Annotated in this window: 42 protein-coding genes (2 of these 42 cut by a window edge); 20 read left to right on the top strand and 22 right to left on the bottom strand. The window is 56.3% G+C overall.

The window, feature by feature from the left end; all coding sequences use genetic code 11:
* On the bottom strand, positions 1-208 hold the 5' portion of the coding sequence (locus tag RDV48_00640; protein ID MDQ7821276.1) for a hypothetical protein. 734 nt of this gene lie to the left of the window's left edge; the window shows 208 of its 942 coding nt (coding positions 1-208); it begins with the start codon at positions 206-208; the stop codon falls past the left edge of the window.
* A gap of 222 nt (positions 209-430) precedes the next feature.
* Here RDV48_00640 and RDV48_00635 point away from each other — a divergent pair, with 222 nt between their 5' ends.
* Entirely contained in the window at positions 431-2,797 is a 2,367-nt protein-coding gene (locus RDV48_00635) for a hypothetical protein (protein MDQ7821275.1), read from the top strand.
* A gap of 63 nt (positions 2,798-2,860) precedes the next feature.
* Positions 2,861-4,195, top strand: coding sequence for a glutamine synthetase family protein (locus RDV48_00630; protein MDQ7821274.1), 1,335 nt, complete (start codon positions 2,861-2,863; stop codon positions 4,193-4,195).
* Positions 4,196-4,198: 3 nt separating this feature from the next.
* On the opposite strand, the gene RDV48_00625 is transcribed toward RDV48_00630, so the two are convergent.
* Positions 4,199-5,848, bottom strand: a complete 1,650-nt coding sequence (locus RDV48_00625; protein MDQ7821273.1) for a site-2 protease family protein — start codon at positions 5,846-5,848, stop codon at positions 4,199-4,201.
* A gap of 226 nt (positions 5,849-6,074) precedes the next feature.
* Between RDV48_00625 and RDV48_00620 the strand changes: the two genes are divergently transcribed.
* Entirely contained in the window at positions 6,075-7,565 is a 1,491-nt protein-coding gene (locus tag RDV48_00620) for a M23 family metallopeptidase (protein ID MDQ7821272.1), read from the top strand.
* On the opposite strand, the gene RDV48_00615 is transcribed toward RDV48_00620, so the two are convergent.
* From RDV48_00615 to RDV48_00590, 6 genes are all read right to left on the bottom strand, one after another.
* Positions 7,559-8,320 carry an HAD hydrolase-like protein gene (locus RDV48_00615; protein ID MDQ7821271.1) on the bottom strand — a complete coding sequence of 254 codons (762 nt, stop codon included), beginning with the start codon at positions 8,318-8,320 and terminating at the stop codon, positions 7,559-7,561. The genes RDV48_00620 and RDV48_00615 overlap by 7 nt on opposite strands.
* 28 nt (positions 8,321-8,348) lie before the next feature.
* Positions 8,349-9,581: a hypothetical protein gene (locus tag RDV48_00610; GenBank protein MDQ7821270.1), complete on the bottom strand. Its 1,233-nt coding sequence runs from the start codon at positions 9,579-9,581 to the stop codon at positions 8,349-8,351.
* A gap of 134 nt (positions 9,582-9,715) precedes the next feature.
* Positions 9,716-15,796: an MG2 domain-containing protein gene (locus RDV48_00605; protein MDQ7821269.1), complete on the bottom strand. Its 6,081-nt coding sequence runs from the start codon at positions 15,794-15,796 to the stop codon at positions 9,716-9,718.
* Between the two features lie 193 nt (positions 15,797-15,989).
* On the bottom strand, positions 15,990-18,131 hold the full coding sequence (locus RDV48_00600; protein ID MDQ7821268.1) for an FHIPEP family type III secretion protein: 2,142 nt from the start codon (positions 18,129-18,131) through the stop codon (positions 15,990-15,992).
* A gap of 14 nt (positions 18,132-18,145) precedes the next feature.
* On the bottom strand, positions 18,146-18,628 hold the full coding sequence (locus tag RDV48_00595; GenBank protein MDQ7821267.1) for an L-2-amino-thiazoline-4-carboxylic acid hydrolase: 483 nt from the start codon (positions 18,626-18,628) through the stop codon (positions 18,146-18,148).
* A 20-nt stretch (positions 18,629-18,648) separates the two neighbouring features.
* Positions 18,649-19,977: an ankyrin repeat domain-containing protein gene (locus RDV48_00590; protein ID MDQ7821266.1), complete on the bottom strand. Its 1,329-nt coding sequence runs from the start codon at positions 19,975-19,977 to the stop codon at positions 18,649-18,651.
* 259 nt (positions 19,978-20,236) lie between these two features.
* Here RDV48_00590 and recQ point away from each other — a divergent pair, with 259 nt between their 5' ends.
* The 3 genes from recQ (at position 20,237) to RDV48_00575 (ending at position 23,088) form a co-directional block, all read left to right on the top strand.
* A complete protein-coding gene (gene recQ, locus RDV48_00585) occupies positions 20,237-22,093 on the top strand; it encodes a DNA helicase RecQ (protein ID MDQ7821265.1) in 1,857 nt (618 codons plus the stop codon).
* Between the two features lie 240 nt (positions 22,094-22,333).
* Complete coding sequence (locus RDV48_00580) at positions 22,334-22,510, top strand: hypothetical protein (protein MDQ7821264.1); 177 nt, start codon at positions 22,334-22,336, stop codon at positions 22,508-22,510.
* 32 nt (positions 22,511-22,542) lie between these two features.
* Positions 22,543-23,088, top strand: coding sequence for a hypothetical protein (locus tag RDV48_00575; protein MDQ7821263.1), 546 nt, complete (start codon positions 22,543-22,545; stop codon positions 23,086-23,088).
* Between the two features lie 54 nt (positions 23,089-23,142).
* Here RDV48_00575 and RDV48_00570 read toward each other — a convergent pair whose 3' ends face one another.
* Entirely contained in the window at positions 23,143-24,249 is a 1,107-nt protein-coding gene (locus RDV48_00570; GenBank protein ID MDQ7821262.1) for a hypothetical protein, read from the bottom strand.
* 213 nt (positions 24,250-24,462) lie between these two features.
* On the opposite strand from RDV48_00570, the gene RDV48_00565 reads away from it, so the two are divergent.
* On the top strand, positions 24,463-24,720 hold the full coding sequence (locus tag RDV48_00565) for a hypothetical protein (GenBank protein ID MDQ7821261.1): 258 nt from the start codon (positions 24,463-24,465) through the stop codon (positions 24,718-24,720).
* Between the two features lie 139 nt (positions 24,721-24,859).
* On the opposite strand, the gene RDV48_00560 is transcribed toward RDV48_00565, so the two are convergent.
* The gene (locus RDV48_00560; GenBank protein MDQ7821260.1) at positions 24,860-27,331 is read right to left on the bottom strand and encodes an HNH endonuclease signature motif containing protein; all 2,472 of its coding nucleotides are present in this window, start codon (positions 27,329-27,331) and stop codon (positions 24,860-24,862) included.
* A gap of 456 nt (positions 27,332-27,787) precedes the next feature.
* On the opposite strand from RDV48_00560, the gene RDV48_00555 reads away from it, so the two are divergent.
* From RDV48_00555 to RDV48_00535, 5 genes are all read left to right on the top strand, one after another.
* The gene (locus RDV48_00555) at positions 27,788-29,806 is read left to right on the top strand and encodes a PQQ-binding-like beta-propeller repeat protein (protein MDQ7821259.1); all 2,019 of its coding nucleotides are present in this window, start codon (positions 27,788-27,790) and stop codon (positions 29,804-29,806) included.
* 145 nt (positions 29,807-29,951) lie between these two features.
* Positions 29,952-31,178, top strand: coding sequence for an ankyrin repeat domain-containing protein (locus tag RDV48_00550; GenBank protein ID MDQ7821258.1), 1,227 nt, complete (start codon positions 29,952-29,954; stop codon positions 31,176-31,178).
* 3 nt (positions 31,179-31,181) lie between these two features.
* Positions 31,182-31,709, top strand: coding sequence for a class IV adenylate cyclase (locus RDV48_00545; protein ID MDQ7821257.1), 528 nt, complete (start codon positions 31,182-31,184; stop codon positions 31,707-31,709).
* Between the two features lie 94 nt (positions 31,710-31,803).
* A complete protein-coding gene (locus tag RDV48_00540; protein ID MDQ7821256.1) occupies positions 31,804-32,895 on the top strand; it encodes a hypothetical protein in 1,092 nt (363 codons plus the stop codon).
* Between the two features lie 125 nt (positions 32,896-33,020).
* The gene (locus tag RDV48_00535; protein MDQ7821255.1) at positions 33,021-34,142 is read left to right on the top strand and encodes a hypothetical protein; all 1,122 of its coding nucleotides are present in this window, start codon (positions 33,021-33,023) and stop codon (positions 34,140-34,142) included.
* Between the two features lie 21 nt (positions 34,143-34,163).
* Here the strand turns inward: RDV48_00535 and RDV48_00530 are convergent, their stop codons facing one another.
* The 5 genes from RDV48_00530 to RDV48_00510 form a co-directional block, all read right to left on the bottom strand.
* Positions 34,164-34,571 carry an ATP-binding protein gene (locus RDV48_00530; protein MDQ7821254.1) on the bottom strand — a complete coding sequence of 136 codons (408 nt, stop codon included), beginning with the start codon at positions 34,569-34,571 and terminating at the stop codon, positions 34,164-34,166.
* A complete protein-coding gene (locus tag RDV48_00525; protein MDQ7821253.1) occupies positions 34,568-36,610 on the bottom strand; it encodes a SpoIIE family protein phosphatase in 2,043 nt (680 codons plus the stop codon). Before RDV48_00525 ends, RDV48_00530 begins: the two co-directional genes overlap by 4 nt.
* Positions 36,597-37,586, bottom strand: a complete 990-nt coding sequence (locus RDV48_00520) for an ABC transporter substrate-binding protein (protein MDQ7821252.1) — start codon at positions 37,584-37,586, stop codon at positions 36,597-36,599. Before RDV48_00520 ends, RDV48_00525 begins: the two co-directional genes overlap by 14 nt.
* Positions 37,587-37,627: 41 nt before the next feature.
* The gene (locus RDV48_00515; protein ID MDQ7821251.1) at positions 37,628-38,008 is read right to left on the bottom strand and encodes an STAS domain-containing protein; all 381 of its coding nucleotides are present in this window, start codon (positions 38,006-38,008) and stop codon (positions 37,628-37,630) included.
* A 108-nt stretch (positions 38,009-38,116) separates the two neighbouring features.
* Positions 38,117-39,319: a DNA/RNA non-specific endonuclease gene (locus RDV48_00510; protein ID MDQ7821250.1), complete on the bottom strand. Its 1,203-nt coding sequence runs from the start codon at positions 39,317-39,319 to the stop codon at positions 38,117-38,119.
* A 172-nt stretch (positions 39,320-39,491) separates the two neighbouring features.
* Between RDV48_00510 and RDV48_00505 the strand changes: the two genes are divergently transcribed.
* Together RDV48_00505 and RDV48_00500 are read left to right on the top strand one after the other, a co-directional pair.
* On the top strand, positions 39,492-40,118 hold the full coding sequence (locus RDV48_00505) for a hypothetical protein (protein MDQ7821249.1): 627 nt from the start codon (positions 39,492-39,494) through the stop codon (positions 40,116-40,118).
* Between the two features lie 50 nt (positions 40,119-40,168).
* Positions 40,169-40,924 carry a hypothetical protein gene (locus tag RDV48_00500; protein MDQ7821248.1) on the top strand — a complete coding sequence of 252 codons (756 nt, stop codon included), beginning with the start codon at positions 40,169-40,171 and terminating at the stop codon, positions 40,922-40,924.
* A 68-nt stretch (positions 40,925-40,992) separates the two neighbouring features.
* Here RDV48_00500 and RDV48_00495 read toward each other — a convergent pair whose 3' ends face one another.
* From RDV48_00495 to RDV48_00480, 4 genes are all read right to left on the bottom strand, one after another.
* Entirely contained in the window at positions 40,993-42,342 is a 1,350-nt protein-coding gene (locus RDV48_00495) for a S8 family peptidase (protein ID MDQ7821247.1), read from the bottom strand.
* A gap of 30 nt (positions 42,343-42,372) precedes the next feature.
* Positions 42,373-44,460, bottom strand: a complete 2,088-nt coding sequence (locus tag RDV48_00490) for a clostripain-related cysteine peptidase (protein MDQ7821246.1) — start codon at positions 44,458-44,460, stop codon at positions 42,373-42,375.
* 203 nt (positions 44,461-44,663) lie between these two features.
* Positions 44,664-45,248, bottom strand: coding sequence for a hypothetical protein (locus tag RDV48_00485; protein ID MDQ7821245.1), 585 nt, complete (start codon positions 45,246-45,248; stop codon positions 44,664-44,666).
* 125 nt (positions 45,249-45,373) lie between these two features.
* Positions 45,374-45,871: a zf-TFIIB domain-containing protein gene (locus RDV48_00480; GenBank protein MDQ7821244.1), complete on the bottom strand. Its 498-nt coding sequence runs from the start codon at positions 45,869-45,871 to the stop codon at positions 45,374-45,376.
* Between the two features lie 256 nt (positions 45,872-46,127).
* Between RDV48_00480 and RDV48_00475 the strand changes: the two genes are divergently transcribed.
* Complete coding sequence (locus RDV48_00475; GenBank protein MDQ7821243.1) at positions 46,128-47,951, top strand: SpoIIE family protein phosphatase; 1,824 nt, start codon at positions 46,128-46,130, stop codon at positions 47,949-47,951.
* The gene (locus RDV48_00470) at positions 47,948-48,742 is read left to right on the top strand and encodes an alpha/beta hydrolase (protein MDQ7821242.1); all 795 of its coding nucleotides are present in this window, start codon (positions 47,948-47,950) and stop codon (positions 48,740-48,742) included. Before RDV48_00475 ends, RDV48_00470 begins: the two co-directional genes overlap by 4 nt.
* A 9-nt stretch (positions 48,743-48,751) precedes the next feature.
* Here the strand turns inward: RDV48_00470 and RDV48_00465 are convergent, their stop codons facing one another.
* Complete coding sequence (locus tag RDV48_00465; protein MDQ7821241.1) at positions 48,752-50,755, bottom strand: ankyrin repeat domain-containing protein; 2,004 nt, start codon at positions 50,753-50,755, stop codon at positions 48,752-48,754.
* 201 nt (positions 50,756-50,956) lie between these two features.
* Here RDV48_00465 and RDV48_00460 point away from each other — a divergent pair, with 201 nt between their 5' ends.
* From RDV48_00460 to RDV48_00450, 3 genes are read left to right on the top strand one after another with little or no spacing between them, the layout of a single operon-like run.
* Positions 50,957-52,762, top strand: a complete 1,806-nt coding sequence (locus tag RDV48_00460; protein ID MDQ7821240.1) for a transglutaminase domain-containing protein — start codon at positions 50,957-50,959, stop codon at positions 52,760-52,762.
* A gap of 7 nt (positions 52,763-52,769) precedes the next feature.
* The gene (locus tag RDV48_00455; protein MDQ7821239.1) at positions 52,770-53,552 is read left to right on the top strand and encodes a zinc metallopeptidase; all 783 of its coding nucleotides are present in this window, start codon (positions 52,770-52,772) and stop codon (positions 53,550-53,552) included.
* A 40-nt stretch (positions 53,553-53,592) separates the two neighbouring features.
* On the top strand, positions 53,593-54,192 hold the full coding sequence (locus RDV48_00450) for an isochorismatase family protein (protein MDQ7821238.1): 600 nt from the start codon (positions 53,593-53,595) through the stop codon (positions 54,190-54,192).
* A gap of 36 nt (positions 54,193-54,228) precedes the next feature.
* On the opposite strand, the gene RDV48_00445 is transcribed toward RDV48_00450, so the two are convergent.
* A complete protein-coding gene (locus RDV48_00445; protein MDQ7821237.1) occupies positions 54,229-54,786 on the bottom strand; it encodes a hypothetical protein in 558 nt (185 codons plus the stop codon).
* Between the two features lie 267 nt (positions 54,787-55,053).
* Between RDV48_00445 and RDV48_00440 the strand changes: the two genes are divergently transcribed.
* The gene (locus RDV48_00440; GenBank protein MDQ7821236.1) at positions 55,054-55,917 is read left to right on the top strand and encodes a TIM44-like domain-containing protein; all 864 of its coding nucleotides are present in this window, start codon (positions 55,054-55,056) and stop codon (positions 55,915-55,917) included.
* A 79-nt stretch (positions 55,918-55,996) separates the two neighbouring features.
* Here RDV48_00440 and RDV48_00435 read toward each other — a convergent pair whose 3' ends face one another.
* Positions 55,997-57,671, bottom strand: partial view of a protein kinase gene (locus tag RDV48_00435; GenBank protein ID MDQ7821235.1) — the 3' portion only. 860 nt of this gene lie beyond the right edge of the window; only the last 1,675 of its 2,535 coding nucleotides appear in the window; its start codon lies beyond the right edge, outside the window — the gene reads right to left on this strand; it ends in the stop codon at positions 55,997-55,999.

Below are 57,671 nucleotides of genomic sequence, written 5' to 3'. Positions count from 1 at the left end.
GGAGCAGGAAGGAGAGCTCCAGGAGGCTGTTCTTTTCGAGGCATCCGCTCTCCGTGGTCAGATTTATCTCATATTCAAAGCGGCGCTGTCTGGCAATGAGGTCTGAAAGGAAGAGCCAGTAAAGGCCTGCGGAGATAATAATCCCCAGCAGTGCACCGGTAAAAAGATACAGAATGACACCGGTAACGATGGAGGCACCACCTTTCACTCTTCCAGTGATTATTAGAGGGCTCCCGGTGAAATACCTTCAGGCAGTGGTGCCATTGTCTCCACTCCACCAAGAAGGAAGTTTCTTCCTGGCACCAAATACTATAAGGAAGTGCATAGTCCTCGCATCATTACGGGGTGAGCACCTCAAGACAGATAATCCTGGAGAAAAAAGCATGGAGAGGGGCCTCTTCAGCCAGTCCCCGGTAAGGAGGTTGCCTTGGTGAGAAGCCATACTGTGTGCGCTGCCGTTCTCCTGTGCCTCATGATATTCTTCATGGCAGGGTATTCGTGGGGACAGCCCTCCTCTCCCGAAAAGAGCTGCCCTGCCCTTGAATCGATGCTTGCCACCTGCGAGCAGCACCGCGGCGATGAACCCCGGGGGGATTTCGTCATCCCCCGTGCCTGGATGGTGAGCCCCCTTGATCCCCGGGGCCACCTGGAAAAGCTTCTTGCCCAGGGCCAGGTTACCGGGGCCGCGAAGGTCGAGAGGCCTTATGTGCTCTATGCCGAGGTCATCAAGAAAATTTTTGCCGCTGAAGAAAAAGGCTCCACAGATGCGCATGAGTGCAATCTTTTGACAGGGAAGGGCATAGTGGCAGTCAATGCCCTTCCAAGGCTCATGTCGATGTATGATCTGGATGGTGACGGCCTTATCGGCTCAGCCGGCGGGGCCGATATCACTCTCAATGCCCAGGGGACCCGTGAAACAGGAACTTTTGCCAGGAACATCCTTGTATTGCCCTATTTGAAAGCCCTGGGATACACGACGATCCATTTCCAGCCTATCACGGAGATAGGCGTATACGGCCGCAAGGGCAACCTGGGCTCCCCTTTCGCTATCAGGGATCCTTTCACCATTGATCCGAACCTTGCCGATCCTCTCTTCCCCCAGAGCGCCGCCGAGCAGTACCGGGCTTTCATCGAGGCGGCCCACGCCATGGGCATGAAAGTAGTCCAGGAGGTGATCCCCCGGACCCTCTCGATAGACTCCACGATCCTGGAGAAGCATCCCCAGTACGGCTACTGGGTCAAGGCAGGGACTCCCAGGAGAATGCCTGAATACTACAGCCCCTCTTATCAATATCCCACTGACGGGGGGAAGAAGACCTTCCGCGACCGCCCCTCTTTTGAGAAGTGGTTTTATAATGATTACAAGAAAAAGATATATGGAGGGACCTATACCCTGGACGATCTCATCGATGTCACGAAAACTGACCCGGAATTTGCCTCGTGGTTCCTGGCATCGCCCGATGTGGTGAAGCGCGAGGCTGACGGGAGGCTCACAGGATATTACTATGCAAGGGGAGCCGCCGGCAAGGAAAAAGGAGCCCTCGATGAAAGCCTCAGGGCAGAGGTATTCCCTGCCTTCTGTGATACCCCCTTCGAGATCCAGCCTTTCTGGCAGGATGTGACGTACCTCCGCCTCTATGCAAATAACGACGGAAAGCTCCCCATGCTCAACGCGCTCTCTTTCGTGACGGCAAAGTTTTTCAAGGATGTGGAGCCCTCGGTGGAGCGCCGCTACCGGAACGAGCCCGTGTGGAAGATGATCACGGGGTATTTCGGAAAATTCAAGGCCATGGGTGTTGACGGCTTTGTCCTTGATATGGGCCACGCCCTTCCTGACGATCTCAAGAAGGATATCAGGAAAGTGCTGCCCCTTGTCTGGGAAGAGAACCTGGGGGCCTCCTTCGCCGATCTTGCCAGGTCGCCCATGATTATCACGGGCAAGGCTTTTTCCTACTGTATGCCCTCATACAGCGATTCCTCGGAGATGAAGAAGTACGAGGACAGCCCCCGGGATGCTCTTTCATTCTACAGGGAGCACACGGTGAAGATGTGCAGGGAAGTGGCTTCGTCACCCCGTTACAAAGGCAGGATGTTCGGTTTCCCTGAGAACTACAACACGAAAAGGATAGGCCAGACGCCGGCTGCGAGGATTCTTGCAAGGGCGCCCTTCCTCGGGGATACTGCCGTGAGGGATTTCACCTGCGCTCCTGTTGACCCGGTGAAGGCACGGAGGATTGCCCTCATGTACTACGAGCTCTTCAGGGTAATGGCGGCCCGTGAGGGATCGCCATTTCTGTTCAACGCCGTTTTTGCCAGCGAGTTTGTGCCCTCATCAACTATCAACGTGGGCCTCTCGACCCATATCAAGGAGGCCCGGCAGTTTTACGACTATATGACGCCTGAGGAGCGCAAAGCACACCCCGATGCGCCCAAGCTCCTTCTTTTCTGCAAGCCAGACAGGCAGGGCGAGGAATGGACCAGTGCCAGGCACTTTATCGGCGACATTGTGGCCCTCAACAAGGCCCTTGAGAAAATGAAGTCTCTTCTTGCAAAGAACCAGCACCTCGTGGTAAAGGAGGCTCCCGAGCCCCTCCTTTTCCTGTCGCTCCAGTCGGGAGATAGATCGGCCGAGAAAGCCGCGGTGCTTGTGAATCTTGATCTTGAGAGGGACTGTCGTTATACCTTCAGTGACACGGTGAAAAGGTATTATTACCGCAAGCCGGCTGTTTCGCCGGAAGCAGGGCGTGACGGCGCCATGGTGCTCCCTCCGGGAGGGGTCACCATACTGGGATACTGATGCTCCCCGGGACGGGGCGCTTGTGATAAGAGTAGTGAGTGATCAGGAAAAGGAGGAACGAGGATGAACGAGGAGATTATTCAGTCGCTTGAATCGTCGGGAGTAGAGTTTATCAGGGTCCTTTGGTGTGACAACGCCAACATCATCAGAGGCAAGGCGGTGTACGCGAAGTCCTTTCAGCAGTGGTATGGAACCGGCGTGGGCATCTCGGAGGCCCAGATGGGCGTCCCGGTGATGTACGACGCCCTTGTTGAAGGAAGCGGCCTCTCACCGGCGGGGGAGGTGCACCTCATGCCGGACTGGGCGAGCTGCACGTCTCTCCCTTACGCTCAGGGCCACGCCCGGGTCATGGGAGACATGATGAAGAAAGGCGAGCCCTGGCCTCTCTGCCCCAGGGGTTTCCTGAGGAAGATAGTGGCCGCCGCCGAAAATGAGGACCTTGAGATAAAATGCTCCTTTGAAAATGAGTTCTATCTGCTGAAGGAGCTTGTTGACTCACCGGTGCCTCTGGACTATACCCCCTTCGCCGCCACCTATGCGATGGACTTCTCGAAAAACGTCATAGAGGATATCACCAGAGCCCTTATTGCACAGGGAATCACCGTGGAGCAGTACTACCCGGAATCGGGCCCCGGCCAGGCCGAGATAACCATGCACTATACTACGCCGATGCAGGCCGCAGACAACCAGATCGCCTTCCGCGAGACGGTCCATGCCACCGCCCTTCATCATGGCATGAGAGCCTCATTCATGCCCAAGCTTTTCGGCGACAAGGCGGGAAGCGGCTGCCACATCCATATGAGCCTCTGGCAGAAAGGGCAGAATATCACGGCCGACGGCGAGGACCCTCATGGAATCTCGAAAGCGACCAGGAGCTTTATCGCGGGGCTCCTTGAGCACCTCCCCGCCCTTATGGCTATCACGGTGCCTGTGCCCAACTCGTACAAGAGACTCAAGCCTCATTGCTGGAGCGGCGCTTTCCGCTGCTGGGGGCCCGATAACAGGGAAGCTGCCGTGCGGACCATAAGCGATCCCGTCGGGAAAAGGGTGTGGAGCTTTGAATTCAAGACCATTGACGCAGCATCGAATCCTTATATCGCGATGGCCGCTGTCATCGCCGCGGGGCTTGACGGCGTGAAAAGAAACATTGCCCTGGCAAGCCCTGCCCTGTCCGACCCCGGGAGCCTCAGTGTCAAGGAGATGATGGATCTCGGCATCGAGAGGCTGCCTGAGCATCCTGACGTGTCCATCGGACACCTCGAGAAGGACGAGGTTCTCCTCAATGCCATGGGCGAGCGCCTGGCGAAAGCCTTTATAGCCGTGAGAAAAGCTGAATGCGCCGCCATGAAGAATTTCAAGCATGTCGAGGAAGTGGAGATGCTCGCCGACAAGTACTGAGGGCTAGTGCCTGAGGAAGATCTTCATCATCAGGATCACCACGGGAAGAGCGAAAAGGAAGAGGTAAAAGAGCAGTGTGAGGCAGATCAGGAGCACCCCGGGGAGCTCATTGATATAGGTGTCGGCGATTCCTTTCACGGTCTGGTATTTTCGCTGAAAGAGCATGGAATCATAAGGCTTTTCCTTCATCAGCAGGAATATTTCCTTCACAAGCCCGCTCTCTTTGAGATCGCCGCCGTACTGGGCCACATTGGCGCGGAGCTTTTTGAGGAGCGTGCATGCAGGGATGCGTAAGAAGCCGTTCATCGCCAGAACAGCTCCTATGATGAGCAGGAGCGGTGTCTTGAGGAGAATCCCGAAGACCACGGAGAGGATAACGGCGCTCACTATCTGGAAGATGGCCTGGAGATAGGGGAAGCGCGCCATCATCAGGTTGAAGATCTGGCCTCCGTCAAGGGGCATGAGGGGAAGAAGGTTCAGGTAGTTAATGACAAGGAGCATCAGGACCGTCTCTTTCATCAGCTCCGGCGGTGAGGGGACGGCGCAGAGGAGCAGGCCTGCGATGATGCCCGGCACAGGTCCCATGAAGCTTACCACGATTTTCTCCATGGGCTTTGGCTCTTTCTGCATTCCCATGGTGACTGCTCCCAGGAAGGGGATGAAGAAGACCTTCACATCGCGGTAATGAAAGAGGCGCATCGCCACGTAATGGCCCATCTCATGGACAAAAAGGACGCCGATGAGAATAAGAAGGCTCAGCAGCGAGAGCGAGTAGTGGAATGAAAGACCGAAGAATGCTACGGAAACCACAAGGAGAATGAGCTTCGTGAGGCGCCCCATTGACTTTCCCTCGGAGAAGTCATTCATGCGCCGGTAAGCCTCGACTTCAAGCTCCACGGGAACGTCAATATCGATGAGATCCTCTTTTTTACAGAGCTTCATGGCTTTTCTCATCTGCGCCGCCTTCCCCTCGCCGGCCATCATGGTGAAGGCTGTTCTGAGGGCTGCCATGAAACTCAGGCGGAACGAGCCGTCTTCTGCCGGAATGATCCATCTGATCTGGAGAAGGTGATCGATGTATTCACTGAGAAACTCGCCATAGCTGACCACTGATTCCTCAGGTGCCTCCTCCCTGGGCATCCCGGGCTTTTTCCGCAGCTCCTCCTGATGGGCATCCCATTGTGCGCGGAGCGTATCTGCCCATGGATCCCTGATGACAGTGAGGGGCATTGTCCCGATCATCCTGTGGGATGACCCGTTTACCGTCACAAGGCGCTCCCGGTTCTCAAAAAGCGTGGTGAATTCCACGCTGCAGGGAGCGTTCCTGTCGGGGAGATCGGAAGGGTAAAGGAACGCGGCGCTCTGCTCACCATGATGGAGATATACGCTTCCCCACTTTTCCGAGAAGCGGTTCACGAAGGGGCTGTCCACAAGGATGAAGTGGGAGTGCACAAATCCCCAGTTCAGGAGCTTTTCTCCATAGGGAGCGAATACCGAGGCAACTGGCGGGGGGATAACGGCGGGATCGCCCATGGAGCAGGTCCCCCGCTTGAGCCTTACCCTCATAAGCGCCTGAAGAGTGGCCACAAGCATGGCACAATAGACAAAGACAAGAAACCCAAAGGCATAAGCTATAATAGAGAAATCTTCCACAATCGCCCCCTCGCTGAATCTCCCCTTATTCCCTGGGAGGGCTTGGGAATCCTTCCCCCACGAGACACCGGTTCCCCTGCCAGCACTATAATTGAATAAAAATCAATACACGGAAAGCGGGAATAAGGGCGATGAGGCCGAGGTATACAAGGCAGAGAAAGACCTCAAAGGAAAGGGGTGAAAAAGTAAAACGCCCTGTAACGAGAAAGAGAAAGGAGAAACCGCCATGAACACAAGAATGCTTAAACCTAAAATCCTCATCATCACTCTTCTTGCCGTGGTGATACTCTCTGTTCCCGCCCTTGCAAATGATCTCTTTGATTCCCTCAAGCCCCTCGTGATTCAGAACCTGGAAAGGATTGTCAATAATGGCCAGGGAGCTTCACCAGGCACTCAGCAGGCCATCAAGGTTCTCACCACAATAGGCAATCCTTCTGCGGGCAACGGGACCGATTCATACTCATCCATTCTGAGGCTCGCAGAGGAGCAGTACAACAGCGGGAACAGGGATGGCTCGATGGACATCTTCAGAAAGGCCCTCCAGCAGCTCTCAAGGGGCTCGGGGAGCAAGTCTCTCGATGATGCCCTCAGCGAGATCGGCCTGTTTTTCAAGCAGAAAGGAGATAACTCCAAAGCCCTCGAGTACCTTCTCAAGGCCGTTGATGCCAAGGCTGCCACCAGTGATCAGGCAGGCCTCCAGAATCTCCTCAGGCAGCTTGAGCCCCTTCTCATCTGGCAGGAAACTGGCGCCGGGAGCGCCAATGCCATGCCTGAGACGATTCCCATCGACAGCAAGTTCCTGGAAAGCGTCATCAAGGCTTCAGATTATGCACCCCTCCTTATCCCCGGAGGATCGACATCTTTTTTTCCCGGCAGCGGGCTCTCGCCTGGAACTGCGGCGGGAACCCGGGACGGGCTGTCAAAAGCGTCTCAGGCTGAGCGGATAAAGGCAATCCCTATCCCAAAATACACTGATACCGGCATGGAGAAGGTGAAAGCCATTCCCATACCCCGTTATGAGGGGAGCGGCGATAAAGTCTCCACCGTGCCTATCCCTAAATATACCCCATCTCCTGAAGAGCACCAGAAGGTAGCGTCTCAGAAAGCCTCCACAGAGAAGGCCCCTGGCCCTTCAGCCACTGCCGGAAAGGAAGCACCCAGGAATAAGGCGGGAAAGAAAAAGGCTTCCGGCGCTCTCACCCTCTCCACGGTGCCTGCAAACGGCGTCCTTACCTGTGCCGGCCCCCCCGCCGCCAGGAACAGGGCCTGGGAGGATCTCCCCGTAGGAAATGACTTTTACTCAAGCTATCTTAATCCTGTCCCCGGAGGAAGGTATGCACCCTATGCCTCTGATACGGGACTTGATATAGTGGCTCCCCGGGGCTATCCCATTTATGCATCAAAAGGCGGCATACTCCTCTACACCGCCCCTTCAGGCCATGTGAGGCAGACGGGGCCGAGCGATGATCAGGGTGCGATGCGTGTGCGCCACCCTGATGGCACTGATACATTTTATGCCCACCTCTCGGGAAGAAATGCCGCCCTTAAGGCAGGCCAGCGCGTGGCCCAGGGGGAGTGGATGGGAAACATAGGCACGGCCAACAGGGTGCCCCACCTGCACTTCACCATTTATCACGGCTACTACAGCTACGTGGGGCCTTTTGCCACGCCTGGAAAGCTTGTCAATCCCTGGCAGACTGTGGTGTACAACTACTGACGGATCCTGAAATCCCTGATGGCATGGATGCCCTGCTCAAGCTGCGGGGCATCGGGACGGTGCTGCGTGAGCACCAGGAATGAAGAGGCTTCGGGAAACTCGCGGCGGAGGATGTTGCTGTTCACAGGCTCGTTTTCAAAGACAGCCTCCACCTTCCCGAGTCTCTTCAGGTACGTGACCACATCCTTTTTAAAGACCTCGTCCTTCTCCGCGAATTCCTTTTTCACGATGGTCATGGTCCCCACGACGCCCACGGGGAAGCCGAAGAGGCGCAGGCTGTCCGTCGTGCCTACAAGCATTCTCCCCACATCTCTCCCCGTGAGGTAGATTACCGTGGCCCCTGCATCATAGATGCGGTTCACGTAAGATTTCGCGCCGGGGAGGGGGATGTCGAACTTCTGGTACTCATCGGTGAAAAAACGCTTTTCCCACTCGCTCTTAATGAAGGTTATCTCGTTTTCGTCCCTGATATTGAACTTTTTCAGCGTCTCCTCGATGGAGTATTCAATCGCCGAGAGCTCGTAAAAGCGGTCAAAGGCCTCGACGAGCTGGGGGAGCCGCTCTTCGAATTTTTCCGATATCTCGCGGAGGATGAAGATGGTCCGCGGCCTGTTGTCCAGCAGGGTGCCGTCAAGATCAAAAATGGCAAGCGTTGAGACATTGCTCTCGGTTTTGGCTCTGATGCGCTCTACCACCTCGTTGAGGCGGTCGTTCTGGTTTTTCTGGTCCTGGGCGGTCCATATGTGGAGAATCATAAAAAAGCTCCTTTCTGAAAAATTGCGTTTAGAGCGCGAGGAAGCGCTGCACCTTGAGCTTGACGCCGCCGATGGTGACAAAGTCATCGTCCGATGAGATGCCGCCTGCGGGCTGACCCTGAGTACCCTGGCTCTCTGCCTCAAGATCGACGAGCATATCGAGGGATTTGAAATGGTGTGAGCCTCCCAGCTTTTCCTTCAGAGCCCTCAGGGCTTCAAGTCCCGCGCCTTTTTCTGCGTCCGGGTCCAGTGCCGCGATTGTCTCAAGCACGGCGGACTGCATACCCATAAGCTGCCGGCCCTCTTTTACGGTGCTGAAAAGCGCGGTCCCGTCAGCGGCGAGGGACTTCTGGATGGTGGGGGCGTCGGGGTTTTCGCTGATGGTCTTGAGGCCCCAGTAAAGGAAGAAATTCTTGCCCAACTCGTCCTCCAGCCTGTTCAGCCCGGCGAGGGATGCCTTTGCGAGGGCCCTGGGGAGCTCGCCGGGCGGGGTAGAAGTGAGGACCTCAAGGTAAGTGTTCTTGATGACGTAGGGGATTTCAGGATCAAGGTGGGCTACCAGCCCATGGTAGGCGAGAGACCTCTGGCCGGCCGTGCAGCTTTCGTCCTTGTAAATGTATTTGAGCCCGCTGTGCAAGGCTGATTCTCCGTAGGCATTGCCGGCAAGAGACGGGTCAGAGGCGATTTTCAGGGCGAAGCTGCCGCAGAGGGCGGCGGCAGGGCCTGTCATCGCCGATGATGCCAGGGCGCCGAGGGCTTCCCTGTGGATCCTGTCCACTGTGGTGCCGGAGAAGGCCCCCGTTGAAAAGCCCCCCGCAAAGGCTGCAAAAGCCTGCTCAACAGGTGTGGAGTCTCCGTGCTGGCTTATGGCGGTAAGCGCCCTCGACGTGATGGCATTTTTCTCGTAAGGTGATTCAAAGTCCCGGGAGCACAGAACGGCGGTATTCGCGATTGCCGCCGTGGCAGGTCCGGCCATTGAAGATGCAATGGCATTGAGGATTGAGAGCCCCGCTTTGGCGGCATCAGCAGGTTTTATCGACCCCTTGTCGATGGTGGTGACGAGGCGCGCAAGTAATTTCTCATCGGCAGTGGTCTCGGGGCTCTTCTCTATCTCTGCAAGGCCCGAGAGAAGAAGCTCATCGGATTTTTCCGGCTGAGCCTGCAGATCGGCCTTTCCCACGAGAGATTTTGCCAGGGAGACGCCTTTTTCGCTGTAGCTCAGCGAAGGCGCCTGAGATGAAGAAAGCGCTGCTGGATCCATGGTCGCTCCCCGGTTTCCCCGGCTTCCGGCCGGAATTACCTGATGCCCAGATTATACCATGGTTTCACCGCCAGGGGAAGGGAATCCCCCTGAGAGGTCCAAAAAGAGTGACAAGTTGCATGCTTTCTCCATCCCTACTTTACATGGAGCTCCACGCTCCCCGAGTGGCTTGAGAACTGCGGGGCATACATGCATTCCACGTGGGCCGCCCCGTTCTGGTAAGCGCCGCAGTGCACCACTCTCAAAGGATACTCAAAGACATAGGTCCCCTTAGGAAGATAATCTATGAAAAAATGCGATGCCGTGTCCTTGGTGGCCTCGTAGTAATAAAGGCCGTCCTGGTACTTGTAGCCCGAGAGCACATTCACCGGCTCAAGCCCGCTTCCCCGGTGATCCCACATGTGGACATACTCCATATCGCGGTCCGAGCGGAGCTCAATCCTTATCTTCAGCAGGTCGCCGGGCGCAAGCGCCCGGGAAACGGGCTCTATCACAGGGCCTTTCTTGGTGTTTTTCTGAAGAAAGACCGATTTGTTAAGCTTCAGGGGGTTCTGCGCCGAGGGGGTGAGCTTCGAGATATCTTCCATGTACTGCCAGTGGGCACCGCCCCAGGCAATGCCCTTGTCCTGCTTTTTCAGTACGATGGTGCCAAAGTCGGCTTTCACCGAGGGGCCGTCCCAGCGCTTCTCGTAGAATCCCGTTCCTTCCTCGATGCGGCCGGGATCGACCATGGCGCCACCTACGGTGACCTCCACGGGCTGGCTCCCTGCAAGGAGGTTCCCGCCCTTGCAGAGAAGGGAGTAAATCGCGTCTGCCGTGGCTTTCGTGGTCTTCCAGTCCTGGGTCTCCTTCTGCTTGAGAAGCCAGACTTTACAGTCTTCCACGGCTTTTTCATCGTTCATGACGGCGCCGAAGGCCTCGATCATAAGGGCCTGCGTCTCTATGGGAGCCCTGTACCACCACCAGGCCTGCTCATCTTCCCCCCAGAACATGCCCAGCTCCTCGCTCGACTGGCTCCGTTCCTTGATGGATGCCATGATGTCCTTCGGCGTCCCCTGGTCTCCGAGCTTCCAGAGGCCCATGGCAATATGGGCCTGGCTCATCCTCACACCGAGATCGAGCCAGTGCTTCCGCGCCTGACCGAGGAAGTAGTCCACGGCGGCTTTCGACTGCTGCGGAACGGGCTTCGCTTTTGCATAGAAGCCCCGGCAGTAAATATAGAGTGCGATGGTGCTCGAGAGGTTGTTGTCCTTCTCACGCCCGTGGGTTACTATCTGCTGGTATTCCTCGGCTATCCAGCGGTCGAGGAAGTCAATGGACCGCAGCGCGCAGCTCATGTCAAGGTTTCCCGCCTGCATCTGCTGGAGCCTGCCGAAGCCCGTGGCGATATAGAGGGTGATGAAGGGATCGGGCCTTCCGCCGGGGAACCAGGGCCAGCCCCCGCTGTCAAGCTGCATCTTCGAGAGCTTCTGCTGAGCCGATGCTATCTCGCCTCCAAGCCGCTTCTCATCAAAGAGCACCCCTATGTTCCGCTTCGCCTCGCTTTCTTTTTTCGCCTCGAGGACCCATGGTGACTCCAGAAGCAGCACGCTCTTGAGCTCATCGTTTTTTTCGAGCTGCGAGTCCAGCGCCGAGGGCTGCTGCTCTTTCCATGTCCTGAATACTCTTGCTATCCTTGGATTCGAGGTGGCGATGTGCCTTGCAAGGGTATTGGCATAAAGCCTGTTGAAGACCTGCTCGGAGCACTCATGGGGAAACTCCATCAGGTACGGCAGGGCCTGCACGGCATACCAGGAAGGATTTGATGCTATCTGCACTGTGAAGCCCTGGTTTACGAGGGTTTTTGATGATCCGCTCTTTTTCAGCTTCTCAAAAGTAAAGCTTTTCTCCCCGGGCCCCCTTATCCAGAGAGGGATTGACTCAGAGACGAAGACCCTCCTCGGGAGCACGGGAGTCACGCCTTCTTCGCCATCGCGGTGGCTCCCGGTCTCGGCGGTTGCCCTGTAGCCCGCAGCGCAGAGGCCGTCGGGGACCTTGATCTTCCATGAGAAGCCCTTGGACTGCTTGGGAGGGATGGTGAACTCCCTCGTCAGTTCGCTGTTGCCGAGAAGCCTGTCGAGTGACTGTCCGCTTGAGGGATCAAAGAAGGTGAGGGTCACTGTTCCTTCTATCTCTTTTTCTGCCATGCTGATCACTTTCGCGGTGAACTCAAGCTCATCACCCTCGCGGAGAAACCTCGGGGCGTTGGGCACCACCATGAGATCTTTCTGCGTCACCGTGTGCCCCTCGGTGACGCCGCTCTCCATTGCCTTTCCATGGGCCATGGCCAGGAAGTGCCACTTCGTGAGGGCTTCGGGGATCGTAAAGACGATCCTCACGGTGCCGTCACTCCCCGAAAGCAGATGGGGGAAGAAAAAGGCGGTTTCGTTAAGGTTCTTCCTGACAGAGCTCCCGTCAGCGGAGCTTTTCTTTCCTTCCTGAGCATTGTGGGCCGGGACGCCGCCAAGAGCATCATTCGTCGTCTTTGGCGCTCTCTCGACAGCTTTCTTGAACTCTGCCTCCTGGGGGGCCGGTGCGCTCGGGGCAATCCCGGCCGACGCATCATCTTTCTCCATGAAGCCCCTCCCGCCACCGCCTGCGCCGGGCCCCGTGGCTTTGCATTTCATGTATTCATACCCTGAAAGGCTTTCTGCAATCTCAGCGATGAATGCAGGGTACGCTCTCTCCGTCACGGAGGGGTATTGGTTCCAGTCAGAGAGCCAGGCATGGAACTGCTTGTCCCTGTTGCTGAAGCGCTCCCTTATGGTGGTGTAGTTGCGGAAAAAGAAGGCGAGGAGGGTCTGCCACTGGTGGGGCAGATAGGCGTCAAGCGACTCGTCGTAAAGGGTGGCCACGAGCTCGGCGGCTCTCTTCTCGGCTCCCGGGCCTCTCACTTTCAGAGTCCAGGTCTCCTTCCCGCCGGGGAGGAGCTTCGAGCGGAACGTCTCGAGGGAGACCTTGAGCTCCCTGTCGCTCCAGGGCACATCGACATCTGAGCGGTGGGTGTAGAGCTTGTTCTCCCTCACATAGGTCACCATCACGGTAAATCCCCCCCGCAGGGAGGCCGTGACGGGAAAGCTGATGATACTCTGCGTGGCATGGGCGGGGGTCCAGTATCTTCTCAGAAGGCTCTCTTCCCGGTAAATCTCTACGCATGCCTGTCCTGTTCCGTACCCGGTGCCCCAGAAGGCTTCGAAGGTCTCTCCCGCCTCGACGCTCTGGGATTTGCTCACGAAGTACGAAGGGACGCTCACGGGGAATTTTTCAAGGCGGCTGTTCACCACCAGCAAGGCCACCATTGCAGTGACTTTGTTGCCTGAGGGATCCTTCGTAGTAAGGCGTGCCCTGTAGGAGCCTTCCCCGAGGGGCACCGAAAGCACGCCGCTGCCTTTGTCATCGGTGGTAAAGGGCATTTTCTTGACAAGGCCGCCCCGGGGCCACGACTGGTAGTCCGTTGATGGCGCCGGGATACCCTCATCGTTTGGTCCGGCATCCTCCTGCACCTCACCTGGCCCGGCATCCTCTTCCTCCTCGTCACCGGAAGAGTTCGACGGCTCCCGGGCGGCATCCAATCCCGGCCTGACCGGCTTTTTCGGCTGGCGCAGGCAGAAGAGCTCCACCTCTCCCGATGCTTTCTGGGGCTCGCCGTCGAGGGTGGCCGTATGGATCGAGAGGGTGACGGGCCTGTCAGCCACCTGCCAGGAATCTGCACTTATCGTAGCTTCCATTGACGTATAGCCAAGCCTTATGGACTTCTCGTCGCTTCTTGTCTCGCCTGTGCTGTCGGTCACGTCGGCGGCAATCCGGAAGAGAAAGGTGGGCTCCCCTGATTTTTTCACCCTGGCATCGGGCTTTGCCTGGAAGATGATCCTGAATTTTCCCTCTTTATCCGTTACAAGAGTGCCATGGGCCAGCTCCTGGTCACCGTATGAGACGCCGCCCCCTCCGAAAAAGCGCTCCCATGGCGGCATCATTACCTGCCTGTTGACCTTGTAAGCCACCTTGGCTCCGTCAATGGGAGCGCCGCTGTAAGATTCCGCGCCGCCCTCAATGGTCACTTCCTCGCCGAGGGTAAAGGCTTTTTTGGGGGTGACTATCTTCACCGAGAATTTAGGGCGTTTGTATTCCTCTACAGAGACGGTGCATGACCCTTCGGGATCGGCGGAGGCAATTGTCATTCTCCCCGGAAGGCGGTCTTTTGGCGCGGTGAAGGTGCCGCTGAAGGAGCCGAAGTCATTGGTGGTAAAGCCAGACTTCGCTATTTCCTGCCCGTTGGTGTCGGTGAACCGTACCGTGACCTTTCTCGCGGCTGTCACTTTGTAGTTCTGGCGCTGCTGATCGATGTCAAGCGCAATGCCTTTGAAATGGATCGCCTGGCCGGGGCGGTAAATGGACCGATCAGTGAAGAACACCATGCTTTGAAAAGCCTTTTCCCTCTCCCCTTCAGAATAGTAATAGGACTCATTGGACTCCAGGAACTCCGAGCCCCTGCCGTCATTCACGTAGATTCTGCTTCTTCTCTCGAAATCACCTGAAGGGGAGGGGAGTGAAAAGGAGCCTCCCCCGTCGGTGGTCGTGGAAGAGGTGACTTTATAAAATTTTTCGTTGTAGTCCTTGAGGGTATAGGCTTTCACCACGGCTCCTCCGACGGGAGCACCGCTTGTTCCCTCGACAACAATGCCTTCCACGGCGCCGTTCCGCTCGCGGATAACTGCCGCCACGTTGCTTACCCAGACAGGGCAGTGCTCTATGCAGTTTTCGCTCCTTGCAAAGTCCTTCCGGTTGCTCGCGAGGACCCTGTAAAAGCCAGGCGGGAGGGCAGGCAGGTCAATGAGTGCCTCTTTCTGCCTGTAATCCGATGTGGGCTTGAGGGGCACGGTGAGCTCGGCCGCGGGCTTTTTGCTGAGAAAGGCCTCTAAATCAGAATCGTTGATATACTGTATCGACCTGTTAATGTCAAGATAGCGCTTCCAGTCATCTTTCAGCACCCTGAGAGTGAGGGAGTCTATGTTCCTGTAGTGCACGAGGAGCTTTGAAGGAATGCCCGGCGGCACTATGCCCTCGATTTTGAGGGCCAGGCTTTTTTCCTTGATGGAGCTCTGGAGCTGCTCGCATTTCTGGCCCCCGTACGACGAGGGATAGGCGTTTTTCCCTTTTTCAGCGAGGGAGTATGCCTTGACATACTCTTTTTTATTGTATGCCTGCATCGCGAGATGATAGGATGCAAGGCTCGAGAGATCCGAGGAAGGATATTTCGTGATAATTTCCTCAAGCCTCTTTGCAAAGACAGCCTCCCTGTTCTCTCCCGAGGCGATATTGAAGATATAGTTGAGGCGGCTGATGTCGGCGTCAAGGAAGGCATCCTTGTCGCTGTCGTTCTGGTGGAGCAACAGGAGTCTCTGGTATATCCTGAGGGCTTTGAGCACCGGGGAATCAGTGTCGGTGGTCTCCGGCGAGAACCTGGTGAATTTTTGAGCCTCGTCGAAGGCTCCCGAGTCCGCGGTGACCTCGAAGGAATCCTCGGGCTGCGCGGCGTGCTGCTCCGCTGAGGTGTAAAATTCCAGGGCCTGGTAAGCTACGAAGTCAAAGAGGGTGGGACGGAGCGCCGGGACATTCCCCGGGCTTATCACCTCGGTGAAATCTGCGGTCTTCATTCTCTTGAGGGTGCCCTCGTCCTTGAGGAGGGACTGGTAGATGCCGTCAATCTCCCTGAAGAGCTTGGGAAGATCCCACGTGGTGAAGTCATCTTCCTTGAGCCCGGAAGTCTCTGTCCTGTTGAGGAACCGCCAGCGGTTCTGGTTGTAATAATGCCAGTACCACTGGGCGAGGACCGTGTTCATCAGGGGCTTCATCTGCCGGTTCGCCTTCGTCAGCTCCTCCTTCATCCTGTTTACCTTGACTTCGGGCTTGTTTCCCGCGATGTTGGATTCCAGGAAGATCTGCAGCGTGATGGCCTTGAGAGCTTTGCCGTACTGCTTTTTTGCAAGCTCTATGGGATAGATTTTCTTGAGCTCCGCTATTGCCGTCTGAGGAAGGCCCTTGTCCTGCGCCGCCTTGACGGCATCCCACATCGGGGTGGTGTCGGTGCGGGCCAGTCGGTAGTGATGAAAGGCCGGATATCCCACGATCACTGCTGCAATCACAAGGATGAAAAAAAGGGAAAGCTTGTTTTTCATGAGAGTACCCCCTGCCTGATATCTGATAAGGTATCTTTCGGCCTTTCTCCGCCGCTCCCTCCCTCTTCACAGGCGCATATCATGCCCATATATTCCCCGTGATCGTGAGGTTTCACTCAGAATGCCGGTTCCATTCATTGAAATGAAGTCTCGCCTGGCTCCAGTGATGCCTTCAGGAATCCTCCCGCGAGTCTCAGGAAGGATCCTCAATGTTCATATCGGCGATGACAGAGAGCTTCACATCGCGGGGCACGTCGCTTGAGGAGATGACAGTGAGGTCAGGGCACCAAGGATCTGCTTTTTTCGCTGCTATGGTGAGCCTCATCGGGTTGACGCAGCAGAAAAGCGGCGGATCGGCAGGAGGCTGCGCCGTGATTTTTCTTACCAGCGACCTGACCGGCGGAGATACCAGCAGGAGAGGGGCTGCTCCCGCCGAGAGCCACTCGAGATATACCAGTTTTATGCCCATGGAGACTCCCTGGAAGAGCTCATCCTTTTTTTCGCCGGCGAAGTCCGTGGAGGCGAGAAGGAGCTTTTTCTCAAGCTCGCTCGCAAGGGTGATAACCTTCAGCGCCCCGTCACTGTCACTTCTCTTCAGGCAGAGCTGTCCTGCCAGCTCCGCCCTCAACGCCTCGGTGAGCTCCGGCAGGTCATGGCCCTCTGAGGCGGCACCTTTTATCGCCGCCAGCACGGCCTTGAGGTCTCCGATGGGGAGCCTTTCCCTCAGCAGGTCCTGAAGAATGGAATGAAGCTTTTCTCTGGTCAGTCTTCGCGGTATGAGGTCTCCGACGGGGTATTTCTCTCTGCGCAGCCTTTTTAACCGGGCTTCCACTTCTTTCAGGGTGAGAAGGAAGGAAAAGGACTTTCTTATCAGTCCTGCAAGGTGCTGCGCTATCACGGCATGGGGATCCATGACGATGCACCCCTGCGATTCCGCCTTTTCCCTCGCAGATTCCTCGATCCAGAGGGCCGGGCGGCAGTATAAGGGCTCGCAGGCTTCAATTCCCTCAAGCCCGGCAAGATCACAATCACGGCCGGTGGCGAGAAGGCGACCGGGAAGGACCTCCCAGAACTCCCTCGCAAAAGTCTGCTTCCTGCCGTCGGTAACCGCGATGATGTATTCCTTTTCCCCGAACCTGCCCTCGCTGAACGAGACAGGAGGCATCGTGGACCCCAGCTCGGTTTCGAGCTCCCTGGCATAAGGCTCGAGGCACTTCATGAAGGTATCCCTGCGAAACCATGCCTGGTTCCCTTTGCCCAGCTCAAGGGAAAGGGGAGGAAGGGGTTTTTCGGGCTCTCTCAGGTCTTTTTTCCTCCGAAGGTTTGCCGGTATGCCGGCAAGCTCCTTTAAGGTGACGAAAGGATTCAAAGGGTAAAGCCTCCCCATGAGCACAAGGGCCCCTGAGGTGGTAAAGAAGGGGAACCATGGAAAGGAGCCCTTCACTAACAGCATGATTACCCCGGAGAGGCACAGCATGACTGCCAGAGCATAGACCGCTATGGAGATATTTCGGTTATTTCCGTTCTCCTCGTCTTTGCCGTAGGGAGCCCTGGTGAAGACCGACGCCCAGGCGAGTCCCACGAAGAGGGCTGAATAGAGGGCGGCCTGCCCGGTGCCGGCACAGAGGCTCACTATCTTGAGGAGGGCGGCATCGGGCGCAAAGCCTGCGGTCCTGCCGATATGAAATCCCAGCGGGAGTGCCGCAGCGGTGAGAAGAACAGTAAGCCAAGCGTCGAAAGTGATAAATCTCGCGGTGCCGTCAAGGGCGCCGGCAAAATCGACCTCTCTGTATTTCTGCCTGCGCTCCTCCTCGGTAAGCCAGAAATCCGGCGGGGGATTCGGCTTGCCCGGTGGGAGGAAGGATTTCATATATTCCTCTATGAGAGGGAGCTTATCTTTCAGGCGGGCAATGATGAAAAGCTCGATGAAAATGAGCAGGGCGAGCGCCATAAGGCCGGGGAGGAGACCTGCGGCCGCCTCAGGAGCGCTGAAGGCTGAAATCACGACGCCCGGTGAGGCGCCGGCCATCCCCTTCCAGATGACGGCTCTCAGGGAGGCGATGTACAGGGCCATGCGGAAAAGGGTCAGAATAAGCGCTGCGGTGGGAAAGATTGCGAAAGAATGGTTGTCTTTGACAAAAAAGGCGACGACGAAAAGCAGGAAAGACATCCCCAGGGCTGAGCCAATCAGAATATCTATCCACCCGGGGGGCAGGGAATAGAGCACCATGAAAAGGAAGGGAGACAGGAACAGAATGAGAGAGAGCAGCTCAAGCCATTTCGGCGGAGGGTGCCATGTCCTCGCCTCAGAATCCTCGCGGGGCGTGTCCTTCAAGAGCAGTCCTCCTCTTACTTCTTCGCCACGGTGAGGCGGCAGCATGGATCGCCTGCGCCTATCCTGCTGCTGAAAGAAAGCGAAGTCTTCTCCGACTCGAAGGTGCCGTAGTCTATCGCCGCCGCCACCTCGCAGAGGACTTTGATCCTTGGCGGCGCGAGTCCCAGCTCCTTCCAGGCTTCCACAAGAGGGCAGCCTGCCATGGTGAGCACGGCTTTTTCGCCGTCAGCAGACTCGATGGCGGGAGAGAAGAGCTCCCCTTCGGCGGCCGAGGCTTTCACGAAATGCCTTGCAAGGCCGTGAAAATCGCCCCTGGTGAGAAAGTCCTCATACTGCTTTCTCACGTCCCTTCCCTTGCGGAAAGTGGCTTTTTTGAATACTTCCCGGGCCTCCTCTGCGCCGAAGGCCCTTTCCATCTCCTCGAGCAGGTAGTGGTACATCACCGCCCTCAGCTTGTGGGCTTCCCGTATCTCTTTCTTTGCAGCATCGATGTTCATCGGCAAGTGCTCCTTTCTTATCATCCCGACCATTTCCTGAACAATGCTTCCGCCCTGTTCCCGTTGGCGTCCTTCAGAGAAGTGTCGGCCCCGCGGGCTGCAAGCAGATCGAAAAGCTCCCTGTCTCCGTTGAGCGCTGCCATATGGAGGGCTGTCTCGCCCCCGTGCATACCGTGCTCCCGCTCGTCAAAGACTTCTGTCCTTGCATTGATAAAGGAGCCGTGAGCAAGCAGAAGCTCCACCAGTGCCCTGTTCCTGCGGCTGGAGGCTTCATGGAGCGGGGTGAGGCCGTTGTCGTCGCGGGCATTCACATCGGCACCGCCGGCGATAATAAGCTCGGCTATCTCGGCATTCCCCCTGGAGGCCGCTTCGTGGAGCACCGTCCATCCTCTCGTGCCTCTTCCCATAGATGCAGCAAGGCGGGGATGCTCACTGAGCAGCTGCCCGGTCTTCGCTTTGTCACCGCGCATTACCGCGTAAAGGAGCTCTTCCGCCGGAGTGATGGAGGCGCCGCTTTTCAGGAGCAGATCCGCCATATTGAGAAGTCTCATGTCAAGAGCTCTGTGGAGGGGGGTATGACCGTTCCCGTCGCAGGCATTGACGTCAGCGCCCATTGAGACAAGAAAGCCCGATATCCCGAAGTTGCTCGAGAGGTGGAGAGGCGTTCTGCCCTCATTATCCTTTGCATTGACATCGGCTCCCCGGGCGATGAGAAGTCTCGCTGCTGCCATGTCTCCCTTGTTTATCGCGCTATGTAAAGGCGTTCTGCCCGAGCGGGTCCTCTCGTTGACTGAAGCGCCGCGGGAGAGCAGGTATTCCACGGACTCTTTTCCCCCGAAGGCGGCCCTTTCAATTGCCGTCTGGCCGAATTCATCGGGCTTTGTGATGTCGGCGCCCCTCTCTACGAGAAATTTGATCATGGGGAGGTTCCCTTTCATTGACGCTATATGGAGGAGCGTCTCCCGGCCCACTCCTTTGGTGTGGATATTGGCGCCGCGCGACACAAGATACTCCAGGGCCGGAAAATTACCCCAGTATGCGGTGTAATGGATAAGAGGCACGCCGAGCTCGTCTTTCTGGCGCACAAGGCCGGGATTGCGCTCCACCAGCTTTTTCAGCATCTCCATGTCATCGTCGTGGAGGGCATCAAGAAATTTTGATCGGGGGCTGTTCTTCCAGAGGAGGGGCTGGATGACAAAAGAATAAACGAAGACTGCCGCGAGCAGCAAAATGAGCACACCAAGAACAGAGAGGCACGAGATCGGGGTCAAGCATAGTTTTTTTGCAATATATATCACAAGGAGCCCTCCGAGGATCGAAAGGCACGAGGCAGGTGAGAAGGAGCCCATATGATATCACCCCCTCCCTAGTACTTTTTCAGGGAGGGGAGATCTCCTGCGCAAAAAGAAAGCGCCGCCTATTTTCAGTGACTGCATCTCTGGTTCCAGGAAGGAACAACCTTATCTTGCATACAATATTTGATCCTGTGACCTGTAAGCGGCTCCCGTGCATTGCCGCCAGCTTCTCTTCATTGAGCATGCCACCCTGGATTGCAGGCAGCGTGGCAAAAATCCATAATGCTCTCGATAGCCGGGGAAGGGAAATACCATGCCGTCTCCACTTGAAACAAGCACTGTCCTCAAGGAGGAGCATGGCCTTGATGCTTTGCTCAGGCGCTCCTTCGGCTTTGCTGTTTTCCGGCCGCTTCAGCGTGAAATCATCACCGACAGCCTGGGCGGGCGCGATGTCATCGCCCTTCTCCCCACCGGCGGGGGCAAGTCGCTCTGCTACCAGCTTCGGGCGCTTGCCACAGAGGGCCTTACCGTGGTGATCTCGCCTCTCATCGCCCTGATGAAAGACCAGGTGGATGCCCTCACCGAGCTCGGCGTGCCTGCCACATTCCTGAACTCATCCCTTACTGCTGAAGAGTCCCGGAAGCGATGGGCAAAGCTCCACCGGGGCCGCTTCAAAATACTGTACCTTGCCCCTGAGCGCCTTAAAGGAATGCTTCCCCGCCTGGCAGAGTGGAATCTCGCCTTTGCAGCAATAGACGAAGCCCACTGCATCTCCGAGTGGGGCCATGACTTCAGGCCTGATTACAGGGAGCTCTCGGCTCTCCGCGGCAGCTTCCCCCAGGTGCCTCTCATGGCTCTCACTGCCACTGCAACCGCCAGAGTGCGCGAGGATATAGCGCGATTCCTCGCCTTATCGGAGCCTGCGCAGTATGTGGCCAGCTTCAACCGCCCCAACCTCTCATACCGCGTCATCGCCCGCCACGAGCCATTGAAACAGGTGCTGCAGGTCCTGGAATCCCACAGAAATGAGAGCGGCATCATTTACTGCCTTTCGCGCAAGCAGACCGAGGAGCTCGCCGCTTCACTTGAGCGCCGGGGTATCCGGGCCCGGGCCTACCATGCAGGCCTTGAAGCAGAAGAGCGCACAAGGCGCCAGGAACAGTTCATCCATGACGAGGTCTCCGTGATGGTGGCGACCATTGCCTTCGGAATGGGCATCGACAAGCCCGATGTCCGCTTCGTGGTCCATCACGATATGCCCAAAAATCTCGAGAGCTATTACCAGGAGACAGGGCGCGCAGGCCGCGACGGCCTCCCCGGCGAATGTGTGCTCCTTTACTCTGCCGGCGACTATGCGAAACAGATGAGCTTCATAGACCAGGTCAGTGATCCGGATGAGCGGGAGATAGCCCGCATTCAGCTCGGCCGCATGCTCGGGTTCGCAGAAAGCAGCACCTGCAGGCGCATAGAGCTCCTGCGCTATTTTGGCGAAATATTCAGGAATGGCGACGGAGACGTGCTTTATGAGTGCGGTGCCTGCGACAACTGCCTGACTCCCCGGGAGAGTTTCAACGGCAGTGTTGAGGCGCAGAAAATCCTCTCCTGCGTGGTGCGCATCAGGCAGATGAGCGGGTTCTCCACGGGCCTCCAGCACGTAGTGGACGTGCTCTGCGGAGCCGACACCGAGAAGATCCGCCGCTGGGAGCACCACAACCTGAGCACTTACGGCATCGGCAGGGAAACCAGCCGGACCGAGTGGCTCTTTTACGCACACGAGCTCATCAAGCTGGGGCTTCTCTCTCTTACCGGCGAGAAGTTCAAGGTGGCCGGGATCACCGAGAAAGGGAGACAGTTCCTCAGGTCAAAGGAGGAGATACTGCTCAGGAGACCCCTTACCAGCGCACGCCTCACCGCAGAACAGAGGAAAATCCAGCGTGCCCGCACGGGCGAGCGAGAGGTTGACCGCACCCTTCTGGGAAAACTGAAGGCCCTCAGGCTTGCCATAGCGAGGAAGCGGGGCATCCCCCCCTTCATGATATTTTCGGATAAGACTCTTCAGGAGATGGCTGCAATGTGCCCTTCCACACTGAGCGAGCTGAGGCAGGTGAGCGGCGTGGGCGAGCGCAAGCTGGCGGCGTACGGAGAGGCTTTCCTGCAGGTGTTATGTTGACGGAAATGAGCTGAGGCTGAAATTCTGACATATAAAGGGGACAGCCTTATGCTCCTGCCTTCAGAAGGGCTGCCCCGCCTCACCGCGATTGAAGGAAATACCCGGATCCTGGAGAAGATTTAGACTGCGGCGGACAAGAAGACTCAGCAAAGAAGAGGTATCACACCATGGGAAAGAAACCGCCCGGCACAGCTGCCCCGCCGCAATGGTATGAGGAGCTTTTCCGATGACAGGGGCTCTGTGAAATCCATAAGGTCCAACGAAAGGTTCTATGTCCCTTCGGAAATCACGTGGCAGCTCACATGCCTCGGCTTTCAGAATGTTGACATATATGGCGCCAGGCTGGGAGCCTTAAGCAGGAACCATGTCCTTACGCCGGAAGACTTCGAGATGCTGGTCATCGCAGAGAAGCTCTGACGATTATATCCCGGTTCATGGAGGAAAAAGCGATGCGCTATCCTGTAATGATACTTCTTCTTGTGATGCTTGCCACATCCTCAGGCCAGGGGGTCGCCTCGCCTCAAAAAAGCAGGGCCCAGAGCGAAAAGCTTGTCTCCATGAGCTATGTGAGGGCCGATCTTGTCCCGGTCCTCAACAGGCTTGCCAGGGATATGGGGCTCAACATCGTCGTTGATCCCAAGGTGACCGGGACCGTCACGGTGGAGCTGAAAAACGTGCCGGCCCTCTCGGCCCTCAATCTTGTGGTGACAACCAACGGCTATAATTACAAGGTTCTCGACGGGACCGTCGTGGTAGGCACCGACGAGATGCTCCAGAAGCTCCCCTCGAACCTCATGACCATGCAAGCCGAAAAAGTAACAGAAGCCCTTCGCCTCGCCCATGCCGATCCCGGGGAGATCATCGGGATACTGCAGAAGCTCTATCCCCACGCGACGCTTCAGGAGGATTCCCGCCTCCGTGCAGTCATAGTCACTGCCGATCGCGACACGATAAAGAAAATCAGGGCCCTCATCTACGGGAGCCCTGAGGAGTGAACTTTCCATGCTTCAGGTCTCTGGGAGTGCACTGGTGGAAAAGGATTTATTTTGTTATTTGAGATTCTTCTCAAGCCACTGCGCCACATCCTGGTGAGAAGCCAGTGACCCGTCGCTGATCTTCTGGGCCAGGGCGTATCCATAGGCAGTGAGAGCAAGATCCTGGTGGCTGTTTCCTCTTCGGGGATGTCTGCTGGGCCAGGGTTTATGGGTGTAGGGAAGATCCTTGAGGATTTTCCCTACGCTGTCCTTCACCGCAGCCCTGTTGCCGGACTTCGCGCTCTCCACGGCTGATTCGAAGTCCTTCACGTCAGCCCGGTCAGTCTGCCAGGCCTGGGTCTTATTCACATCGTAAAGATAGCCTCCATTGTTGTCGCCGGTCTTTTCATGACCTATGGCCGCTCTCTGGTATATATTGTACAAAGGGCCTCTGGTAGAGCCCAGGTCAACGGCAGTGAGAAAGTGGCCCACCTGGTTGTTGGAGAGCTCCGGGTTCTTCAGGAGCCTGCCGTCCTGGAAGTCCTTATCGAACCCGCTGTCATCGAACTTTTTTTTGAAGTGGACCCTGTCGCCACTGCTTGTCTCCTTAAGCACGTGCTCCAGGCGCTCCCGGGCGGTTTTCCCGGGGAGCGACGGGTCTTTGAACATCTCGACAAGTGAGTCAAGTGAATTTTTTTTCTGTGCCTGCCCGCTCTGTGCAGCGCTGCCCGTGCTCTGGGTATCAGCGGTCTTCGTGGAGCCATCGCCGGCAACAATGGGCGTGCCATGCTTATCCTTACTTTTCTGGATTTCAGTACCGTCGAGGCTTTTCAGCTTCTCGTTAAACCACGACAGCGCCTTATCGTTTCCGGCGTCGCCATCGTCACCGGCGCCCTGGGATGCCGGTGTGCCCTTCAATGCCCCGGAAATATTTTTCAGGTGAGACTTTCCCCTTTCATCGTCGTGGTGCCCGCCGAGAGTCTCAGTGGAGAGAGTGGAGCTGTCGGCAGGCGTGGTGACGAGACGGCGCAATTCATCTGAATCGGCACTGCGGTATCCTCTGGACTGCAGGGGCGCTGTGCTTGATGGACTCAGCAGCAGGGGCGATGACCCCTTGTTTTTCTCCGTGTAAGATCCACATCCTATGCTTCCCACTCCACCAAGGCCATAATCTTCAGCCATGGACTTTCCCCCCCTGTTGTGCTGTTACTTTGTCTATAGCTTCATTATATCTCAATAATTCTCAAAGGTGTTCCATTTATATGAAGCCTCTGTAAAATCATTGTGAACGGCCTGTGAATTCTTTACGGGAAATCACAATTGTTCTGCAGAGCACAGACGGGGTGCCGGCGATGTGCTAGAATGAGGGCAGAAGGAATAAGAAGGGAGGCGGCGGTGATGAAGTTCGTGAAGATAACCAAGGTTGAAGGAGATGTGGTATTCGAGATAGATGGCCTGCTGATACTTCTTGTCATTCTGGCGGGCCTTTACATGGCTTTCTTCAGGAGTCCGGTAATGCAGCTGTTAATCAGGAACCTGCAGACCTATTTTCTCGAGATAGCCCTGGCAACCATTGCCTCCGTGATATTTGTGGCGCTCATGTGGCGTGCCGGAGAGAATAGCAGCGAAAACAGAGACTATGAGTATTACTGACATGCACAAGCGGGAGCGGCGTCTTTCATTACCTCTAGCTTAAGCGTCAAAAAGATAAGCGGCAAGACACACCCTTGTTGACACTTGCCATATCCGGCCGCTGTCGGCTCAGGATCGGTGTCCACATCTGCGGCCTTTCTTATCGAGATTTCATGAAAACACCAGGCTCTGCCAGGAGACCCTTTTCATAGACCAGGAAAGGGGTACCTTCCGAGAGGGAGCCGAAGGTGAAGGTGAGCTCGTAAGGTGCCCTGCCCCTCACGGTAAGGGTACGCAGATTGTGGAGCAGGTGGAGGTGGCAGGCCTCGCAGAGCACAATGAGGTTCCAGGGGTCATCGGTGCCCCCCTGGGAGCGCCTGATGATGTGGTGCACATGGAGGTTTCTGCGGCATCGGCAGCCGGGGGTCTGGCAGCGGAAGCGGTCACGCTTCATGATTGTATGATGATGGGCCGCTTTTTTCAAGGTTCCCTCGGTGACAAGGTAGTCTGCAAGGAGGGCTGCAAGGAATTTCTCTTCCGGCAGGATCGGGCTTTCGGTGCCTTCTGCGAGGGCAAGGCGGCCGAGAAAGGCATGAGCTGCCAGGTTCCAGAGCGCCTCAAGCTCCCGGGGGAGGAAGAACTTGATCATCATGGCGCTCCCTGCTGCCTGCGAGGGATCTCCTGCCGAGAGGATGTCCACCAGGAAAGCCTCATCGGGGCTCTCACCCCGGGGAATGGTGCAGGCTTCCCGGGCTTTTTCCAGTGACTGATGACACGAGCACAGGGCATTTTCGCATCCATGCCCATGGGGTGCCTGCTCCTCCCCGTTGCATACCCCCGCATGCAGTTGATCGCTCCCCGACTGGTTTTCGAGGCCCGCACACAGGGTGGATTTTTTTTCAATTTTCATGGAGGCCTGTGAGGCGAGCATCTCTTCCACATCTCTGAAATACCTCCAGGGCGCATCAAAGTGCCTGTCGCGGCTCGCAATAAGCTCCTCGTCATCTGACGTGAGAGGCCACGAAGGATTGAGGGAAGGGCCTGTGTACCAGGACCCGGTCCTTATGATGTCCTGCACTTCCTCCGGCAGGTTGTGAAACCTCTCGTCAGTGACGTAGCGGAATCCGGGAAGAAGTATGTAATTATGGGAGACCAGGCAGTCATACTCCAGGATCCTCGCAGAGCGCTCTGCCTCTTCCCTGAGGTCCGCCGTGGGCACGCTCGCGGCATAAGCGATCCACTGTGACTCATTCCTGGAGTCCACGACGGGAAGAATGAGGCGAGCCTGCTCCCTGGTGATGATGCCCTTCCTGAAGGCATCCTCGGTAAGGGAGTGGCGGTGGAAGCCCTCGGCGAGCCTGATGAGCTGGCGGGTCTGGGCCATCGAGAAGCCGCAGCGCTCACCGGCATAATCCTCGATGAACTCAAAGCCGAGAAGGCGGTGGAGCTGCCGCTCATCCATCGCCCGAAGGAGCATTCCCGCGGCCACGTCGAGCCTCTGGCGGATGGAGGCGGCCTTCCGGAGGCGATTCGCAATCGCCTTGGCGGAGACCCCGACGTCTCTTCCCGGCCGGGCCTCCTCCAGCCACGACGGGAAGAAGATGCTCCACTGGGAAGACCACGGAGTCTCACCGGCCTCTCCCTCGCCGTCTTTCCAGGTGACCTCATCAGGATCGCTCCCGCGGCGGTTTCCCATCCGCCTCTTCAGGAGGGGTACCCGGGAGAATATGGGGCGGTTCCCCCTGTCATCAAGGGCTTGAAGCTCTGGGGCAACGTGCCCCGAGGCCATGAAGTTCGCCAGCATCGCCTCGACGAAGCCGGCGGAGGGCCCGTCATAGTGCTCTTTGTCCCTGAAGAGGGAGAGGGCGAAGTCCCAGGTGAGGGCAAGGGAGGGCGGCACAGTGAAATACATCATCGTGCCTTCATCCCCGTCGCCGTGAGAATCATCGTATGCTCCGCCCGCCGCGCGCAGACTTTCTTCAGAACCGGGCGCCCCATCGGCTTTCTCTTCTGCGAGAGCCTTCTTCACTTCCCGCTCAAGGCCGCACAGAGAGCGCCCACTGGCAATGGCAAGCCATTCAGCCTCGTTCTCAGGGGTGGCGACCCTCGACAGATGTCTGAGGGCGCTCTTTGCGATCCTGCCCTCAAGATAGGCCTCCCGCGTGAGGGGGAGCGCCCTGAGAAGCTCGAAGTTGTGCATCAGCTCCGACGCGGTGCGCCCCGAGAACGAGAGATGCTCCGTGGCGAAGACTCCCATGGAGCGGTATCCTAACTGATCAACCCCTTTCGTTTTAAGAGTGACAAGAAGGCCCCCAAGCACAATGTCCAGCGCCTGGCGGCCGCGGACTGCCTCACAGAGGGTGAAATCGATCCGTGATGCCCGCTCATCCCTGTCGATTGAGCCGAAGGTGATGTCCCCGGTGAGCCTTTCCGCTTCGGGGATGAGGCCTTCCCTGGTGATTTTGACGAGGTGCTCAGGCCTGCAGGGCCCCTCCGCGGGAAGCTCATAAGGCTCCGGGAGGAGGAGCATATCCTCGCAGTCCTGTGAAGAAAGCGAATCACCGAGGTGAAGAAGCTCTTCTTCATCAGGGAGGAACATATTGGAGATAGAATGGGTCTCATGTGTATCCATGATTATATGATATCATAACGATGATGAAATATCAAATAAGGCACCCTTTAAAAACCTTATCACTGCAACGATAAAAGGCCATCGCAGGATGCCCTCCAGAGGGCCTGAAAGGGTCGAAGAGGTCAAAAATGACCCTGAAGGCCATAGAGCGTAAGTCAGCGAAGGATTGGACCGGTTTTCATGCGTGTAAGACCGGATCTGTCGCCGGGTGGAATTTCTTTTCGTTGGAAAGATTTTATGAGGCGGCATTCAAAGTGCCCGCGGTAACATTACTATGCAATACCGGGGAAATATGGTCCGGTGGGGGAAACATATCCGATGGACAATTTTTCACTATTATGCTATACTTCGTTTATTGAGTCATACTTCCCATTTCCAGTTTCTTTTCACCCTCGCATGGTCCTCAGCATGGTAATATATGAGTTTTTGTTGCAGCATTGAAAGGAGCAAAGACCAATGAATAAGATGAGTAATATTTTCTCGTTTCTCTGGGCAGTCATTCTTTCCATGGCCCTGATTCTGGGAGGCTGCGCGGGAGGCGGCGGCGAATCGGGCGCGTCATACTGGGGCGGAAGTGGAGGAGGAGAGACTTCCCAGGCCTATTCCGTATCAGGCACGCTCCGCGACACCATCACGAGCACTCCTGTGCAGGGCGCCGCATGCACCCTCTCGCAGGCCCGGGGCGGGAATTTTATCAAGGACTTCCTCAGGATTCCGAAAGAGACGGTGACTGTCAGCTCTACGACGACAGACCAGAACGGTCAGTACCGCTTCACCGGCGTGCCGTCGGGGACTTACACAATCACCTTCAGCAAGGCTGATTATGTCACCACTGAGCTCAACAGCCTCTCGGTGACAGGCGACACGGCAGGCGTGGACCGCACGGTGGTGCAGGTCTCGCAGTGGAACCAGATCGCCGGCCCCGATAATCCCTACGATACCACGAAGGATTATGTCATCGTCGATGCCGCACTCCCTTCCAAAAGCGCAAGGCCTGCAGTTTCAGGAGTCGCAGCCTCAATCACCCCTTCAACGGGAGTAAAGATAGGCTACTTCACAGACAGCACGCCGCCCACCATTGACTGGAGCGCGACAGGAACATACGCCAACGGGAGGATCATCTTTTACGGTCTCACCCCGGGAACGCAGTACTCCATCAATTTCTCTCTGACAGGTTATACCTTCCCGGTTCTCAACGTGTCATCGCCCGGCGGCGGAGGAGTTGTGCAGAACTATAATATCTACGCCACTTCGCCCACGCCTACGGCTTCCCCGACAACACCCACGCCATCCCCGACAACGCCCACGCCTTCCCCGACAGCACCGACTCCCACCACCTCTCCCGGTGGGGGCGGAGGAGGTGGGGGTGGAGGCGTGCCGTCGCCGTCACCGTCACCGTCGCCGTCACCTTCACCGACCCCTGCGGGCACTCTCCGGTGGAGCTTTACCTATTCTTATGCAGGGCCGATCAGTTCCTCTCCTGCCATAGGGAGCGACGGCACGGTATATTTCGGCTCCGATGATTACAAACTCTATGCCTTTTCAGCCTCAGGCTCACCCCGTTGGAGTTACACCGCAGGCGGGTGCATGCAGACAGGCTCTCCTGCCATAGGGAGCGATGGCACCATTTATTTCGGCACGGACGATAAAAAATTCTACGCGGTAGATGCCTCAGGCTCGCCCCGATGGAGTTACCAGACGGGAGGTGAAATCTTTTTGTCGCCTGCCATAGGAAGCGACGGCACCATCTATTTCGGTTCGAATGATATGAATTTTTATGCCCTTAATGCTTCGGGCGCGCTCAGGTGGATCTACATGACTGGTGGTGAAATCCACTCTTCGCCGGCAATAGCGAGTGATGGCACTATTTATTTCGGCTCCAACGATAGGAATCTTCATGCTCTTGACGCCTCAGGCGCGCCCCGGTGGACCTATCCCACGGGTGATATAATCTATGCATCTCCTGCCATAGGAAGCGACGGCACTGTGTATTTCGGCTCAGGCGACGGCAATTTTTATGCCCTAGATGCCTCAGGCTCACTCCGGTGGAGTTATCCCGCAAGCATAGGACAATGGTGCATGTCCTCTCCTGCCGTAGCGAGCGACGGCACCATCTATTTCGGCTCACGCGCCCCTACCAACAGGCTTTTTGCCCTTAACGCCTCAGGCTCGCTCCGGTGGTCTTATACCCCGGGCGACGAAATCAATTCCTCTCCTGCCATAGGAAGCGACGGCACCATCTATTTCGGCTCAAACAGCAACAAGCTTTATGCCCTCAATGCCTCAGGCTCGCTCCGGTGGAGCTATGGAACGACAGACGATATCTATTCATCGCCCTCCATAGGGAGCGACGGCACCATCTATTTCGGCTCGCGCAATCAGAGATTTTACGCCCTTTTCGGCACCGGCACCCTGGCCACGAGCCCCTGGCCCAAGTTCCGTCAGAACCTCTTCAACACAGGGAGAAAAGAGTGAGTGAGGATCAATAAGGTCTGAGAGCTTTTGCCAGGCAGGCGCGGTACTGCCGTCATCTCGAGCGCCGGCCCGGGGCTTCTTCCCAAAAGAGGCTCTCGCCTCCCGTGTGTCAAATAGTTGGTTATTGACACTGGAGGTGGGAACCATGAAAAGAGCTCTGCGGACTCTTCTTGCCCTGTCGCTGCTGGTACTCATCGCAGCCTTTCCTCTCAGGGCCGCGCCTATTCACGATGCGGCCAAAAACGGCGACAGAGAGGAAGTCGTAAGGCTGCTGCAGTCTGACAGGAAGCTTGTAAACGCGAGGGATGAGGCCCACGGCAACACCCCTCTGCACTGGGCTGCCTACCGGGGACATATGAGCGCTGCTGTGGAGCTCATGGCCTATGGAGCCGACGTGAACGCGAAAAATAACGACGGCTACACGCCCCTGCGGGACGCGGCCTACAAAGGCCACGTCAAGATCGTGGAGTCTCTGCTGAGGCACGGCGCCCGTGTTGATGAGAAGGATCGCACCTACGGAGCCACTGCCCTTCACTGGGCTGCCAATGCCAGCCAGGATAAGGGCCAGGCGGAAATCATAGGGCTGCTGATGTTCCTTGGCGCCGATCCCCGGGCAAAAGATAAGGAGGGAAAGACTCCCATTGACTGGGCATCCTCCAATGGCAGCAAGGATGCGGTGCGCCTCCTCTCGAGGACGAAGGGAACCTACCTTCTTGCCTCGCAGGTCAACGAGTTTTTTGACGCCCTCTGCAGGAATGATGTCACCAAGGTAAAGGCCCTGGCAGCGAAAACCCCTGCACTCGTGAAAGCGAGGGAAGCAGGCATACCGGGAGGCCAGGGCTTCACGGCCCTGCATTTCGCCGCCGAAAGAGGGAATCGTGAGATCGCAGAATTTCTCATAGAAAAGGGAGCCGACGTCAATGCGACAGGCGTCACCACCAGTGATTTCTCCACCGAAGGCTTTACCCCCCTTCACTGTGCCGCATTTGACGGGGCAGTGGAAGTGGCGGATCTCCTTATCTCAAAGGGAGCGAGGGTATTTGCACTGGACACTTTCGGGCGGACTCCTCTCCACATTGCCGCTTTCAGGGCAAAAAAGGACATGCTGGCCCTTCTTCTCTCAAAGAGGGCCAACATAGGGGCAAAGACCAAGGAAGGCGAGACGGTGCTGCACGAGGTGGCTGCAACCTTAGATGTTATGGCGAGGCGCGGGATCAGTGAAGATGAGCTCTGCCAGGCAGCGGCCTTTCTTATAGAGAAAGGCGCGCCTCTCAATGAGAAAGACAGGTATGGCACTACTCCCCTTATGGCTGCCACGAAGAACAGGCATAAAAAGCTGGCGGAAGTGATTCGGACCCATGGAGGACGGTAACCAATGAAAGTGCTCAACATTGAGATCAAGGTGAAATCATCGGATGCTGATTCGGTAAGGAAGCTCCTCCTCTCGAGAAATGCAAGGTTTGCAGGGGAGGATCACCAGGTGGACACTTATTTCAATGTGCCGAAAGGGCGCCTCAAGCTCAGAGAGGGGACAATTGAAAACAAGCTCATCTATTACGAAAGAGACGACAAAAGCGATCCGAAGGAGTCGCGGATAATCCTCTACAACCCTACGCCCGGCTCATCATTGAAGGACATTCTCACGAGCTCCCTGGGGATAAAAGTCGTGGTGGACAAGAAGAGGGAGATATACTTCATCGACAACGTGAAGTTCCATATCGACAGCGTGGCGGAGCTGGGCTCATATGTAGAGATTGAAGCAATTTCTGAGGAAGGGAAGATCGGCAGGGATACCCTCGTCAAGCAGTGCAATGAATATATGCGTCTCTTCGGCATTCCGGACGCCGATCTGGTTCATTGCTCATACAGTGACCTGCTGCTGGAAAAAAAGCGGCAGCAATGACAGGGCTGCGGAATTTTAACAAAGTGTTCATTGACGAAGCGCCCGGTTTAAGCTATTCTTATTAAGAGCTTTTATCCAAAGCAGGGAGCATCTTATGATATCGGAAAACAGGCCTGCAGGCTCATTGCATGGGACCCCGCCTCTTCACAAGGCCGGCTCTCACAAATGTGGCGAACCGTCGTCTGCTGCGGCATCACTGCCTGGCGATACTTTTGAGAGAAGCCCCGGCAAAGCAAGCAGCGGCGTCACTGCGTCCCGTCCCTCCCCGGCCGGAAGCGGAAAAGAGCTGTCTCCCGCATTGAAACGGCTTGTAAAGGCTGCCGACAGCGATCCTTTCATACTTGTGCCAGGGAACGGCCCCGAGGGGTTTTCCCTCAAAGCTCCAAGCGAGGTGGATCCCGGGAGCCAGGCCTCCGAAGGCCTGGATGCCAGGGGGAATGCCATATGGGCTGTTGACCAGAAGTGCACTTACAGGGATGTGCAGGGGCAGCTTGACACCCTTCTGCTTGACGGCATATTCTGCGGCGGCTCCGCGGGAAAAACAAACAACGGTCCCACAGCAGCGATCCTCGCTGTGGAGAGAGAGGGCCGCTGGGAGGAGATCCCCCGGCACGACCATACAGCTGCCGGCGCGAAGAAAAGCCCCTTTCAGGACCCCTCGATCACCAGGGTGATCGTGAAGATGGACGGAGTGAAACCGCTCCAGAGCCTGGGGGCCGTGTTGCCCGCCGGGACCTTTGAGGCGGTCGTGGACACACGGCAGACGATCCACGGGGAAAATAAAAGCGAGCTGACGCTCCATTTTCTCAATCCCGACAAACGCTCGGGGCCATTTCCCGGCACCACCGAAGGCGCCGTCCGCTTCAGGGCTTCAAGGAATGCTGATGATTCCGTGACCATTGAAGGCTATTACGTGACGCGTGCCGCCAGGGAATATATCGATCACCTCACGGATTTCGTGCCTCTTGCAAAAACCGGCAAATCCCTGTTCTCTCTTGGCAGATCTCTTTACCGCCTCACCCCCATGGGCTTCATCACGAGCCCCCTCAGCGACGCCCTCGGCAGGACCATGGAGGGGATAACCGACAAGGCCATAGGCACCCTTGGCTTCACAAGGCCCGCAGTGGCAGCTCTCCACTCCAGTTACTACCGGACTGTCCTTTTCCCCAACCTCCTCGGGAAATAGCACTTCGTCCGATTCTACAGCCCGGCATTGCCTCTCTCTTTCCATGCCCTGGAGCATGCACAGAGGAGAGGTGAAAGAGAGAAGAGAACTTGGGAGAGGTGAGGGATAAAGAAAGGGGGGGCACCATGAAAGGTTTTTACTCTCTCCGCTCTGTTTTGCCGCTGGGCTGTTTTATGATAATTCTCGGAGCCTGCGCCTTCGGTGCCCCGAAAGCCACGCTCCCTGCGGCGCTTCTCCAGCTCTGCGACAAGCTCGCCACCTATGAGATCGAAGTGCAGGGCACCCTTCCCATCACAGTGAAGATGGGATTCGGCACCTGCGACAGTGCTTTGAACTCTCCTCTCTCGGTGAGCGTCGAGGTGCCCGGGACCGGAGCTGCCGACCGGCTTGAGCTCTGGGTTGCCCGCGAAGATTACGTGGACAGGGAATACCGTTTTCCCCGCGCCACCGATGAAATCCATCTCAGGAAGGACCTGGTGCCGCAGGCTTCTACCACCGTAGGCTTCGGCCCTATGAAGCGCGGGAATATCTATTATGCCCAGGTCATCGCGTACCGCGGAAGCACTGAGGCTGGCAGGAGCCCTCTTGTCATAAGGGCCGCCTTGATCCCGGCGCCTCGCGAGGCCCTCAATGAAAAGAATATCATGACAAGAATAGAGCGCTCCAGTGCCCTGCGCGATGAGATTTTCCGCGTCTTTGGCTTCAAGCCCCACGTGGCGGCCCTGATCAAGGGGACCTCGTCGTTCTATACAAAGGACCCTGATAAAACGGGAGGTGCAGGCGGATGGTACCCCTGGGACAGGATAGTCATTGTCGATGCGTGGGGGCGACAGGCGGGCCTCCATGAGCTTGCCCATGCCTTCTGGCATGATTACAGGAAAACCCACGAAGGGATGGCAAGGAAGCTTGCCCGCGACGTGGTGAAGCTCTCCGAGATGGACCCGGCAAAACATGGTGAATACAAAGAGGCCATTACCTTCGCAAGGGGCTATGTGAACGGGGTAGGAGACTGGAAGGGGATGTACGCCGGCGGCGGTGAGAAAGTCAAGGATGTCTATCACCTGAGTGATGAGGATTTTCAGAAGCGCGTGCTTGACTGGGAAATCTTTGCCGGCTTTTCAAGCTGGACGATGGGGCAATACAAGGCAGGCCCTCACATGCTTCCCCAGTTCATGTGGCTCTACCTGGATCTCATCTTCTCAGGGAGAATCCTGGAAAAGCCCTATTACGAGGGGGGAAAAGAATAGGGGGCTCGTCTCGCCCCGCCGTCAGTGGCTCAGCTTTTTCCTGAGAGTCAGGATATTCCTCTGGTTTTCATGGCGGTATGCCACATCATCCATGAACTGCCGCACAAGGAAAATGCCAAGGCCCCCGATTTCCCTCTCATCAAGAGGGGCATTAAGGTCGGGAGGGGGAATTTCGAGGGGATTGAAAGGTGTCCCGTCATCGGAGATCTCTACAGAGAGCTCATCGGCAAGCATTTGAAGATCGATGACAATTTCGTGGGATTCAAAATCATCATAGCCGTATGAGATGATATTTGTCACGATCTCCTCGAGAGCCAGGGTGATGTCATGGATCACCTTGCTTGCAAGGCGCTCCGACGATCCGAAGTCTGCCAGTTCCGTCGTGAGCCTCTTGATTTCCTGAAGGTCGTTATTTACTGTAATTTTCATAGGCTCTCCTTGGTCTTTGCTGCTTTTTCCCCCAGGTATCTCAGGACCATAATGGTGATGTCATCGGACTGCTCGGCGCCCTGCGTAAAGGCCCTGATCTCCCCGAGAACCGCTTCTTTCACCTGCGTCGCCGTGGCTTTCTCCACTTTGCCCACCACCTCGGCCAGCCGCGTAGTGGAAAATTCCTTGTCGTCAACGCTGAAGGCTTCAGTGACGCCGTCGGTGTACATGACCAGGCACTCGCCTGCTGAGAGAGAAATCCTCTGCTCCTGGAATACCTCGTCTTCATTCAGCCCCACGGCAGTGTTTCCTGCATCTGGCAGAAAGGTGACTGTCCCGTCATTCTTCACCAGTATCGGCGGGTTGTGGCCGGCGTTGGAATAAGCAAGCTCACCGCCTGCCGTGTCGAATATGGCGCAGAAGAGGGTGACAAACATGCATTCCTCGTTGTTCACGGAAAATTCCCTGTTGGCCGCCGCCACGATCTCTTCGGGTTTCAGGCAGCCCCCTGCCGCAGTCTTGATGAGTGTCTGCATCTTCGCCATGAGGAGCGCTGCGGGGATGCCTTTCCCCGCCACGTCGCCGATGACAAGGCAGAGATGATTCTCATCGATAAAAAAGTAATTGTAGAGGTCGCCGCCTATATCGCGGGCGGGGAGAAGCACCGCATCAATGTCGAGCTCCGACCTGTCGGGGAAGGGAGGGAACTTTGTGGGTACCAGGCCCATCTGAATGGCATGGGCAATGACCAGCTCGCTCCTCATCCTTTCGCGGGCTGTCGTGGTCTCGGTGAGCTCTTTGATATAGGACTTGAGGGAATCGCGCATCGTGGAAAAGCTCACCGCGAGATCTCCCACCTCGTCGTGTTCCCTGATAACGGGGAGAACCACATCGAGATTTCCCTTGGCAATCTCGCCGCTGACCTTTGAAAGCAGCGAGAGGGGCCTGGTGATGCTCCTGGAGATTTTCACTATCATCGTGAGAAGAATGAGGAAACCAATTATGCCGAGAACTGTCATTGAAGCAGTGAGCTGCTTCATGTCATGCTCCATCACCGCGGTGTTCCAGACGATGCCCAGGGACCAGCGGCTCCTGGTGAGAGGCCCGAAGCTGAATATATTTTCCTTGTCTCTGTCAGGGTTCATATACTTGAGGAAGCCTGTTTCCCCTGCCACCATCATTTTTCCTATCTTGCGAAGCTCCCCGTCATTCTTGCTCCTCGCGAGGCTGAAGATTGTCTCGTTCATGATGAGCTCTTTTCTCGGGACAGTGAGAAATGTGCCGTTTTTCGAGATAAGGAAGCTGTAATCAATAGGATTCAGGGTATCGCTTTGCCTTTGAGCGGGGAGCAGGATGGAATCCCAGAACCGGTCGAGACTCCCGCGCTTCTCTTCCATCTTGAAGGTGGACATTATCTGCTCCACCATATTCTGGAGCCACTCGAGGGAAATATCAACGGACACCACGCCAGCAAAGACCTCTTTCCCCTCCACATGACGGTAGAAGGGAACAGAGTAAGTGGCCATTACGATCTCCCCCCCGTTCTCATCATAATAGGGCTCGGACCAGCAGGGCCTGTGGAGCATCTGCGGGATGATAAACCAGTCCTCATAGAGGTAATTAAAAGGCTTCTCTTCTGTTGTCCGGAGGGTAAGCTCGCCGTTTTTCCTGAAGTAATAAAGGTCCATGAGCCTTGTTTCGCGGTCGTAAGCATAGGGTGCATAAGTGACGGAAAAAGCAAAGAAGCTCCTGTTGTTCTCCATGATGGTCTCAATAATCCAGATGAGCTTATCCTGGGGGAATGCCCTTTTTTCCAGGATATGGGCCACATTCTCAGGCACTTCCTCCATAGGTTCCAGGATGGAGTCCATATGGTACAGGGACTGCGTGGTGAGGAGCATAGCCTGGCGCTCCATCTCCTTCCGGAGGTGATGCATGGAGGAGAGATAGTAATAGACCATAATCCCTGCAAAGATAAGGGTGCAGCTTGCAAGGATGGAGAGGCTCATGCGGAAGGCCAGTCCTCTATTTTTTCTCATGGGCAGTTAAATCCTTGTAAAAGGCGCTCCAGGGGGGGATGTGCTTGATGATCTTCTCGTTTTGGAGACATTGTGCGGTTTTCATATAGTCATCATAAGAGAGTTTACCCACGGCTTCCCTCCCATACATGACAAGATCCTCGATATGGCGGAGCATCCATTCCTGATGCACCGGGCTGGCGGGGATCTGATGCTGGCGCATGATGATTATGAGATCATGGATGGTTTCCTTCTTGTTGGCGAAAGCATAGCGCCACCCTTCCAGGGATGCGGCGACAAAATCCCTGCAGAGTGCGCCATTATCACTTGTAAAGGTCTTTTCAAGCGTATAAAGGCCGTCCTGGGGGAAGCCAATTCCATAGTCGGCGAAAAAAAAGGTGGTGAGGTCATCCCTGTCGAGGCCCGTATTAATGAGGACATCGTACTCGTTGTAATAGGTCGCTGATGCCACGTCAACGCAGCCCCGCAGGAAGAGATTCATGGTTTCTGACTGGGGGATCATTTCCACTGAAAGGCCATGGCGTCTGAAAAATGCCCTTGCTTCCAGCTGGAGGTTGGTATCATCCCAGATCCCCACCTTCCGGTGCATCATATCGCGGGGCTCACTGATGCCGCTTGATTTTCTTGCGATAAACATAAGGCCGGATTTCTGCAGGATCTGTGCGATGTTCACAAGGGCGATGCCCTGCTCTCTTTTGACAATTCCAGTGGTGAGCGGAAAAGTGGCGAACTGGGCTTTCCCTTTTTCAAGGAGCTCAAGTGACGAGGCCTTGGGGCCGCCGCGGAGAATGGTCACGTCAAGCCCCCTTTTCTCGTAAAAGCCCTTTTCCTTTGCCATTATATAGCCGGCGAACTGGGCCTGGAGAAGCCACTGGGGGGCATAGACCACCTTTTTCAGAGGCGCCGCCGCGGCAATGGTCTTTGTGACGACCATCAGGAAGGCAATGGCAATAAAAAGGCAACCTGCCTTCTGCATAAGTTGCCTATCTTTTCTCTCATCCGCGGCGAGCCGTGCAATCAAGCCTTTCTCTCCTCGACGGATTTTCTCTGCATGGTGAGGAGGTAGTCATCAAGCTCAGCGATGCTTGAGAAGATCTGCTCCTTGGGGAGGGCCTTGATAATCTCGAACACCTCTTTTATCTGGGGCTGCAGGTTGACCATCATCACGGTGCCGCCGGTCTGCTTGAGGTGCTTCTTGGCTTTGGCGATGACGCGGAGGCCGATGCTGCTTATATAATTCAGCTTGTCAAGGTCCATGATCAGGATACCGGGCTTATTCTCAAGGGCGCTCTCGACCTTTTTCTCGAAGGCCTCATAGGTGGAGGCGTCAATAATGCCTTCCGGTGCTACAACAAAGACACCCGGTGACTTTTCATAGGAAACTACGCTAAGGGACATAAAACCTCCTTGTGGTCGTGACTTGAGGGCATGGTCTGAAAATGAGAACAGAGCACTCCATGCGCTCTGCCCATTATAACTTACGGGATTGAGATAGTCAATAGAGGATCAGATTATGATATCGCCGGGCGATGCAATGAAATGCCGCGAGAGCTCGGGGAGCAGGGCGGCAGCGTCGCTTTCCAGGTAAGTGGCTGCTGCGGGGCGGCTCCCGGCCCGCCTTCCCTGTTCCTCCTGGAAGAGGGCATAGGCGTCGATATCCTTGAGGTCGCCAAAATCAAGGCCTGTCGCTTTTTCAATGGTATCAATGGTGACCTGGTAGGGAGCCACGGCTGAAGTGTCCACCATGTCCTGGGACTCGCCGCCGCCTCTTCCCTGGGGCGTCTTCTTATTATTGATGTGCTGAATGAGTTCTTTCTGGCTCATCATGAACGCCGCCGCGGCAAGCTTGTGATCGCTTTCCCGCTCAAGGATGACTATCTTCCAGAACTCCCCCGGCAGCTGTGAGCCGCGGTAAGAGATGTCATCGCTGCTGAAAACGGGGCCCGTGAAAACGCTGAGACGTTTTTCCTGCTGGTCCGCCCTCTGCAGGAGCCAGTTTTCCAGGTCATGCCAGTTGTTCTGGTTGAGGGAGCCATGCTGGGGTACGGCGTTGGGGAAGAAGAAGGTATCATTGTTCGCTCTGGTGGCTTCCTGCCTGTCGCCCCAGACTACGTCTCTGCGTCTCACCATGTGGCCTCTGTCGAGGTTGTTGCCGGAATAAATATAGTCGCCAAGCTGGTTTTCCGCGCCTATGATCTCGTCGATTTCCCATTTGCCCCGCTTGATATCATCCCTGAGGCTTTTCCCGTCGAGGTTGTTTGCCGTAAAGAGGGCCATCTTCCGGTCCTTGTTCATCACAATCGAAAAATGGGTATAATTCCTCACGGTCTCGCCTTCCCTGCCGAAGTGGAGCACCGTTTCGGCAGTGTCATCAGTCATTTTGGGGAAAGGGACCTTTTTGTCACCGCCCAGGAAGCTCTCCTCGTAGCCGCCCTCGACGGGGAAGGCATGGTAAAGCGCCTCTGCGTCTTCTGTTGAGGAGCTTTTTTCAGTGTTCTTGCTCTCGGTGGCCGGCCCCCTTTCAATGGCGCTCTCAAAAGCTCTGTGAATATCTGACTGCTTCACTGAGGCGCCGGGATCTTTGCCAAGGGTGACTGTATCCTGCGGTGTGACGGAGCCCTTCTCATTGTCATCCCTCCTGCCGGCTTCACGGGAAGAAGGATAATAAGGTCCTGCGCCTGTCCGGCCTATTGCTGATGAATCTGTCATGGCGGTTCTGCTCCTTTTTAGTTCCTCTTTATACTTTACAACGCCGGGGCAGTTGAAATCAAGGATATAATGTTAATGAAAGGTTAAAATATGGGAGTCTCTGCGGCAAAAGGTGATGCTCTCTCTTCTCTAGAATTTATTGGCAGAATATTCCCGGAGAGAGGCGGTCACCATGCGAAAAACCATTGTATTTCTCCTTCTGGCAGCCAGTTTTATTTCAGGCTCACTGATGCCTGCTCACGCGCAGGCTGTCACTTTCAGCTCGGACTCCTCGCCTGGCGGTGCAATGACTGAGTTTGCCAGCAGGGGGCCCAGCCTGTTTCTTCAACTGAACAGCGTCGGTCCCGGCATCAACAGGCTCAGGATACTGAATGCCGCCAACAATGACGTGATGTGGGACAATGTTCCCACCCCGGGCGCCTCGATCTATCTTCCCCCTGCACACTACAGGGCCTATTGCTGGAGCGGGGAAGCATCAGCTTCCGGTGCTTCGGTGGCGGCAGCCTTTGTCCCTGGGGCGGCACAGCAATACTCGGCGCCTTCCCCCCCGCCATATCCCCAGGACCAGGATGAAACGGTGCCGGGCTACTCTGAGGAGTTCAAGAACAGCCCTGCCGACAGCGGGACCTCATGGGATTCGCCGCTCAACTATGACAATTACCGGGCAAACCAGCCCTATTACAACATGTATCCGGCTTCTTATTACCCCCTTCCCCAGGGCGCATCGAATTCATCGAAGTTCTGTCATTACTGCGGCGGGTATCATCCTGTGAAGAGCTGCACATATACCGGCCAGTAAGGGTGATGGACTGTCACATGGCATTGCTGTGTGAGTGAAAGGAGCCTTCAATGAGAAAAGATGCATCTGTTCCTGCCTGTGCCGCTCTTTTGCTGTTATTGTTCTGCCTCCCTCTCCGCGCTGAAACGCTTACATTCAGCGCCGACTCATCGGCACCGGGCTCCCTTTCGGAGTTTACCTGCGAGGGGACAGGCTCGAGCCTGAGGATTGCCTCGGTGGCCCCCGGGGTAAAAAGGCTCAGGATTGTCAATGCTGCTGACAACGAGGTGATATGGGACGGCAGGCCTGTAAAGGGGATGGTCATAAAGCTCCCGCAGGGGACATTCAGGGCGTACTGCTGGTCTGAGGAGAATGCCCCGTCATCTGCAGGGATCACGGGAAATCTCCTGAGGGAAGAGAGTATTGCGGCGGTGGCTCCAGTTGAGAGCCCGACGCCTGCTCCCTCGCCGACGCCTGTTGCCGTGACTCCGACGCCTGCGCTTTCCCCGAAGCCTGTCGCCGTGGCTCCGACGCCTTCTCCCTCTCCGACGCCTGTTGCCGCGACCCCGGCACCTGTTGCCGTGACTCCGGCACCTGTTGCCGTGACTCCGGCACCTGCGCCTTCCCCGAAGCCTGTCGCCGCGACTCCGACGCCTGCTCCCTCGCCGACGCCTGTTGCCGTGACTCCGACGCCTGCTCCCTCCCCGAAGCCTGTTGCCGCGACTCCGGCACCTTCTCCTTCATCAGGTGTCCCGAGGGGAAACCCGGCATTCTGTCATTACTGCGGGGAGTATCACCTGCCCGGCGGATGCAGCTATACCAGGTAAAAGAGCAGACTGCCCGAAAAGTAAAAAGAGGGGAAAGACACGTCTTTCCCCTCTTTTATCGTAAAAGATCAGTTGCCGAAGGCAAGTGCCTTGTCCAGGGCCGCTTCAGGCTGCACCACGCCGTTCCCCTGCTGGTTGGCGTCCAGGTCGGGGAGCCTGCTTGCCGTGGAGGTGAAGACCTCTTTTATTTGCTGGGGCGTGAGGTCCGGCCTGGCCTGGATGATATCGGCCACGATCCCCGCGAGCACGGGCGTTGCCATCGAAGTGCCCGAGATGCTGATGTAGTCAGTTCCCACGTGGGGGATCTGGGGCAGCTGGTCGAGCTGCGATCCGGGGGCGTTCGCCGCCGTGATGTAAACACCCGGTGAGAGGATGTCAGGCTTTGTGAGGCCGTCGTAAGTGGGGCCCCGGCTCGAGAACTTTGCGATCCCGTCATCGGAGGGATCAACAGTGCGCTTTGTATCGAGGGCTCCCACGGTGAGCACGTTGGGATCCATCCCCGGCGAGCCTACGGTGCTGGCCTTGGGTCCCGAGTTGCCGGCGGCAATGACCGGTATGATCCCCTTTTCCATAGCCGCTTCCACAGCCTGGCAGATGGGGTCGTCCTTGTATGACTGGAAGGCCGGCCCGCCGAGGGACATGTTGATCACCTTGATGTTGTATTTCTCCTTGTTCTCCGTGGCCCACTGCACGCCCTTGATGATGTCGGAGAAGCGGCCTGAGCCGTCCTTGGCGAGGACCTTGATACCCACGAGCTTTGCGTCAGGAGCCGTGCCCTTGTACTTGCCCTGCGATGCCTCGCCGGTGCCGGCGCAGTCACCTGACACGTGGGTGCCATGACCCTGGTCGTCATAAGGCTCCTTCTGGCCATTGATGAAATCCTTGAAGCCTATTATCTTGCCCTTGAGGTCGGGATGGGGGTGGATGCCCGTGTCGATGACGGCGATTGTCACGTCCTTCCCCGTGAACCCCTTTTCCCAGAGCTTGTCTACGCCAAGAGTCGGAACAGTCACGTCAAGCTTGTAAGGCTGAATTTCCTCGGGCTTCGGTATCAGCACCGAGGGATCCTCAATCATTTTGTGCTTGCCGTCAACATAGACTTTCATGTCATCGCTCTTGGCAAGAAGAAGCTGCGAGAGCTGCTCTTCAGTGACCTCGGTGGTATAGCCGTTGATCAGGGGAAGGTCATCTTTCTTCTTCACTCCCTGGAGCGTGGGAGCCTGGCCGCTCTTCGAGGTAATGATGATAGGTATTTTCCCCTCGTCGGTCTTGTCCTTTTTTTCAATGGAGACCATGTCCTCGGGGTTCTCCAGGGGCTTGCAGGTGCCGTCATCCTCGGGGCACTGCTGCTGTCTCACGGGGCCGCTATAGCTCTGCCCTTGTATCCCGGTGGTGTTCATATTCGGGTTGATTGACATATTCTCTCCCTCCGTTTCCTGATGGTGTCGTTACTTCTGGAGCTCCTTGGGATCGACGGGCCCTGATGAGCCCATGGCAGAGATACCCCGCACAATGGGGCTTATGTAAGTCGGGCCTTCTTCCTGGCCGACCTTCGATGCTTCAAGCTGCCTGTCCAGATCAAGGCGCTGCAGCTTCTGGTTCGGCGTGAGCTCATCGGTTTCAGCGCGGCCCTTCACGTTCCCCTTCATCTGGTTATACATGTCATAAGCCATCTTGGCGAAGGGGATGGCAAAAGCGGCAATGCCTGCAGGCTGGGCGATGCCCGCGTACTGGGCGAAGGAGAGGCCCACGCAGGTTGCCATGACGGCGGCGCCGGTGGCGGTGTCGAGGGCGCCGTCGATGACCATGGTCTTCCTGTTCTTGATGGTGTCGTCCTTTATCCCTTCAAAGACCTGGTACGCGCCGTTGAAGGCCTGACGGCCTCCTCCCGCGATACCCACTTTTGTGGCTATCTCGGCAGGCATGAAGAAGAATTTTCCCGGCGGCTTCTTGCGCATCGCCTGGTAGGCCTCATAGTGGCCCGCATTGGTGGCTATCTGGAGGGCGAACTTGCCGAGCTTTACGCCCTTCTCCCCAATCTTTTCGAGCTTGTTGATGGCATGGGCCGGCATGCCCATCTTTTTCATCAGCTCATGCATCTTGGTGTCCTTCGCAATGGCCGAAAGCACATCGTTCCACTGCGTTTCCATGGCGAATATTTCTTTGTCATAGCCATGTTTTGCATCGAAGCTGGGCGGGTCGAAGAAAGTGGGCGCCATATCGAAGCCGTAATCGGTGGGCATATAGGCCGACATGCCCTTGGCGTTTTTCACGGCCTGTCCCACATGGGCGTTGTCAATGACTGCCTCGCCTGCTGCCTTGATAAGGGAATCGGCAGCCTTCTTCACGGCGGGGAAGTTGTAGTTGTTGAAGCGCTCGTCGGCCTTGATGGTCTCGGCGAAATGAGTGACATCGCGGTAGTCCTGGTAGGGCTCGCCCTCCCCGGCAAAGAAGCTCTGTGTTTTCTTGAGATCCTCCCTGAGAGCCTCCTTGAGCTCGGGCTTTACAGAGATGCAGTGCTGGAGCTCTTTTGCAAGACCTGAGAAGGCATTCTTGAAGCCCTCGTATTTTTCAAGATCGATGGCGGAAAAAGTGGGCGCCATCATCTCCGCCGTAGGGCCGGGCTGGTACTTAGCCTCGAAGACGAAGAATTTTGCGAGCTCCTCGGGAGTGATGTCGCGGTCCTGCAGCTCAAACCTCAGGTCCTTCATCACGGCATCAAGGGGCACGCTCCCGAGGCCTGTGACACTCTGGGATCCCACGAGGACCTTGGCGCTGTCCTTGAGCTCCCCGGCCACCTCGGCCTGGGCCATGAGGCTCCCGTCAAAGGCCACCACATCTATTTTCTGTCCCGCGGTCTTGGCTGCTTCGCGCATTATGTCGCCAAGCTCCTTGTTATCAACGGTGCTTCCCGTCTCGGCATCGTGGAGAGAGCCCGCGAAGCCTCCGCCCTGGCCGTAGAAGATGATGCAGTAGTGCTCGGCGGGGTAGTTCTGGATGCCCCAGTTGATGAAATCCTTGACGTTCTGGGGATCGGCGGCATCAGCGGAGCCGATGTCCTTTACCACCGGTGAGATTATATTCTTGGTATATGGCGGGATGAACCATGATTTCATTTCGTCCATGAGAGGCGCAGGATTGGGGTTCTTCTCCACGTGGTAGCGCTTGGTGCCGCTCCAGTCGTGGGTGAACCTGTCGGTGATGAAGCTTGAGCGTGAGAGCTGCGCGAGGATATCGACATTATCGTCGCTCCCCGCAACCTCGAGCTGTCGCATCTTCCCCGGCGCAAGGCGCTGGAGGGTGCTGTCCTTCCCGTCAAGGTAAGCGAGGACAGTCCACTTCTTCTTGTGGGGCCCCTCAGGCGGGGGGCTTTCAGCAGGCGTGCCTTCAGCAGGAGGGCTTTTCCCTATCTCCACGCTGTCCTGGGCTGCAGCCGGTGCCTGTTCCTTGGCCACCGCCTCGCCTGCCTGCGCGGGCTTTCTTGTCTGTGCAAGAGAAGCCACCTGTGGGGATGAATCAATGCGGTCTATCGACATAACGCTTTTTGGACAGGTATAAGACCTGCCCATCCTCCTCTCTGGTCCCGCCATGGGGAGAGTCTCAAGACATTTTCAACCGGTACTATAATAACAGAAAGGAGGCTTTTTGGATCAAGATTTCATGTTACAAAATTGTTAACATGTGGGGAGGCCCTTCAGGGAAGGCCCTTCAGGGCGGGAGGAACGTGCGGTGACGCACCCTATTTAAGCTCGTAGCCTCCCAGCACGGCGGCCCACTGGGTGGCGATTTCCGTGAGGACCTTGTCTCTTTTCGCCGCTATGTCGGTAATGGTTTTGATAACCTCGTTCTGCATGTCCTGGATCAGCTCCATGAGCTTCCATGAATGCTTCTGGCGCTCTGCCGCCATCTGCCAGAGGGTCTCATTTGCGTTGAGGGCGTCATTCTGGGCGATCTGCGCCATGGTGAGCTTCTGCGACAGGGAATCCTGCCGGCCGTCAGAGGGCGGCGCCACGGGTCCCGGAAGGTTTACATCCGGGGACTGGGGCTTTAAGGCAGGTGATTGCAGTGTTTTATTCGAGGACTTGCTCTGCGGGGATTCATCGCATTTATTGCCGGTGGTGTTTTTCTTCGCATTGTTCTGCGCTATCCCGTTCTGGAAAGCGGCTTTTGTGCCCCTTGCCGACGTGAGCTCTATCTTGTCTGCGTTTTCACGCTCATCAGGTGCCTTTTCCTTTGATTCCCTATGGGCGCCCACCTGGTAAGCATTTCTAAGGTAATCAGCAACGCCGAGATTCACCTTGAGAGGATCATGAATTCCTGCCACGGCATCATCTCCTCTTCACTGGATCTTTTCAGCCCCATTATAGCAGGAAAAAGCTTCTCAGACATTGCCGCAATGTTAAATAAATCTTAAAATAATGTAAACATTTTAAGGTGGCTGCTTGTGCGCTACCAGTGGTGATGATGGCGGGAACCGAGGAAGAAACTCAGAAATTCGCCGATTTTTATGAAGGTGGCAGCGGCATCATCGCTCATCTTGGCGCCGGAAGTGAGATCTCGCTGCATCAGGATCTCGTGCATTCCTGACGCGTTGCCCTCCATCAGCGCCGTGAGCTCCCCTGCATCAAACCAGAGGCTCCTGCAGTTCTGGCACACATCGATTTTTATGCCCCTGAAAACCCTTTCATGCATGGCCGTGCCGCACTTGCAGCAGACAAGGAGGCGGTAGCCTGATATGGGGGCCCGGCCCTCGGGGCTCGCGGCGCTTTTCCTGTCAAAGTCCTCAACCTGGCAGCGGAACTCTGATGATCTCAGAAAGCGCTCAAGTTCACCCACGTCGAACCACCAGCCTCTGCACCGGGGGCAGGCCTCAAGGTGCAGCCCTGTAGCGGGGTCTTTTGCAGGTTTCAGCATAATGGTCTCGCAGGCAGGGCATGGAATGTTCATAAGGCTCGCTCCTCCTCTAAGATATAATTTCAGGGCCGGCAGTCTTCCCTCCTGCCATGCCTGCCGGGTCATCCCCGCTCACAGGTTATTGAATTTCCATTCTGCGGGGCTTTCATGAAGGACTGTAAGGCGCTCAATGGAGAAAACATATCAGGTTATTCTGTTTTACCCGGGAGGACCGGATGCTCCCTGCAGTCAGTTCAGGTTCATAATGATGTCGTGGTTATGCACTTGATGAGAGAAAGAGATATCGCCTATGAAAAAACACCGGAATCTCTCCCTTACAGCGAAGATCATTCTCTATATTCTGCCTTTCTTTGTGCTCATCGTGTTCATTATCTTCCTGAGTTATCAGTATTATCAGAGGGTGAAGGAGAACTCGCTTGACGATATAAGCGCAATATTCAGGGAGATGATGGATAACCTGGCATACAAGTACATCAACCTCTCCGAGGACATCGTGCTTTACTCCAGGTTTCTCTCAGAGTCGCCCCAGATACAGGAGCTCCTCCAGGAGAGGAAAGCCGGTGAGGAGATCTCGGTAAGCCCCGTGCTGGCAGAGCGCTTCTCTCTGCTGAGAGATGAGTTCTACGGGAAGATTTACCTTTTCCAGCTTTACCGCAGCGAGGGAAAGCTGGTCATTGACTACCCGATGAACCTGAAGGCGCCGTGTCAGGGAGCCGATGACCTCAAGCCGGTGTTTTCCGAGGTGAGAGAGAGGAAAGACATTGTCACCAGGCAGTTCTATACAGGCCCCGCCGACTCGCCTCTGGGAGAATATCTGCTCTATGCCTCTCCCGTCTTTTCACCCGGCCAGGGCAGGAAAGTAATCGGCGTATTCTGCAGCTGGCTTGATCTCCGCTATGTAAGCAGAAAATACTTTGCAGAAAGCAATTTTGATGTATCTTCTTACAGCAGGCCCTCGGTCTTCCTTCTCAATGATGATGAGAAAGTGCTTTATAAAAGCGGAGGCAGCCGTTATCTTTCTTCTGCAGGCAGGCTTCCCGCCGAGATAGCTCATGAATTTCCCAGGCGCTTTCTCTCCACACGGGAAAACCTTCTTCTCAAGAAAACAAGAATAGGCGAGGGGAGCAACTTCTACTATGTCATAAGGCCTCTTCCCCTCTCGGTCTCCCTCGGCAAAAGCCGGGTGAAGGGACCTGAGCTCCTGCTCCTCCTCGTCTCGCCGAAATCCTTCCTGCAGAACCGCCTTATGAGAACCACGACGCAGGTCGTGGAGTTTTCCCTGGTGCTTGTGCTGCTGCTGGTCATCCCCATAATAATGATCCTGAGAGCCTATTACTCCCTGGAAAAAGAGAAGATGAAAGCCATTGAGAAGGAGCTGAAGCTTGCCTATGACATGCAGATGGCCTTTCTTCCCAAGGGCGAGGTGAGAATCGCCGGCGGCGATTTTTACGGGGAATCGGTCCCTGCGAGGGAGGTGGGCGGTGATTTTTTTGACTTCATTGATGCAAGGGAGCATTCCATCGCAGTCAGCATCGGTGATGTGTCGGGCAAAGGCATGCCGAGCGCGCTGATGATGTCCATGACGAAGACACTGATAAGCTTTATTGCGGAACGGGTATTCAATCCCTCCGAGGTCCTCTCCCTGGTGAACCGCTCCATCCACAGGATCTCGGATACGGGCCTCTTCGTGACGGTGTTCCTTGGCTTTCTTGACCTGGAGGGAAAAGTATTCACTTATGCCAATGCAGGCCACAACCACCCAATCCTCTGCCGCGGCGGGAAAATCACCGAGCTCGAGGGGAGCGAGATGCCCCTGGGGTGCATGGATGATACGGTGTATCAGAAAAGAGAAATCGCTCTCATGGCAGGTGACATTCTCATTCTTTATACCGACGGGGTGAGCGATGTGTGGAATGAAAAGGGCGAACAGGTTGACGAAAATGGCATCTGGGAGACTGCCCTTGAGCTTCAGAGCGCTTCCGCGCAAGAAATGGCAAAGGCTCTTTTCAATAAGGTCGAGGGATTCCAGGGTAAGGCTGCCCAGTACGATGACAGGACCCTTCTTGTGATGAGGATTGACGGGGAGCAGGAAGGAGCATCCCGGGAGCGATGACGATGCCGGTGCTTTTCATGATCCACGGCATGTGGGGGGCAGGGTGGCACTGGGACCGGTACCGTGAGGTTTTTCAAGCAAGGGGGTTTTCATGCGAGACGCCCACCTTGCGTTACCATGACCGTGATCCCCATGGCATCCCCGATGAGAGGCTTGGAACCACGAGCCTTCTTGATTATGCCGCCGATCTTGAGGAACAGATCAGGAGGCTTGGTGAGGCGCCGGTCATAATAGGCCATTCAATGGGAGGCCTGCTTGCCCAGATCCTGGCGAGCCGCGGTCTCGGGAGGGCGCTCGTGCTTCTCACGCCCGCCCCTCCGTCGGGGATCCTTGTTTTCTCGCCGCAGGTGGCAGCGAGTTTCAGCAGCATCTTTACGAAGTGGGGCTTCTGGAGAAAGCCGGTGCGGCAGACGTTTGCTGAGGCAGCCCGGTCCATCATGGGCCGCCTCACCCCTGAGGAGCAGCAGGAAGGCTACGGCAGGTTCGGTTATGAATCGGGCCGTGCCGTCTTTGAGATAGGACTCTGGTATCTTGACAGGAAGCGGGCGTCATCGGTCGATGAAACGAAGGTGAAGTGCCCGGTATTTATCGTGGGGTGCCTTGAGGACAGGATCACCCCGGCATCGATGGTGAGGAAAATTGCCGGAAAATACGGCGAATTGGCCACGTACCGGGAGTTTCCCCATAATGCCCACTGGGTGCTTGGCGAGCCCGGGTGGGAAGTCATTGCGGCTGCTGTAGCCGACTGGATTGAAGAGCGATGCATGCACAGCGGTAATGACTCCGGCTGAGGTGACCCTTCACTCCTTGCCCCCGCTTCTTCGGAGCACCTCGCTTGAGTAACGCCGGGAGTTTTTATGAGCGAAAGAAAGTGGCGTTCTGCCATGCCAGTCTCTTGCGTTGACCCAGGCACCGAAGGCGATAAGGGCCTCCACGGCGCTCCCGTGACCTTCAGATGCCGCGTAATGGAGGGGAGTGCGACCGGAGCTGTCCTGGGCATTCACCCTGGCTCCCCCCTTGACGAGGACTCTTACGGCCTCGTCGTCACAGGCATAGTGAAGGGGAGTCTTCCCCTTCGCCTGATACCCCGAATCTTTCGCATTCACGTCGGCTCCCTTGCCTATCAGCAATGATGCCACATCGGGGGCCCAGGCCTTTATGGCCTCATGGAGAGGCGTGCTTCCCCACTTGTCACGGTAGTTCACCTCAGCCAGGGGCTGCAGGGCTTTGTCCTTTTCAGGTGCTGCTGCAGCCATGGCAGCCTCCCCGGGAGGACTGTCGGGCATCGAGCGTGTGAGGAGCCTCATTGCATAGATGTTTCCTCCCGATGCCGCCCCGTGAAGGATTGTTCGACCTAAAGTGTCTTTTGCCTTCACATCGGCACCTCTGGAGATCAGGTACTCCATCACCGCGCTGTGGCCGTTTTTTGCCGCTTCATAGAGAGGCGTGTCGCCGCAGTTGTTTTTCGCATCCGCCACGGCGCCCTTTTCCACGAGGAACTTCACCATCTCCAGGTGCCCCTTTCCTGCCGCCTCATGGAGGGGAGTATTCCCCTGTAACGCCTTTTCGGGGACTTTTTTATTGAGGAGGCCAGGGTTGCTGTGCAACAGAATTTTCACCCAGGCAAGGTTCCCGCTGCGGGCTGCCATGGTGATGTCGCCGAGAGAAGAGAGCCCCAGCACGATCAGTATCGCAAGGGGGAAAAGGAAAGGGATCAGCAGGGTCCATTGAAACCCGGGCTTCCCCGGGGTATAGTCCACCATGTCCATGGCTCCCCCTGCCTCCAGAAGCTCCGTTATCCCTGATTTTCCCCGCGCAAGGCGGAGAGGAGTAGCGCCTTCCCTGTCCTGCACATTCGGGGATGCGCCGCGGGAGAGAAGGAGCCCCACCGCTTCATCGTCGCCCCTGATAACTGCAAAGTGGAGTGGTGTTCTTCCCTTTTTCCCCTCGCTTTTGTCCACCGATGCTCCGTTGTCGATGAGAAGCCTTGCCATGGCTCTGTTCCCATGCTCTATGGCGCAGGTGAGAAGGGTCTGGCCCTTGTGGGATCTCCTGTTCACAAGGGCCGGTTCGGCTCGGAGAAGGCTTTCCGCCTCGTCGTCGGCCCCGTGCTCCACAGCTTTGAGGAGCTTCGTGAAGGTGGCGCTGTAAGATGCCTCATCGCAGGAATCGATTGCCCTGGAGATTGCTTCCCGGAGGAAGAGGACCACGAAGGGATCGTTGTCAGGGGACCACAGTGATTTTTTTGCCCCATTTTCCAGCACGCAGCGCAGGCCGTAGTAAGTTGAGTCTCTGCCCTTCCCGGCGACCTGCCTGTCGATGATGAAATCCTTTATTTTATCAAGGGGAATCCTGAGAGGCACCGAGGGGAAAGGCGATGAGTACTTTGTGAGAAATGTGCCGTCCAGCTGGAAGACGCTTCTTGTAAAGAGCTTGTTCAGCCCCAGGTAAATGAACGAGAGGGGCATGACGGCAAGGATCACGTTGAGGAAGAGAGGGAAGGGAGGCATCTCCCTGATAATATCCAGTGCCAGCCTTATAAAAATCCTTCCATGGGGATCGTGGAGGAGAAACCAGGCCGGTACCCCATAGCAGCCCGCCCCGGCGAGAATGAGAAAGAGCCCGAGGGGCAGGCTCCGGTAATCCACATATATTGAGAGTACCCCGCCCTGCTCCGCGGTGCTGATCACCCGGGGCCTCGGGACCGGGAAGATGAGGCTCGTGAGGGTGCCGCAGGAATGGCACTCTTCATAAGGCTTCTTGGGATTCCTTTCCATGAGGCCGCCGCACCTGGCGCACTTCATCCCATCGTGTCTCCCTTCAATGGTTTTCTGGCCAATATTCGCAGAAACCCGGCAATTCCCTCTCTATGGGCGTGAGCTCCCGTATGTCAAGCTTCTGAGGCTTTTCTTGCCGCGGCAGCCGATTTCTGCTATACTCAAGAGCATGACTGAAGGCATCATTATGCTCGAGAGTATAAGGCGCGTCGGTTTGAAATACCTGCCATGGTGAAAATTTTCCTTGCAATTATGATGCTTCTTGCCTCCAACGCCGCATACGGCGCCGGTGAAACCGCCTATTATCTCTCCCTTGACGGCATCTACCTCTCTGAGGCAAAAGCGTTAAAATGGAACGGCATCATCTATATCCCCCTCAGGACGGTGGCAGAGAGGAAGAATATGACCCTCAGCTTCTCCGACGACGAGAAGACCGTCACCCTCAACGGGATCACTTACACGGGTGGTGACTGGTTTACCTTGGGAAGCGAGCTGTATTTTTCACTGTCAAGCATTGAAGGCTCTCTTCCCTTCACCGCCTCTGTCGATGAGGGAAGGCGCTTCGTGCGGCTGGTGACTAAAAAGGATCAGCTCAGGCGCGATGAGAGGCTTGCCGGCACGACAAGAGCTCTTGCCTCGGCCTATGGGACATCTTCCGCCTCGACGACGTCACAGTCCTCCACAGGCGGAAGCGGATCGTGCCGCATCATCATGAGACAGGAGAAAAACGACGTTTCTCATGCGGTATTTCTCGACGGGGCTTTCCTTCCCGGCGCAAGGACTCTCACCAGGAACGGCCTGCTCTATATCCCTTTCTCTGCCGCCGCTGAGAAAAAAAAGCTCTTCCTCAAGTATTCCCAGAGCTCACGGTCCTTCATCATAGGCGCCTGCGAATACCAGCATATAAAAGAGCTTTCATTTGTCCAGGAGGGAGCGCTCTACCTGTACCGCGATTTTGTCAACGAGTATTTCCTCGTGACCCTTGATGAGGCGCGGGGCGCCGTGAAGCTTGCCTCGAGAAACGACAGGCTTTCTGCCGTGGAAAAGGCTTATGACATGGTGCTTGACGGGAAGGCCATCACCGCGGCGAAAGCAATCAGTTATTGTGACAGGAGCTTCAGCGCCTACATGAGCCTCACGCGCACAAAGCCTTCGGGCTCGATGAAGAGCGGAGAGACGCTGATGCTTCCCATCGCTGCCGTGGCCCTTGCAGCAAGAATGAAATTCCAGGGAAGCCCGCGCTCACATCTCTACCTGCTCGACGGCGAAGAGTACCGGACAAGCAGCATCCGTATAGCCGATTCACTTTATGTATCACACAGGGATCTCGAAGATGAGTGCCTCTTCAGGGCGGCCATCGACAAAGTGAGATGCAGTATAAAGCTTGATACTGTGCGTGTAGTGATTCCCCGGCAAGCGGACATTTATCTTGACAGCCGCTATAACTATGGCCCCATTGACCGCCATGCGGCGGCGGCTCCTCCGGGGGCTGAAAAAACAGTGCAGTCCCTGGCGAAATACCTTGCCTCTGGGGCAGGCAATGAAAGGGAAAAGGCCAGGGCCATTTTCTGGTGGATTGCTGCCCATATAGATTATGACGTGGCGATGTACCGGAGCCGCAAGTTCGGCGATCTCTCGGCGGAGGGCGTGCTGCGCCGGCGGACCGCTGTCTGTGAAGGCTATGCCGCCCTCTTCAGAAAGCTTGCCATCCTCTCCGGGCTTGAGTGTGCAAAAGTGACCGGTTACGCAAAGGGAGCCATCCTGGAGAAGAAGGACGAGTCGGGCAGCGACACCAATCATGCATGGAATGCCGTGAAAATTGACGGGAAGTGGCGCCTGGTCGATGCCACCTGGGGAGCAGGCCATGTCAACGCGGCGACATGGACTTATACAAGGAGCTTTGATGGCTTCTGGTTTTTTACCCCGCCGGATGCCTTTGTGACGACTCATCTCCCGGAGCACAGGCGATGGCAGCTCCTCGCCACGGCTGTCTCGAAGGCCGAATTTCTCAAGCTTCCGGGAAAGACGAGGTGATGAGGGAATGATTGGCATTGAGCTTATAAATCCTTTCCTGAAGGGCCTGAGAAGGCTCATATTCCCCCTCTCCCGCTATATCCCCGGGGAGTTTCACGAGCTCTCGGGGACTACCGCGCTTGAGTTTCTCGAGGAGATCATCAGGAGCCGCAATATCGAGGCGTCGATATGCACCGTTGAAAGCGGCGCAATAGCCCACCCATACTTTGATCCCTTAAAGAGGATGTTCTTCATGTCCGAGGAGTTTGCCGAAAGCACCGAGGTGCTTGCCCTTGTCGAGACAGCCCACGTGGCGAGCCATATCATTCAATATGAGAAAGAGATCAAACCCCTGAAGCTCATGGAGCGGCTCCATGGGACGCTTTCAAAGGCCCAGGCCTGGTCTGACCGGCTTTTCTGGCCTGTTCTCATCACTATGGGGGTCTTCTTGCTGGAGATCTTTTTTAAGATTGTACCTGAAAGCCTTTCGATGATCGGTCTGCTCACCCTCATCGTGCTCCTGGTCTTCGCGATCCCTTTCATTCTGATTTTTCTTTTTCAGAGAGTCCTCGAAGTGCTGTGGAATACTCTCTGTTTTTTCGTGGAGCACGGCGCCAACAGGGATGCCTTGGAATTCCTTGAGAGGAGGGGTGAGGGCAATCCCGCCTTCGCCTCATCGTTAAAGAAGGCAAAGGTCTTTCTCAGTCATTACGCCTCCCACCGCCTTGATGAAGAGCCCTGCGTGCGCTTTTCCAGGAAGGAGGATGAGCCTGCCCTTGTTGAGGCGGGCAAGGTGGAGGCCGGTGAATGAGAGGAGCGGTCAGGTCTGAGGGAGCATTCAAGGAGGAAGTATGGGAAAAGATTTTCTTGAAGAAATCAGGAGATACAACGTGAGGAAGGCAAAGCCCTGTAAAGAGAGTCTGGCGCTCCTGGTGATCGACATGCAGGAGTTTTTCAGGCCTATCGCGGCCCCGGTACTGGAGAATGTAAATGCGCTGATCGGCGCTTGCCGCCGCGCATCAGTGCCGGTGATATTCACGCGCCACGGGCACAGGGATCTTTCCCGCGACGGGGGGATTCTTGCCGAGTGGTGGGGAACCCTCGCGATGGTCGGCACGCCTGAGTGGGAACTCCTCAGGGAGCTCACCGTTGCTGAGGATGAGAAGATCATAGACAAGATGAGGTACAGCGCCTTTCATGGGACCGACCTCCATCAGCACCTTACCTCACTGACAAGAGACCAGCTCATCATTACGGGCGTGATGACGAACTGCTGCTGCGAGACCACGGCACGCGAGGCTTTCATGAATGACTACCGGGTCTTCTTCGTCTCCGATGCCACTGCTACTGCCGATGAGGAGCTGCACCTGTCATCGCTCAGGAATCTTGCCTATGCCTTTGCCCACGTGGAAAGCACAAAGGGTCTCCTGGAGGCCCTTTATCAAGACTGATAAGACGATGGCAGTGAGGAGAGGCGCTCCCGGCGCTCAGTCCCTGATCCCGTGCTGGTGGTGGTGCTCCATGATCTTCCCGATCAGCTTGGACACTCCCTTTTCCAGGGTCGGCATGACCGCCCCGGCCGTTGCGCCGGCACAGGCACCGAATCCCATACCCGAGAGGGTGCCGAACACGAGCCCCTCGGCGGCTCCTTTTAATGCCCCGACGGCGCCCATGACCACGGCAAGCACTGCCGGGTCCCTGTCGATGGCTGAAGAGGCGCCTGAGTGGCCTCCAAAATTCAAGCTTGAGAGGAAAGCGCTTGCCACTCCTTTCAATGCCCCAAGACCGGCAGAGAAGGCCGTGCTCAGGCCAATGGCGGCCAGCACGCTTCCCCCCGAGAGGGCGAGAACTCCTGCCCCGATGCCTGCGCCCACGGCGGATTTGAGGGCAAAAGACATAACCTCTTTTCCGGTGATTCTCTTATGCTCCGGGACATCAGCTTTCGCGCTGAAGATGTCCAGCGGGGTAAGATTTTCCTGCTCAGGCTTTGGAGCTGGTTTTGTAAGGGGTTGATTTATGGCGTGTGCGGTGCTTCGAATCTCCATTTGATCTCCTCCTGCAGACGGTTTCCCTTGCTTATTATAACACCAGGGCCCCCGGGGGCAAATGAACTTTTTGTTAAAAATCCGCAAGATTCTATGGAGCATCCTGAATGCTTCCTCCCCTGACATGTGATGCATTGACTTTTATACGGGGAAGGATATTGGCAGTCATGTGAGGTAGATTTTCAGGAATCAGATCAGCTGATAATCGAACAGGAAGACCTCCCTTCCTCCCTGAAGATAACTTACAGCTGCAGCGGAAGGAGCTTTATGAAAGCAGGACACCTCGGAACAGCGCTTGTGGCGATTATTATCATACTCTCCCTTGCAGTTGGGGACGGATTTGCACGGGGAGGTGGAGGGGGAGGGGGAAGCCATTCAGGGGGAGGCGGCGGAAGCTCCGGCAGCTCCTCCACATCACGCTCAAGCGGCGGAAACTATAACAACTGCAATACCCAGGGCATTCTGGGGATGCTCGCCTGCACAGGGGTGCTACTGGTCATCTGCGCGGTGGTGGCCTACACCGCCAGAATATTTTTCGGCATCGGGGATTACTTCAGGAAGATGCAGCTGTCAGCCGCCCTCAGGAGGCTTAAGGCAAAAGATCCCCTCTTTAATGAAGGTGAATTCATCCTGAGGGCACAGCAGGTCTTCATTGACCTCCAGCTTGCATGGTCCAGGAACGACCTGCACCCTGTGCGCAATCTTCTCTCTGAGAAAGAGTTCAACCGCTGGAATGACCAGGTGCTGGAAATGAAAGCGAAAGGCCAGATGAATGTCCTCGAGGATATACAGATCAAAGGCATGGCGCTCCATGAGATTATTCTCGACACAGCGGGTCTCGATCACCTCAAGGTGAAGATCGAGGCATCGATGGTTGACAAGACCCTTGATGCCCAGGGCTCCCTTGTAAAGGGAAGCGGCGCTGCCACCGCTTTCTCGGAGTACTGGTTTTTTGCGAGAGGAGCTCTTGCAAGGACTTGTCCCAGAGGGAGTGAGCCCCCCTCCATCGCATGCCCCGCCTGTGCAAAGGAGCTGAAGAGCGGCACCCTGGCGTGCCCTTCCTGCGGTACGGTTGTAAGCTCCCTTTCCTATGGCTGGGTGCTCAATAAAATTCTCCAGGTGAGCGGGTAGCCTACGCTGGAAAGCTCCCCCCTGCTTTGCCACTGATGAGATATTGTGCATGTGCCTCTGAGGAGAAATCCCCGTCAGGTTACTTCCCGTCGATATAAGTGGCCAGGGCCGCAAGGGACGGCGAGGAGCCTTCTTTCCTGAGGAGCGCCAGGTAATACCTCGCCCTGGGGAGATCGTTCAGCAGGCCGCTTGTGATGATGGCCTCTTCAAGGTTTTCCCTGTCGCTTGAGTCCAGGTCGAGGGCTTTCTCATACTCGATGAGGGCCCTCCTCAGGTACCCTGCCGCCGAGAGGTGACGGGCCATGTTCTGGTGGCCCTCCCTGAGGAGCCTTTTCAGAAAGTCCCTGTCGGGGGGGAGGGCAGGTGCCAGCCGTAGTTCAGGTTTCCACTCATAGAGGGAGATGAGCCGCTCCTTTTCACCATGGCGCACTCCGGTGATCCCTTCAAGGGCCTCGTATCCCGAGACCAGGATATAGGGGAGGTTCTCCATGGGGGGAGGCAGCCATGAAAAGTCCGGCGGGACGGCCTCGCATTCAGGGTTGACGGCAAATGTGCGGCCTGTCTCACCTGGGTCGGTGGAAAAGGCCTTGCGGGGAGGGCTCTCATTCACGACCCTCCTGAAATGGAGAAGGAATGAGGTGAAATGGGGTATCCATACGGGGGCGCTCATTTTTTCATCGTCCAGGGAGCGGAATGCCTCGAGTTTCTCCCTCATCATGGGGAAGGAGAGCCGACGGTGCTCGTCAAAGAGCAGCAGGTCGTTTTTAAGGAACATGGCCACAGGGATGGGGAGCAGGAAGCTGAGGATCTTGCTTCTCCCCTCCAGGCAGAGCTCACCTCTGCATGGCCTGCCGCGCCACCCGTTTTCAGGGGAGGGGCTGTCCATGAGGTCGCGGCACCGGTCACAGCTCACGAGCCTCTCGTCATAGAAGATGCTCTCGGGAAGGCCATAGCCCTGGCGGCGCAGCTCGGTAAGCCTCTGCCACAGAATCCTGTGAAAGTCTCTCATCGAGAGGTCATGTCCCTGCATGATCACCCCATGGGGAGTTCGCCCGGTAAAAAGCTCATAGAGAAGAGAGGCGATGTTCCAGAGGAGGGCGCCTTCCCCCCGCTCCGCAGGCGGCCGGTAAAGGGCCGTCGAGGGCCCCTTGCCTGCGATGCCGTACCACCTGAGGGCTGTGCCGCCGGAGTCCTGTTTCACAATCACTGAGTCAGAGGTGAGGATCACCTCTTCAATGATCTTTTCATCAAATCTCGCAGCGTGGCCAGCCAGCGCGGCAATTGCCTCGATGGAGCGGGCGGGGAGCCATTCCTTTTTTCTTGATGACCGTGAGAGGGGCTCGCCTTCCCAGGGCTCCAGCAGAAAGCACTTTCTCATCCAGTGAAAGGTGTCAATGAGCCTTGGGAAAAAGCTCCCGTCGCTCTGCCGGTAAAGGTTTTCAGTGGCTTCGATGCGCTCTTCGCTTATGCCGGCATCGCATATGAGGAGGGCATAATGGCTCCCGCACTTCGTGTCTTCCACGGAAAGAAGCGAGAAGCCGTCGCCGCGGGAAATCCATCGAAGGGGCCTGAGGAAGTTCTTGATAAGAATGGAGGGAGGGCCTTCTCTTTCAGGATTCTGAAAAAAGGCCATTGCCTTGCGGTCATCTGCCCGTCGGGTGAGAGGTCCCTTGAGAAGCAGATCACCTATGAAGTCCATGAGGGCGCCAAGCGCCGCGCTGTCCCTGCTGTGCTCCCTGTGGACTACGGCGCAG

It is taken from the genome of Candidatus Eremiobacterota bacterium (genome assembly GCA_031082125.1).
Taxonomy (GTDB): Bacteria; Vulcanimicrobiota; CADAWZ01; order CADAWZ01; family Ess09-12; genus Ess09-12.
This window is presented reverse-complemented; position numbering and strand designations above follow the sequence as displayed.

What these genes read in the sequence shown, in the direction of transcription:
- RDV48_00630 (MDQ7821274.1), top strand. Translation starts at nt 2,861, where the DNA reads ATGAACGAGGAGATTATTCAGTCGCTTGAATCGTCGGGAGTAGAGTTT.
- RDV48_00620 (MDQ7821272.1), top strand. Translation starts at nt 6,075, where the DNA reads ATGAACACAAGAATGCTTAAACCTAAAATCCTCATCATCACTCTTCTT.
- RDV48_00615 (MDQ7821271.1), bottom strand. Translation starts at nt 8,320, where the DNA reads ATGATTCTCCACATATGGACCGCCCAGGACCAGAAAAACCAGAACGAC.
- RDV48_00610 (MDQ7821270.1), bottom strand. Translation starts at nt 9,581, where the DNA reads ATGGATCCAGCAGCGCTTTCTTCATCTCAGGCGCCTTCGCTGAGCTAC.
- RDV48_00605 (MDQ7821269.1), bottom strand. Translation starts at nt 15,796, where the DNA reads ATGAAAAACAAGCTTTCCCTTTTTTTCATCCTTGTGATTGCAGCAGTG.
- RDV48_00595 (MDQ7821267.1), bottom strand. Translation starts at nt 18,628, where the DNA reads ATGAACATCGATGCTGCAAAGAAAGAGATACGGGAAGCCCACAAGCTG.
- RDV48_00590 (MDQ7821266.1), bottom strand. Translation starts at nt 19,977, where the DNA reads ATGGGCTCCTTCTCACCTGCCTCGTGCCTTTCGATCCTCGGAGGGCTC.
- recQ (MDQ7821265.1), top strand. Translation starts at nt 20,237, where the DNA reads ATGCCGTCTCCACTTGAAACAAGCACTGTCCTCAAGGAGGAGCATGGC.
- RDV48_00575 (MDQ7821263.1), top strand. Translation starts at nt 22,543, where the DNA reads ATGCGCTATCCTGTAATGATACTTCTTCTTGTGATGCTTGCCACATCC.
- RDV48_00570 (MDQ7821262.1), bottom strand. Translation starts at nt 24,249, where the DNA reads ATGGCTGAAGATTATGGCCTTGGTGGAGTGGGAAGCATAGGATGTGGA.
- RDV48_00560 (MDQ7821260.1), bottom strand. Translation starts at nt 27,331, where the DNA reads ATGGATACACATGAGACCCATTCTATCTCCAATATGTTCCTCCCTGAT.
- RDV48_00555 (MDQ7821259.1), top strand. Translation starts at nt 27,788, where the DNA reads ATGAATAAGATGAGTAATATTTTCTCGTTTCTCTGGGCAGTCATTCTT.
- RDV48_00550 (MDQ7821258.1), top strand. Translation starts at nt 29,952, where the DNA reads ATGAAAAGAGCTCTGCGGACTCTTCTTGCCCTGTCGCTGCTGGTACTC.
- RDV48_00545 (MDQ7821257.1), top strand. Translation starts at nt 31,182, where the DNA reads ATGAAAGTGCTCAACATTGAGATCAAGGTGAAATCATCGGATGCTGAT.
- RDV48_00540 (MDQ7821256.1), top strand. Translation starts at nt 31,804, where the DNA reads ATGATATCGGAAAACAGGCCTGCAGGCTCATTGCATGGGACCCCGCCT.
- RDV48_00535 (MDQ7821255.1), top strand. Translation starts at nt 33,021, where the DNA reads ATGAAAGGTTTTTACTCTCTCCGCTCTGTTTTGCCGCTGGGCTGTTTT.
- RDV48_00530 (MDQ7821254.1), bottom strand. Translation starts at nt 34,571, where the DNA reads ATGAAAATTACAGTAAATAACGACCTTCAGGAAATCAAGAGGCTCACG.
- RDV48_00525 (MDQ7821253.1), bottom strand. Translation starts at nt 36,610, where the DNA reads ATGAGAAAAAATAGAGGACTGGCCTTCCGCATGAGCCTCTCCATCCTT.
- RDV48_00520 (MDQ7821252.1), bottom strand. Translation starts at nt 37,586, where the DNA reads ATGCAGAAGGCAGGTTGCCTTTTTATTGCCATTGCCTTCCTGATGGTC.
- RDV48_00515 (MDQ7821251.1), bottom strand. Translation starts at nt 38,008, where the DNA reads ATGTCCCTTAGCGTAGTTTCCTATGAAAAGTCACCGGGTGTCTTTGTT.
- RDV48_00510 (MDQ7821250.1), bottom strand. Translation starts at nt 39,319, where the DNA reads ATGACAGATTCATCAGCAATAGGCCGGACAGGCGCAGGACCTTATTAT.
- RDV48_00505 (MDQ7821249.1), top strand. Translation starts at nt 39,492, where the DNA reads ATGCGAAAAACCATTGTATTTCTCCTTCTGGCAGCCAGTTTTATTTCA.
- RDV48_00500 (MDQ7821248.1), top strand. Translation starts at nt 40,169, where the DNA reads ATGAGAAAAGATGCATCTGTTCCTGCCTGTGCCGCTCTTTTGCTGTTA.
- RDV48_00495 (MDQ7821247.1), bottom strand. Translation starts at nt 42,342, where the DNA reads ATGTCAATCAACCCGAATATGAACACCACCGGGATACAAGGGCAGAGC.
- RDV48_00490 (MDQ7821246.1), bottom strand. Translation starts at nt 44,460, where the DNA reads ATGTCGATAGACCGCATTGATTCATCCCCACAGGTGGCTTCTCTTGCA.
- RDV48_00480 (MDQ7821244.1), bottom strand. Translation starts at nt 45,871, where the DNA reads ATGAACATTCCATGCCCTGCCTGCGAGACCATTATGCTGAAACCTGCA.
- RDV48_00475 (MDQ7821243.1), top strand. Translation starts at nt 46,128, where the DNA reads ATGAAAAAACACCGGAATCTCTCCCTTACAGCGAAGATCATTCTCTAT.
- RDV48_00470 (MDQ7821242.1), top strand. Translation starts at nt 47,948, where the DNA reads ATGACGATGCCGGTGCTTTTCATGATCCACGGCATGTGGGGGGCAGGG.
- RDV48_00465 (MDQ7821241.1), bottom strand. Translation starts at nt 50,755, where the DNA reads ATGAAGTGCGCCAGGTGCGGCGGCCTCATGGAAAGGAATCCCAAGAAG.
- RDV48_00460 (MDQ7821240.1), top strand. Translation starts at nt 50,957, where the DNA reads ATGGTGAAAATTTTCCTTGCAATTATGATGCTTCTTGCCTCCAACGCC.
- RDV48_00455 (MDQ7821239.1), top strand. Translation starts at nt 52,770, where the DNA reads ATGATTGGCATTGAGCTTATAAATCCTTTCCTGAAGGGCCTGAGAAGG.
- RDV48_00450 (MDQ7821238.1), top strand. Translation starts at nt 53,593, where the DNA reads ATGGGAAAAGATTTTCTTGAAGAAATCAGGAGATACAACGTGAGGAAG.
- RDV48_00445 (MDQ7821237.1), bottom strand. Translation starts at nt 54,786, where the DNA reads ATGGAGATTCGAAGCACCGCACACGCCATAAATCAACCCCTTACAAAA.
- RDV48_00440 (MDQ7821236.1), top strand. Translation starts at nt 55,054, where the DNA reads ATGAAAGCAGGACACCTCGGAACAGCGCTTGTGGCGATTATTATCATA.